This window comes from Amycolatopsis vancoresmycina (genome assembly GCF_000716785.1).
In the GTDB taxonomy this organism is placed as follows: domain Bacteria; phylum Actinomycetota; class Actinomycetes; order Mycobacteriales; family Pseudonocardiaceae; genus Amycolatopsis; species Amycolatopsis vancoresmycina.
Window position 1 is genome coordinate 344,085 of sequence record NZ_JNYY01000016.1, and the last position, 56,885, is coordinate 400,969.

Genomic DNA, 56,885 nt, shown 5'->3' on the forward strand with positions numbered 1-56,885 from the left:
CCGCGCGACGGCTTCCCGCTCGGCGTCGGCGGCTTCTTCGTCGTACATCGCGGGGTTCGGCGGGACGAGGAACTCGACGCCGGGCGCGGACGGGGTCTCGGCCTGCAGTGCCTCGGTCGTCCCGACGGCGATGATCGCGCTCGGCAGCAGCCGCCGCTGGGTCAGCACCTCACGCGCGCGATCGGCGTGCGCGGCGTCGTTCAGCAACACGCCGGACACCAGCTGCGGCAGGCTTTCCAGCACCTCGGCCCGCCGGGAAGCGTCCAGTTTGGACAGATAGCGCCAGCCGGACCATGCGGTGATCCCGGCCTCTTCCAGTGCACCGAGCGCGGCCTGGACGTCCTCCGGCGGTGGCAGGAGACCGCCGGACCCCAGCGCGGCCAGTGCCCGCTCGTCGGCGGCCTCCTCCATCCGCAGCGCGGTCTGCTCCTTCTCGACGGCCGCGCTCGCCTCACGCAGCCGTTCCAGCAGGACCGGGAGGTCGCTTTCCAGGCTGACGTCGTCCGCGCCGAGCAGCTCGACCAGGCGGCTTTCGGCGGCGAGGGCGTCGGTCCGGCGGTGGGCGCGGTCCAGGTCCTCGGTGGCGCGTTCGAGGCGGTCCTGGGTGGTGCCCGCGAGCTGGTGGGCCTCGTTCACGGCCCGTTGCGCCGCTTGGAGATCCGCGCCGACGCGGTCCAGTTCCTGTTCGCGCCGGGCCAGGTCCGCGGCGGCCTGCTCGGCCGCCGAACGCGCGGTCCGGGACGCTTCGGCGACGTCGGCGCCCGAAGGCAGCAACCCGGCGCGTACCGCGGCCTGGACCTCTTCGCGCAGCTCCGCGATCCGCCCGGTGAGGCCCCGCGCTTCGGCTCGGCGGGCAGCCGCGAGGTTCGCGGCTTCGTCGCGCTCGGTCTGCGCCTTCTCGGCTTCGGCACGCAACGCGCCCGCGTGCGCTTCGGCCTTGTCGGCCTGACGCTGGGCGTCCTGCGCCAGCGCGTGCAACCCGCGTGCCAGCGCCGAAGCAGCGTCATTGCGTGCCTTCAGCGCCGGGCGCGCCTTCTCCTCGCGGCTGCCGACGAGCTCGCGCAGGTCCTTCGCCTTGCGCGCCGCGTTCAACGAGTTGAGGACAGTCGCCGTCTCGCGCCACGCCTCGGCTTCGGTCTTCGCCGAAGCGAGTTCGGCGTCGACGCGCTTGCGGGCCTCCTGGGCCTCGTCCAGGCGCAGCACCGCGACCAGGCGGCGCAGCTCGGTGACGGCCGCGGCGAGCCGCCGGTGGTCGCCCTCGGCGAGCTTCTCCGCGGACTTGACCTCGGTGACGTGGTCTTCGAGGCCGGACAGGCGCGCGTTCTCGAGCTCGTTGCGCGCGACGACCCGGCCCGCCAGCTCGGCCATCGCGGCCTTGGCGGACTCGGCGATCTTCCGCGATTCGGCGGCGACGCCTTCTTCCGCGGCCAGCGGGCCCAGCAGGTCCAGCGCGCCGGCCACGAAATCGCGTTCCGACAGCAGATCCCCGCGCTGGGCGAGGTTGTGCGCGTAGGTCGCGACGACCTCGGCGAGGTCCTTCGGCTCCTCTTCGGAGATGACCGCGCGCAGCAGGAACTCGACGAAGGCGTCGTCGGTGCCGAAGGCGAACGCGTCGGCCGCCTCGCCTTCGCCCGCGTTCATCGCGCGCTGGTAGCGGAACAGCTCGGTGTCGAGGCCGAGGTCGTCGAGGCGGCCGGTCCATTCGTGGTGACGGCGGGTCCAGGACAGTTCCAGCTCGGGCTCGGCGAGCTGGGCCGCGGTGAGCTTGTCGTGGAAGCCGGACATCGTGAGCAGCCGGCCGTCCTGCGTCATCGGCAGGGAATCGAGCCCCAGCGCGGCGGTCGGGCGGAAGCAGTACCAGGAGTCGGCGAGGTTCTCGGAGTCGGCGGACACGACGTGCCCGCGCCATTCCGACACCTTGCCGGTGATGATCCGGTGGCCGCTCTCGACGTGCAGCCACTCCAGCACGACGTGCGAGACGTCCTTGGCGGCGACGAACTTCTCCAGGACCTTCGTGCTGGTGGTGCCGACGACCTGGCGGCGGCCGGGCAGCATCACCGAGAAGATCAGCTTGATGAGCACCGACTTGCCGCCGCCGTTCTCGAGGAACAGCACACTCGCCGGCGAGGGGCGGCGCAGCTCGGCCGGGCCGGTCGCGTGGATGCCCGCGCTGAACAGCGCGTCCTGCTTCGGCGCGGTGATCTTGGCGCCGACGCCGCTGAAGTCGAGCACGACGTTCTGGTAGCGGGCACCCGCGGGGCCCACCGAGTGCAGGCGGACCCGCGAAAGCTCGTACATCTACTCCCCTTTTACAGCGTGTCGGACGCCGCTGCGCGCAGCGTGCCCCCGGCGTTCGCGACGGCCACGACGTCGAGCGCGAGCAGGTCGTCGAAGGCGGCGTCGGCGGCGAGTTCGCGGACCTGGATCTGGTAGCGCGGTGTGGTCCGGTAGGTGCCGCCCTGTTCGTCGCTCACCGGGACCAGGAAGCCCTGGTCGGCGAGGAAGCGCAGGGCGCGGCTGACCATGCCGCGGGTGGTGTCGGCGGCCAGGCGGCCGTCCTTGGTGGCCGCGGCCGCGGGACGGCGGGCGTACGCGCGCCAGGCCTGTTCCAGCTCGGGCGCGTCGGCCAGGGGGTCGTTGTTGGCCTCGGCCGCCGCGGCGCGTTCGTCGAGCATGCGGGCGGCTTCGCGGACCATCGCGTCGACCTGTTCGACGCTGACGCGGCCGATGTAGGTGTCGTTGGCGAGGTCGTCGGGCCGCGGGTAGCCCAGGGCCGCGGTGGCGAGGTGGATCAGGCCGTGCAGCACCTTCTCGGTCTCGCGGCGCTCGCGGATCTTGGCCTGGCGGGCGTAGGAGTCCATCTTGATCTCGAAGACGGACTCGTCGGTGGCCGCCAGCACCGCGCCGGCCTGCTGGTTGACCTCGAGGACCATCAGGCCGAGCCCGGCGGCGACGGCGTGGGTGAGGGCCTTGAACGCGTTGTCCTCGCCGTAGCGGCGCACGAGGTCGCCGTAGACGACGTCACGCGCGGGCAGCTGCTTCGGCCGCATGCCGAAGGCGACCAGCCGGGCCGCGGCTTCGGCGTCCACGCTGCTGTGGGACAGCGCCATTACGCGACTTCCTCTTCTTCGTCGGCCCGCTCTACGGCGGCGGTGGACAGGAGCAGGTCGGCGCCGCCGAACTCCGGGTCGTCCAGGAGGGTGCCGTCGTCGACGGCCAGGAGGACCTGGCGGTCGCCCTGGCGGCGGGCCGCGCCGACCCCGGGACTGTAGGCGTGGACCGCGCGCAGCGCGACCAGGGCGGCGAGGCCGGGCTGGCGGCTGCGGCGGGCTTCGTCGAGCAGCCCGGACAGCCGCCGCGGCACCTCCGGCAGGTCGAGGAGCTCGTCGGCCGCGCGCCAGACGTCGTCGCCGAACTTGTCGGTGACCTCGGCGGGCATCAGCTCGGGTTCCGGGATCTCCCCCACCAGCTGGTCGCGTTCGGGTGCCGGGCGCAGGAGCAGGGAGACCAGGCTCGACAGCGACGGCACCACGGGCGCGGCGATGCCCGCGACGGCGTGGAAGAAGTGTTCGGCCGGGGCGACGGCGTCGGCCAGCGGCAGGCCGAGGGTGGGCACGAGGAGCTGGCCGAACAGGTCGATCGTCGCGCGCTGGGGCGGGCCGGAGAACTGCTGGCGGTCCTGTTCGGCGCGGAACACCGCACCCGCGTCGGCCAGCCGGGACTGCAGGCGCGTGTGGCGGCGGATGCAGTCGCCGACGATGTCGACGAGTTCGGCGGCGCGGCGCTTCTTGTCGAGGTCCTCGGTCTCGTCGCGCGCCGTGGTGATGTTCTTGAGGATGGCGTTCTCGGCGCGGAACCGGGCTTCGATGTGGCTCAGCGCGCTGTCCAGGAGCTCCGGGACCTCGCGTTCCCAGTCGACCGAGCGGACGTCGCGGCGGGTCGCGTCGAGCTTCGCGCGCAAGGTCTCGCCGTACTGGACGGTCCGGTAGCGGGCCTGCTCGGCGGCGAGCTTCGCGTCGGCCAGGCGGCCGCGGTTGATGAGGTTCTCGAGCTTGACCTCGGCGGCGATCTGCGCGGACTCGACGTCGGTGTCGAGCGCGCCGACCAGGACGTTGATGGCCTCGTCGGTGGCGCGCAGGTAGACCTCGCCGTCCCGGGCGGCCAGCTCGACGAGCAGCTTGAAGTCGAACTGGCGGCGCTGGTAGCCGCCCGGCCCGATCGAGCCGTAGACGCGCCGGAAGCCGCGGTCGGTGGTGCCGACGTTGATGAGGTTGTCCAGGACCCACTTGGCCACGCGGACGTGCTCTTCGGGCATCCGCGAGGGCGCCTGCTGGGCGATGAACGGCAGCAGCCGGTCGATGACCTCGTCGTGGCCGGCACCGGTGTCGAAGTCCATCGCGATGGTGACCTGGTCGATCGTGTGCAGCGCGATCTCGGCCATCTGGTAGATCGTCGCGTCGGCCCAGTCGAGCTTCGCCTTGCGCGCGTCCAGGTCGTGCAGCGGCGCGGTGCAGGCCAGCGCCTTGAGGCGGCGCGTCAGCCCCTCGTCGGCCAGGCCCGGTGTCCCGGTCTCGTCGTCTCGCACAGCAGGCCAGGCTAGTCGGCCACCCTCTGCGCACGCTCAGGTGACGGGCTAACGTCCCTCCTATGCGTGAGATGAGCCGTGACGAGTGGTGGAAGTTCGCCTCCGAAGGTACCCGCACCGGCATGCTGGGTCTGGTCAGGAAGGACGGCTCGCCGATCGTGACGCCGGTGTGGTTCCTGCTGAACGAGGGCCCGGACGGCGACGAGCTGATCTTCACCACCGGCACCGAGACGCTCAAGGGCAAGGCCATCGCCCGCGACGGGCGCATCTCACTCGCCGTCGACGACCAGAAGCCGCCGTTCTCCTACGTCCAGTTCACCGCCGAGGCGCGGCTGACCCACGACCTGGACGACATGCTCGCGTGGGCGACGAAGCTGGGCGGCCGGTACATGGGTGCCGAGCAGGCCGAGGCGTACGGCAAGCGCAACGCCGTCCCCGAGGAATCCCTCGTCCGGGCGAAGATCACCAAGGTGATCGCGCGGGCCGACATCGCCGGCTGACCATCATGGGCTCTTCGAGCCAGGTCCTTCCCGTCCCGCACGCGCCAAGGCGGCTCGGAGCACGAACTCGTGCGGGTTCTCCCCCACCCGTTCGGCTGCCTGTTGAATGCGGTTCCACACTGTTTTTTCAATGACGACTTCGCCGCGGCTTGGTTCCTTCACCGGCGTCCGTACGGCCTGCTCCCACAGCGCGCGCCAACGTTTGAGGTCGTAGACAGGTTCGGCGGCCCGCGCCGGACGCGCCATCCTGATCAGAACTTCGAGCACGACCGCCAGATCGACGAAGTTCGAAGGAACGTTCCGTCCTCGCCGCCAATCGCTCACGCGCTGGTTGGAAATCCGCACGGGCCGCCCGAACATGTCCGCCTTCCGGGCGGCATTGACCTTTCGGGCGAGGCTGGTCATCGGAGGACTTCCTGCCGCTTCGTACAGACGCGAAAACCATTCGACGAACAATTCGCGAGCAGACCGCTCTTCGGACGCAGAACCACGCACTGTCAGCACCCCTCCCCGGCTGCCGAACCCCAGTCCCTCCCGGACCGGGAAACTCACTATAGCGCTCCAAACAGCGGAAATGCACTCAAGATCAACCTTAAGACTTCCCTAAGTCGCCTTCCGTCCGCGATCTTCGACCTCGCAACCCGGCTGAACCGAACCCGCGATCAGCGCGGTCCCCGCGGTCGCGTCATGGAGGTCCCAGTGAAGCGATTCCTGCTTACCGCCGCGAGCGCGGTCGCGCTCGGGCTCGCAGCTCCGGCCGCCGCTACGGCGGCCGAGCCGGCTGCGCAGCCGATGGCCTGGCCCACCGGTTGTCACGACGAAGTACTCAACGACCACATGACAGGTGCCATCTGCACAAGCAGCAACGGCGGAGCTTACCAGGCGATTGCGATTTGCAAGGACAGAAGCAGCGGCAAGGTGAACTTCTATTACGGCCCCTGGCGTACGTCAGGTACGTCCTACGCATACTGCCAGGGCAACTCCTATGTCGACTCCTCGGGCATCAGCACTTCGCCCACCGTTCCGTAACCGAATCCGAGGAGGCCGCAATCATGAGCAAATTCTCGCTGAAAACCATGACAATCGGATCCGCGGCGGCAATGGCGCTCGCGCTCGCCCCGGCCGCCGCCGTCGCTGCACCCGTTTCGGACAACAACGCCGGTTCCGTGGCCACCTGGCCGACTGGGTGCGATGACTACCAAGTCGGCAACGGCTGGGAAGCACGGTGCACCGGTGGAACGGGAAAGTACCAGGCGATTGTCTACTGCGTACCGTACGGCGGAGGCCAAACAGTCATCCGCAGCAGCGCCTGGAACCACGCTCCCAACCTTGCGCGCGTCTACTGCCCGTCACTGACGTACGCAACGAGCGGTGGTATCAACACCACCCCCGATCCGTGACCGAGGCATGACGTTCCTGGCCTGAACCGGCAGGTCAGGCCGGAATGACGTCCACCCTGTTGCGATGTCGTGAGCGGCGGAGCGAGGGGCCCTCACCCGAAGGCGCCCCTCGCTCTTCACTCAGCACTCCGACTGCCTCCGCAGAAGTGGTCAGGACCGCAACGCAGTGGCCGATCCCTCGTCCGGGCGAAGATCACCAAGGTGATCGCGCGGGCCGACATCGCCGGCTGACCCCAATTCGCTGGTAATCTGCCCCCGGGGGTGGGGGTATGCCTTCAGGGGACAGACGCGACGCCGTCAGGGCGATCGTCAGCGCGGGCCAGCGCGAGCTGGTGGCCGAGCTGGAACGGCTCGACGGCGGGCGCTTCGGCCGGTCCGGCCGCACGCGGCGGCTGGAGAACGGGGACGTCTTCGAGCGCGCCGTCGTCAGCGCGGCCTTCTCGGACGAGTTCTTCGCGGCCGGCCTGTCGGTCGTGCTCCACCCGCGCAACCCGTACGTCCCGGCGTTGCAGGCGCACTTCCGCTACCGCGAAACGGCGGACGCGTGGTGGTTCGGCGGCAGCGTGGACCTCCTCCCCTGCTACGGCTTCGCCGCGGACGCGACGCACTTCCACCGCGTCCTGAAGGGCTACTGCGGCACGCTCGACCCGGCTTTCCACGCGCAGGCGAAACGGGCCTGCGACGACCGGTTCCGGCTCCCCCACCGCGACGAGGCCCGCGGGATCGGCGGCATCGCCTTCGACCACCTGCGCCTCCCGGGCCCCGACGGCTGGCGGCGCACGGCCGCCTTCGCCGCCGCCGGCATCGCCACGATCGCCCCGGCGTACTTCCCGATCGTGCGACGGCGGAAGGACCTCCCGTACGGCGAGCGCGAACGCCAGTGGCAGCTCTACCGCCGCGGCCGGTACGTGGAGTTCACGCTCGTCCACGACGCGGCGACGGCGGTGCAGGCCGACGCGGAGGCCATCCTGATGGCGCTGCCGCCGCTGGCGCGGTGGGAAGCGGAGTTCACGCCCGAGCCGGGGAGCGCAGAGGCGGAACTGGCGTCGTTCCTGGTCCCGCACGACTGGGCGGCCGAAACTGTCGGTGCCCGCCGGTAGAGTGGAAAACGGGGGGCGCCCCGGCGGCCTGGGCCCGATTCGCCGCACCTTGCTCAACCCGGCGGCCTGGGCCCGACCCGCCGCGCTCTGCCCGCCCCGGCGGCCTCTGCTCGATCAGCAGACCTCCGTCCGCCCGGCGGCCCCCGCCCGCCCCGCCGCACCCTGCCCGCCCCGGCGGACTGGGCTCGATCCGCTGCCCCCTGCCCGCCCCGGCCGCCACGCCTCTCCCCGGCGGCCCCCACCCGCCCCGCCGCGTCCGAACACCCCATCGCCACATTGCGCCGTCCGGACGTACCGCCCCGCTGAGCGGGAAACCGTTGACACGCAGGGTGAGCCACCATGTCGAGTATTGACAGGGCCCGCTCCCAGGGTGTGTGATCTGTCCCATAGATAGGAAACTTTCCTAACTATTGCCGCCGGTGGTCCGCCGACCATTCCGCCCCGGTCACCCCCTGTCCCCCGACAACGCAGGAGGCTCCCAGTGGCACCCCGTCCACCGTGGCGCGCGGTACTGGCCGGTACCGCCGTCGCGGCGCTCGGCTTCACCGCCGTCACTCCGGTAAGCGCTTTCGCCGCCGACACCGACTACGAAGCCGAAAACGCCACCATCTCCCAGGGCGCGGTCGAGTCGAACCACGCCGGCTACAGCGGCACCGGCTTCGTCAACTTCGACAACGTCGTCGGCAGCTACGTCGAGTACTCCGTGAACGCCGCCCAGGCGGGCACGCACACGCTGACCTTCCGCTACGCCAACGGAACCGCCGACAACCGGCCGGTGAAGCTGACCGTCGACGGCGGGGACAAGGGCACCGTCGACTTCCCCGCCACCGGCGCTTGGACCACCTGGAAGACCGTCACCGCGACCGTCCAGCTCACCGCCGGCGTCAACAAGGTCCGCACCACGGCGACCACCGCCAACGGCGGCCCGAACGCCGACAAGCTCACCGACACCTTCACCGCGCCGACCGACGGCGAACCGCCGTCGGCGCCGTCGAACCTCAGCGCGAGCAACATCCTGCCCACCGCGGCCACCTTCACCTGGACCGCCGCGACGGACAACGTCGGCGTCGTCCGCTACGAGATCAACCGCGGCGGCAACGTCCTCAAGACCGTCGACGGGAACACGACCAGCGCCACCGTCGACAACCTGACCCCGAACACCGCCTACGACATCTCCGTCGGCGCGTTCGACGCGGCCGGGAACCCGTCGCAGCAGAGCAACGTCGTCACCTTCACGACGCCGCCGAGCAACGACACCACGCCGCCCACCGTGCCGGGCAACCTGCGCACCACCGGCGTCACCGCGAACAGCGTCTCCCTGGCGTGGAACGCTTCCACGGACAACGGCGGGACCATCGCCGGGTACGACGTCTACCAGGGCGCCACGAAGGTCGCGACCACGACTTCGCTGAGCACGACGGTCACGGACCTGAACCCGAACACCTCCTACACCTTCACCGTGAAGGCCCGCGACCCCGACGGCAACACCTCGGCCGCGAGCAACGCCGTCACGGCGAAGACGAGCGCGCCGGGCGGCGCCGGGGGCATCCCCGAGTACGACAAGGACATCGCGAAGGTCGACCTCGCCTGGTCGGTGGACTTCCTGCCCAACGGCAACGCGCTGGCGACCGAACGGGACCGGTTCGAGATTCTGCTCGTGACGCCGTCCGGCCAGAAGACGACGCTGGGCAAGGTGCCGGGCGCGGTCGGCACGAACGGCGAAGGCGGCCTCCTCGGCCTGGCGATCTCGCCGAACTGGGCGAGCGACCACGCGATCTACCTGTACCACACGGCCTCCGGGGACAACCGGATCGTGAAGATGACCTACGACGGCAGCACGCTGTCCTCGACGTCGACGCCGGTGCTCACCGGGATCGCGAAGAACCGCTACCACAACGGCGGCCGGATCAAGTTCGGCCCGGACGGCAAGCTGTACGCCACCGTCGGCGACGCCAAGAACAGCGACAACGCGCAGAACAAGAGCTCCCTCAACGGGAAGATCCTGCGGCTCAACCCGGACGGCTCCGCGCCGAGCGACAACCCGTTCTACGCCACCGGCGGCAACGCCCGGTACGTCTGGAGCTACGGCCACCGCAACCCGCAGGGCCTGGCCTGGGACTCCCGCGGCCAGCTGTGGGCGGCGGAGTTCGGCGAAAGCAGCCAGGACGAGCTCAACCTGATCCAGAAGGGCGGCAACTTCGGCTGGCCGAGCTGCGAAGGCACGCAGGGCAGCTGCAGCGGCTACATCGCCCCGAAGAAGACCTGGCCGACGTCGCAGGCCGGGCCGAGCGGGCTGGAGATCGTCAACGACTGGATCTACATCGCCGGCGTCACCGGCGAGCAGCTGTTCGCCACCCAGATCAACGCGGCGGGCACCGGCGTCGGCACGGTGTCGACGCTGTTCTCCGGCCGCTGGGGCCGGCTGCGCTCGGTCACGAAGACCCCGGACGGCGGGCTCTGGCTGACCTCGACCAACAACGACAAGAACGGCGGCACGCCGTCGGTGCTGGACAACGTGATCGTGCGGCTGAAGTTCCCGGGCGGCGGCACGCCGAGCGGCTTCAAGCTGACCAGCTCCGCCTTCGCCGACAACGCCACCATCCCGGACAAGTACACCTGCGCCGGGGACGGCACGGCGGGCCAGGACCCGTCGCCGCCGCTGGCGTGGGGCGCCTCCGACGGCGCGAAGGGCTACGCCGTCGTGTTCGCCGACGTCGCCAACAGCGGGAACAAGCTGCACTGGGCGATCTGGGACGTCCCGGCGTCGGCTCGCTCCCTCCCGGAAGGGCTCGGAGCGGGCTACACGGTGCCGAACCAGGGCGGCGCCAAACAGAAGGCGATGGGCAGCGGGGCGAACGCGCAGAAGTTCTTCGGCCCCTGCCCGGGCGGCTCGAGCCACCCGTACACGTTCACGCTCTACGCCCTGAACACCGCCACGGTCCCCGGCCTGACGTCGTCCTCGACGATGGCCCAGATCGAAACGGCGATCAAGGGCGCATCGACGGGCAGCGTCGTGCTGCGCGGCAAGTCCAGCGCGGCGGCCTGAAAGCCGCGGCAGGGGTGACCGGAGCGGCGCCGGTCACCCCTGCCGCCCTTACTGCGTCCCCGCCACCCGGCGCAGGTGGGCGTCGACGTCGAAGCCGTGTTCCTCCAGCCGGCGGCGGGCCAGCAGGAGCTCGTCGGGGGTGAACAGCTCGGCGTACTCCTCACGCAGCATGACCGCCTCGGAGCTGCGGCCGAGCTGGTTCTTCTCCCAGAGCACGGTGAACCCGCCCGCGGTGCCGGCCCCGCGCAGCAGCAGCCGGGCCGCCTCGACGCCGCCGTGCTCGCGCACCATGCGTTCGAACTGGGCGGGCCGGTAGCCGTAATCCTTCGCGAGAACCCGGCATCCGTCGAGCAGATCCTCGGTGAACCGCGCGGCGAGCCGGGGATCGGCCGGGACGGATGCGGCTGGTTCGGGCATGGGACACCTCTCGACGAACGGCTTCCCTGATTAATCGCGAACCGGGCCGGTTTCGCTACGCCGTTCGGGGAACGAATTCACGGCGAGCACTCTCCGTGTCACCGGAAGCGAACAAATCGGGCGAAACCGCCGGTACCCGCCGTCAGCCGTCCGGCGAAGTCCACAGTGGACACCGGAGCGGGCCTCACCAGCCGAACAGGCCGCCCATGATCCGGGCGCAGCGGGCCGTCATCGCCCCGGCGTCCTCGTCCGGGCGGTCGATCCACCAGCTGATCAGCGAGTCGACCACACCCGTCCAGACCTGCGCGACCGCCTCGATGTCGACCGGGTCGGCCAGGCCGCGCGACGTCAGCAGCTGCGTCGCGCCCAGCACCGCGAAGGCGTCGAGGCGCCGCCGGTAGTCCGCGGCCGCGGCGGCGATGTCCCCGGTGGCCGGCACCGTCGCGTCGCGCAGGAGGCGCCAGGCGTAGCGGTCGTGGTCGAAAGTCGTGAAGATCGCCGCCAGGACCTTCAGCGGCATCTGGTCGGGCTCCCCGCCGGCGGCCATGGTCGTCGCGACGCCCTCGGTGAGCCGCCCGCCCGCCCGGTGCAGGCAGGCCAGGTAGAGCCCGTCCTTCGAGCCGAAGTACTGGTACAGCAGCGGCTTCGTGACCCCGACCCGGCGCGCGATCTCGACCATGGACGCGCCCGCGTAGCCGGCCCGGCCGAACTCCTCGGTGCCCGCCACGACGAGCTGCGCCTCGCGCTCTTCGCGGGGCATCCCCTTGGTCCCGACCGGCCTTGACTCCGTCACACGCGAGAGCCTACCGTGCGTAAAGTGACCCTTGGGTAAGTTACCGTCAGGTCAGATGAAGGAGGCGGCGTGGCCGAGTTCCTGGCGCACCTGCGCGACCCGGTGCTGTTCGCGGTTCCGGTGTTCCTGCTGTTCGTGACGATCGAGATCGTGGCGGTGCACGTGCTCGGCCACGACGACAACGTGGTCGGCTACAGCGTCGCCGACACCCGCACGAGCATGCTGATGGGCACGGTGGCGGTCGGCGTGAACGCGCTGTTCCGGCTGGTGATGCTGGTCGTGTTCGCGGCCCTGTTCGAGCTGGCGCCGGTGCGGTTCGACCCGCGCGACTGGTGGACGTGGGTGCTGATGCTGCTCGGCCAGGAACTGGTGTTCTACGCGTACCACCGCGCCAGCCACCGGGTGCGGCTGCTGTGGGCCGGGCACCAGGTCCACCACTCGAGCGAGCACTACAACTTCTCGACGGCGCTGCGGCAGAAGTGGACGCCGTACTTCCAGCTGCCGTTCTGGTCGGTGCTGGCGCTGTGCGGCATCCCGCCGTGGATGATCCTGACGGGCCTGTCGATCGACCTGGTGTACCAGTTCTTCGTGCACACGGAGAAGGTCGGCAGGCTGCCCCGCTGGTTCGAGTACGTGTTCAACACGCCCTCACACCACCGCGTCCACCACGGCAGCGACGAGGAGTACCTGGACGCGAACTACGGCGGCATCCTGATCATCTGGGACCGGATGTTCGGCAGCTTCGTCCCCGAGGGCCGCCGTCCGACGTACGGGCTGACGAAGAACATCGGCACGTACAACCTGCTGCGCGTGGGCTTCCACGAGTACGGCTCGATCCTGCGCGACCTGCGCGGGGCCCGGACGTGGCGGGAGCGGGCGGGGTACGTGTTCGGGCCACCCGGCTGGCAGCCCGCCGGTTTTCAGTCAGCCGCCCACTCGTAGGACAGCTGATAGCGATCGGCCGCGAGGACCATGTCGTTCATCTCCACCGGCACGCCGTCCTCGCGGTGGGCCACCCGCGTCACCGTCACGACCGGCACACCCTCGGCGAGCTGCAGGAGCGAAGCTTCTTCCGGCGTCGGCATGCGCGCGCCGACGTGCTCAGTGAACGACGCCAACCGGTGCCCGGCTTCTTCGAGCCGGGCATACGTGCCGCCCGGACCGGTGTCGACCTGCTCGATCGCGGTGTCGCGGGTGAACTCCCGAGATAGCCGCGAAACGGCGAGCTGGACAACGAGCCCGTCGGCGCGCATCACCCGGTCCCGCACCGCGATCTCCGTACCGGCTTCGACCGCCAGATAGCCGGCGACCCGGTCGTCAGCGCGCTCGAAGGAGACCTTCACCGAGGCCGACGGCGTGAAGCCGTGTTCCGCAGCGTCCGCGAGGAAGGCACCCCGATTCCGATCCCGCGCTGCACGCGAAAGCCGAGACCGCGCGAGACGTTGCACATTCGCAGGCGGACGCACGAATACACCCCGTCCATGCTCGGAAGTCACCAGACCTTCGGACCGGAGCAGATTCACCGCATCCCGGACCGTCGGCCTCGAGACACCGTACCGGTCGACCAGGTCACGTTCACTGGGTAGCTGCTCACCGGCTGCCAGCCGGCCAGAGGTGATCTTTTCGCGCAGATCGGCAGCGACCTGCCGGAAGGCCGGGACTCCACTTCGGCGATCCACCATGCAGCCATCCTCCCACTGGGTAACTCGTCTTGACCAGTTGACACCCACCTGCCACTGTACTCGTATTGACATCCTTACCAGTTTGGGGAGAAGCCATGACTGTCGCCGCCCGATCGCTCATCCCAGACGAGTTGTTCGACCGGCTTGCCGATCGGATCACCGTCAGCGAAGACTTGCCGCCCGACCTCGCGGAGCGGGTCGTCGATCAGACGCTGGCCTTCCTGTGCGCTTGTGCGACCGGCCGCGGTCCGGGGCTGGCACCGTCACCGCTCGTGGACGTCGGATGGCACGCCTTCATCCTGCACACCAGGGAATACGCCGAATTCTGCAACCGGGTGGCCGGTGGCTACATCCACCACGTGCCCGAACCGGAGCGCGACATCTCGATCGCGGACCGGCACCTCAAGCTGAGCCAAGCCGTTTCCGCCATCGCCTCGGCCGGCTTCCCGGTGGACCCGGACCTCTGGTCGCTTCGCGCGGCAGACTGCACCAGCGGCGACGACGGGTGTCGCGCGTCCGGCAAAGAAGGCAACGAAAACACCGACACGAACGGAAGGTGACACCTCTGTACGACTGGAAAGAGCTGCCCGCTGCGGTTCGCGACGTGGTGCACGACCACCTCGGTCCGATCAGCGAAACCGTTCCGGCAGCGGCGATGCGCAGTTCGAGCGTTGCCGTGACCCTGCGGCGCGATGGTCGTCCGTCCGTGTTCCTCAAGGGGGTCCGGGGTGTGTCGGCCGCGATGCGCTGGCTGCGCAACGAAGCCGAGATCGCGCCGCTCCTCGGCGGGCTCGCGCCGGAGGTCCTGTTCCAGCAGGATGTCGGCGACTGGCTGGTCGTCGGCTTCGCCCACGTCGACGGGCAGCCCGCCGCTCTCGGACCGGAGTCACCGGATCTTCCCGCCGTCGCTACCGCAGTGAACCGGATCGGTGCGATCGAGGCTCCCCACCTGCGATCGCTGGCCGACCGTTGGAAAACGCCTTGGTGGCCGCGCCTCGCCGCCCGGGCGGAGCTGTCCGGCGCCCTCGATGTGCGCCGGCTCGCCTCCTGGGAGGAGAAGGCGCCGGAGCTGCTGACCGGCTCCTGCCTGCTCCACACCGATCTGCACGCCGACCAGTTCCTGCTGGGTGACGACGGCGGAGCCTGCGTCGTCGACTGGGGCTGGCCCGCTTCCGGCGCGCCGTGGGTCGACCCGGCGTTCCTGGTGATCCGGCTCGTGGCCGCCGGTCACCGTCCGGCGGACGCCGAAGCCTGGGCGCGTGCGCACACACGCTGGGCTTCGGCGTCCCCTGACTCCGTGACGGCCTTCGCCGCCTGCGTCGCGGGATTGTGGACCGGCAAGGCCGCCACCGAATCCCTGGCCCGGACGGCTCGTGACTACGCGAGCTGGCGGCTCGCGCTCACCGCCTGAGTTACGCGATGTCCCGCAGCCGGAGGCTGTTCAGCGGCGGGCGTTCCGGGGACGTCAGGTCGGTCAGGACCAGCTCGCGGTCGAACCCGTCCGACGAGCCGCGCCGGAACTGGGCCAGCATCGTCGCCGGGGGCGTTGCCGTGATCAGGCGGCCGTAGCGCTCCAGCCGGTCGAACAGCGTCTGCATGATCTGGCCCGCCATCCGGCCCAGTGCCTGGGTGCTCTGGTGGCGGTGCACGCGGTGGCCGAGGTCGACCTGGGCCAGTGCGTCGAGGCCGCGCCGCTCCAGCAGGTCGATCAGGTGGCCGATCTCGACGCCGTAGTTCGCCACGAACGGGATGCTCTCCAGCACTTCGCGGCGGCCCGCGTATTCGCCCGCGAGGGGCTGGACGAAGCCCGCCAGCTCCGGCCAGAACATGTTGAGCAGCGGGCGGGCGACGAGCTCGGTGACCCGGCCGCCGCCGTCCGCCTCCGCGCCGAGGGGGCGGTGGTAGAACCCCTTGACGTAGGCGACCGTCGGGTCTGTGAGCAGCGGGCCGAGCAGCCCGGTGACGTAGTCCGTGGTGAAGTCGTGGAGGTCGCCGTCGACGAAGACGACCAGGTCGCCGCTCGTGGCCGCGACACCCTTCCACAGCGCTTCGCCCTTGCCCGGCAGGCCGCCGAGCGCGGGGAGCACGGCGTCCTGCGCGACGACGTCCGCCCCCGCGGCCGCGGCCACCTCGGCCGTCGCGTCGGTGGAGTGGCTGTCGACGACCAGGATTTCGTCGACGAGCACGCCGTGGAGGTCCTCGCGGATGGCGGTCACGATCGCGCCGACGGTGGCTTCCTCGTTCCGGGCCGGGATGACCACCGACACCGTGGCCCCGCGTTTGGCCTCGACGAGGTCCGCGGTCGTCCAGTCCCCGGTCCGGCTGCTGCGCCGGGTGAGCCAGGTGCCGATCTCCGGCGAAACCTGCAGCATGCGTTTCCCCTTCCCTCGTTCACCTCCGAGGTTCGAGGTCCCGCGTTTCGGCGGCCGTTCCGCGGTGCTACCGGGGTGTTACGAGATGGCAGGCCGCGTTAAACCGGCTGACGGCTGCGGGCGCCGCGGCCTAGGGTCGGCGCCGATGAGCCAGTACTTCAGCATCGACGGCACCGACGTCTGGAACCCGTCCAACGGGCCCGGGACGCTCTTCGTGCACCTTGCCGCGGCCCACGTCCCGCTCGGCGGGCCGCACGGGATCGGCACCACGCCCGGCGATCCCGACGACCACCCGATCGACGGAACCGTCTTCGCGGCGTTCGCCGACGCGCTCGTCGCCGAGTACCGCGCGACGTCGCACCCGATCAAGCGAGCGCTGCTCGAAGGGTTCGTGGCGACCGCGGCGGTCATGGCCCGGCGCGGCGGGCTCGCCCTGCCGGCGCTCGACGGACCGGCCGGCCACTCGCCGCGGGACGTCCCGGGTGGCGGGGCGGCCGGGCCGGACCGGCTCGCCGAGCTCGTGGCCGAGTACGAACGGGCGATGCCGGTGTGATCGAAGCGATCCGGCCGTTCCGCTGGGACCTCGTGCGCCCCGACCACCTCGGCACCCTGCTCGACGGGGTTCCCGAGCCGGACCTGTGGTTCCTCGACGACCTGATCGACTGCGCCGCGAAGGTGGTCGCGCGGTCGGAGGACGGCGAGCTGCACTTCGTCGGCCGGTCCGCCGACTCCGTCTTCGACCTGCTCGGCGGCGCGCTGCCGGATCCGGGCCGGCTGCACCTGCTGCCGCTGTCCACCGGGTGGATCGACCACCCGCTGCTGGGGCCGCTCCGCCCGGCGGAGGTGGCGCAGCTGCGGGCGAACCTGGCCGCCCACGGCCTCGCCCCGGAGCGCCTCGCCCGGGGTTCCCGGCCCCTCACCTTCGTCGACGCCGTGTCTTCGGGCGGCTCTTTCGGGCACCTGGTCGGGATCCTGCGCGACTGGGCGGCCGGCGAACGCGCCGACTGGCCCGCCATCCGGCGGCGGATCCGGATCGTCGGACTGACCTGGCGCACGGCCACCAGCCCGAAAACCCGCCGCTGGCAGCAGCACGCCGAGTGGGTGCGGGACCTGCCCAGCGGCTCGATCCGCAACGTCTCGGTCGACGCGGCGGTGCTCGGCTACCTCGCCGACCACCAGCACAAGCTCGCCCCGTCGTTCCGGCGGGACCGCTGGCACGACGGGGACATCCGCGAACCCGCGCACGACGACCGCACCCGCCGGGCGCTGGCCGAAGCGGTCGCGATCGTCGAAGCCGGGCGCACGCGGGCCGTGCGCGAGCGGCTCGCCCGCGCGATGAGCCGCGAACCCGCGATCGCCGAGCCGTGGCTGCGGGACCTCGTCAGGCGTCTTCCTCTTCGAGCATCTCCGGCGTGACCGCGGACTCCGTGTCCGGGATGCCCAGGTCCTTCGCGCGCTTGTCCGCCATCGCCAGCAGGCGGCGGATCCGCCCGGCCACCGCGTCCTTCGTCATCTGCGGGTCCGACAGCTGGCCCAGTTCCTCCAGGGACGCTTGCCGGTTGGACAGCCGGAGCCGGCCCGCCGCCAGCAGGTGGTCCGGGGCCGTGTCGCCGAGGATCTCCAGCGCCCGCTCCACCCGGGCCGCCGCCGCGACCGCCGCGCGGGCCGAGCGGCGCAGGTTCGCGTCGTCGAAGTTGGCCAGGCGGTTCGCCGTCGCGCGGACTTCGCGGCGCATCCGGCGCTCTTCCCACTGCAGGACGCTCGCGTGCGCGCCCAGGCGCGTCAGCAGCGCGCCGATCGCGTCGCCGTCGCGGACCACCACCCGGTCCGCGCCGCGGACCTCGCGGGACTTCGCCTGGATGCCCATCCGGCGGGCCGCGCCCACCAGGGCCAGCGCCGCCTCCGGGCCGGGGCACGTCACCTCCAGCGACGACGAGCGGCCCGGCTCGGTCAGCGAGCCGTGCGCGAGGAACGCGCCCCGCCACGCCGCTTCCGCGTCGGCCACTCCCCCGGACACCACGGCCGCCGGCAGCCCGCGCACCGGGCGGCCGCGCTGGTCGATCAGCCCGGTCTGGCGGGCCAGGCCCTCGCCGTCCTTGACCACGCGCACCACGTACCGGGTGCCCTTGCGCAGGCCGCCGCTGGCGGTGATCACGTGGACGTCCGAATGGTGGCCGTACAGCTCGTGGATCTCCTTGCGCAGCCGTCGCGCGACCGAGCCCGTGTCGAGCTCCGCCTCCACGACCACCCGGCCGGCCACGATGTGCAGGCCGCCGGCGAAGCGAAGCAGCGACGCGACCTCCGCCCGGCGCGGCCCGATCTTCGTGATCTCCAGCCGGCTCAGCTCGTCCTTCACCGCGGCGGTCATCGCCATTCCTGCCCCTCCCTGCCTTTCGCTCCTCCCCCGTGCTCCCCGCCGAGACCGAGAGCCTCCCGCATGCACAACGCGAGCGCATCAGGATCATGCCGTCCCGGCACTTCGGGGTCGGCCACCGCCCCCAGGTGCGCCCGGCCGCCGAGCCGTTCCGCCGCGCGGCGGAGATTCGCCGGGTCGGGCACGGAATCGCGGTCCGCGATCACCGCGTCGACCCGCAGATCGGGCGCGTGCTCGAAGAGTACGTCGAGGTGGCGCTCCGGGGAGAATCCCGCGGTTTCCCCCGGCTGGGGGACAAGGTTGAGCACGAGTGCCTTCGTCGCGGCCGTCCGCACGAGCGCGTCGCGCAGCCCGGGCACGAGCAGGTGCGGCAGCACGCTGGTGAACCACGAACCCGGCCCGAGGAAGACGACGTCGGCGTTCAGCACCGCTTCCACGGCCTCGTCGCACGCCAGTGGCGGGCGCCCGGCGCGGCCCGGCGAGCGCAGGCTGACCCGCCGCACCTGACCCGGGGTGGTGGCCACCGCGACCTGGCCGCGGATCGTCCGCAGCGCCGCCGGGTCCTCGCTGTCGAGACCGCTGACCTGGCCTTCGATTTCGAGGGGTTCCGGCGACATCGGCAGCACGCGGCCCGAGACGCCCATCAGCCGGCAGGCTTCGTCGAGCGCGGCGACCGGGTCGCCGAGCACCTCGAACAGCCCGGCCAGCAGCAGGTTCCCCACCGCGTGGCCGGCCAGCGCACCGTCGCCGCCGAAGCGGTGCTGGAAGACTTCGGCCCACAGCGTGCCGCCGTCCTCCGCGGCGAAGGCGGCGAACGCCTGCCGCAGGTCGCCCGGCGGCAGCAGGCCGAGTTCGCGCCGCAGCCTGCCGGACGATCCGCCGTCGTCGGCCACGGTCACGATCGCGGTGACGTCGGGGGTCACCCGCCGCACCGCGGACAACGTGGCGTGCAGCCCGTGGCCGCCCCCGAGGGCGACCGCGCGCACGTTATTCACGACCAAGGTCGCGGTGCACCACCTTCACGGCCATACCGTCCTCTTTGGACAGACGCTGGGCGAGTTCCACGGACAGCGCCACGCTGCGGTGCTTGCCGCCGGTGCAGCCGACGGCGAGCGTCAGGTACCGCTTGCCCTCGCGCTTGTAGCCGGCGCCGATCAGCCGCAGCAGCTGGTGGTAGCGGTCCAGGAACTCTTCCGCGCCTTCCTGCGAGAGGACGTAGTTGCGGACCTCGCCGTCGAGGCCCGTGTGTTCGCGCAGCTCCGGGATCCAGAACGGGTTCGGCAGGAACCGGACGTCCATCACCAGGTCGGCGTCCATCGGCAGGCCGTACTTGTAGCCGAAGGACAGCACGGTGACCCGGGTCTGGGTGCTCGCCTCGGAGCCGAACGCGTCCTCGATCTTGGCGCGCAGGTCGTGCACCGACAGCGACGACGTGTCGAGCACCAGGTCGGCCTCTTCGCGCAGCGGCTCCAGCAGCGTCCGCTCCGCCGTGATGCCGTCGGCGAGCCGGCCGTCACCCTGCATCGGGTGGCCGCGGCGGACGGCTTCGAAGCGCCGCACCAGCACCGCGTCGGTCGCTTCCAGGAACAGCACGCGCGGCTTGTAGCCCCGCGCGTCGAGGTCCTTGATGACCGAGGCGAGGTCGTCGGTGAACGCGCGCGAGCGCACGTCCATGACGACGGCCACCTTCGTGATCGCGCCGCGCGCCTGCGCGCCCAGCTCGACCATGGTGGCGATCAGCTCCGGGGGCAGGTTGTCGACGACGAACCAGCCCAGGTCCTCCAGGCACTTGGCCGCGGTGCTGCGGCCGGCGCCGGAGAGCCCGGACACGACCGCGACCTCCATGCCGGACCCGCGGATCTCTTCTTGCGCACTCACTGTCTTCCCTTACTCCCCTGCTCCTGTGCCGTTGCTCGCGCCGGACTCCCCGGCCAGCGCGGCGACCACGGCCTCCGCGGTGCGCCTGCCGAAGCCGGGCACCGCCTCGATCTCTTCGATCCTGGCCTGCTTGAGCTTCTTCACCGAGCCGAAGTGCTTGATCAGCGCGGTGCGGCGAGCCTGCCCCAGCCCGGGCACACTGTCCAATTCGGACGTCTGCAGCCGTTTGGAGCGCTTCTCGCGGTGGTAGGCGATGGCGAAGCGGTGGGCCTCGTCACGCAGCCGCTGCAGCAGGTACAGCCCCTCCGACGTCCGGGGCAGGATCACCGGATCGGGGTCGGCGGGCAGCCAGACCTCCTCCAGCCGCTTGGCCAGCCCGATCACCGAGATGTCGGTGATGCCGAGCTCGGCCAGCACGTCGGCGGCCGCGGTGGCCTGCGGGCCCGCGCCGTCGACGACCAGCAGGTTCGGCGGGTAGGCGAACTTCTTCGGCCGCCCGGTCTCCGGGTCGAGCCCCGGTGTGCTCGACTCTTCCGAGGTTTCCTTGAGGTAGCGGTGGAAGCGGCGCCGGACGACCTCGGCGATCGAGGCGACGTCACCCTCCGTGGCCGCCTCCCGCAGCGCGAAGCGCCGGTATTCGGACTTGCGCGCGAGGCCGTCCTCGAAGACGACGAGCGACGCGACGACGTCGCTGCCCTGGATGTGGCTGATGTCGATGCACTCGATGCGCAGCGGCGCCGTGTCGAGGGCGAGGAACTCCTGCAGCTCCGTGAGCGCCGCCGAGCGCGCGGTGAGGTCACCGGCGCGGCGCAGCTTGTGCTGGGTGAACGCCTCCCCGGCGTTGCGCTGGACGGTCTCGGCGAGCGCCTTCTTGTCGCCGCGCTGCGGCACCCGCAGCTGGACGCGCGACCCGCGCAGCCCGGTGAGCCACTCCGCCACCGCGTCCGCGTCGGCGGGCAGCTCGGGCACCAGGACCTCGCGCGGGACGACCGGGCCGGAGTCGACGTCGTCGCGCGCGTCGAGCTCGGCCTCGTCGCCGTAGAACTGGGTGAGGAAGTGGTCGACCAGCGCCGGGACGTCCATCTCCTCGGCCTTGTCGATCACCCAGCCGCGCTGGCCGCGGACGCGCCCGCCGCGCACGTGGAAGACCTGGACGGCGGCCTCGAGCTCGTCGTGGGCGAAGGCGACGACGTCGGCGTCCGTGCCGTCGCCGAGCACCACGGCCTGCTTCTCCATGGCGCGGCGCAGCGCGCCGAGGTCGTCGCGCAGCCGGGCGGCGCGCTCGAACTCGAGCTCCTCGGACGCGGCGGCCATCTCGGCTTCCAGGCGCTTGATCATGACGTCGGTCTTGCCCGCGAGGAAGTCGCAGAAGTCCTCGACGATGTCGCGGTGCTCGTCGGCCGACACCCGGCCCACGCACGGCGCCGAGCACTTGTCGATGTAGCCGAGCAGGCAGGGGCGGCCGATCTGGCCGTGGCGGCGGAACACCCCGGCCGAGCACGTGCGGGCCGGGAAGACGCGCAGCAGCAGGTCGAGGGTCTCCCGGATGGCCCACGCGTGCGCGTACGGGCCGAAGTACCGGACGCCCTTCTTGCGCGCGCCGCGGTAGACGTGCAGGCGGGGGAACTCCTCGTTCAGCGTCACCGCGAGCACCGGGTAGCTCTTGTCGTCGCGGTAGCGGACGTTGAACCGGGGGTCGAACTCCTTGATCCAGTTGTACTCCAGCTGGAGCGCCTCGACCTCGGTGGTGACGACGGTCCATTCGACGCTCGCGGCCGTGGTGACCATCTGGCGCGTGCGCGGGTGCAGGCCGGAGAGGTCGGCGAAGTAGGAGTTCAGCCTGCTCCGGAGGCTCTTCGCCTTGCCGACGTAGATGACCCGCTTGGTCGCGTCGCGGAACTTGTACACGCCAGGGGCATCCGGGATGCTCCCCGGCGAGGGACGGTAGGTGGTCGGGTCAGCCACCCCCCCAGCGTATTTGGCACCACCGACAGTTCTCGCACGCCCCCGTCCGGCCGCGGTCGGGGGGCGTCCGCTGTCCGATCCGCCGGAAGTCGGGTCTTCGTCCGGTCACGACCTTCGTCGGTGCCCTCGCAGGTGACGCGGTGGTTACTTTCCGACCACCGATCCGGTCCCCCTGTCGAAAGGATCACCACCGTGAGCTCTCTCCGCCTCATCGGTGCCGCCTCCGCGGCCGCCGTCGCCCTGACCTTGGCCGGCGGCGCGGTCGCCGCCGCGGGCGTCCAGCCGAACATCGTCGGCGGCAGCACCGCACCGACGGTCTCCTGGGGTGCGCAGGTCTACGTGAACACCGCCGGGCGCGACTACCAGGGCTTCAACTGCTCGGGCACGGTGATCGCGGCGCGCTGGGTGCTGACCGCGGTGCACTGCCTCGACCAGGACGGCTCGGGCATGTACGTCCGGGTCGGCAGCAACACGCTGCTCTCGGGCACGAAGATCGCCGTCGACAACGAGTACGAGTCCCCGAACGGCGACATCGCGCTGCTCCACCTGGCCTCGGCGACGAGCACGGCACCGATCTCGCTGGGCAGCTCGGACCCGGCGACCGGCAGCACCAACCAGATCTACGGCTGGGGCCGCACCACCCCGACCGGCCCGCCGGCGACGTCGCTGAAGACGGCGAACGTCCAGGTGACCGGCCGCTCCACGGACGCCTACGGCGGCCGCGCGATCCAGAGCGTCGGCATCAACGGCTCGGCGTGGAAGGGCGACTCGGGCGGGCCGGAGGTTTCCGGCGGGGTCCAGGTCGGCGTCGCGTCGACGGTCCAGAACCAGAGCGGGTCGACCACGCGCGGGACGAACAACTACGCGAGTGTGGCGGCGAGCCGGTCCTGGATCCGGACGACCGCGGGCGTGTGAGTTCGCGGGGCGGCGCTTCGGCGCCGCCCCGATCTTGTCGGTGGTGTGTGGGATGCTCGCGGGCATGCGGATCGCCACCTGGAACGTGAACTCCATCGTCCCCCGCCTGCCCCGCGTGCTGGGGTTCCTGGAGGAGACGGCGCCGGACGTGCTGTGCCTGCAGGAGCTGAAGACCACGACGGAGAAGTTCCCGCTGGCCGAGGTCGAGGCGCTCGGGTACGAGGTGGCGGCGTACGGGCTCGGGCGCTGGAACGGCGTCGGGATCGTGTCGAAGGCAGGCCTGTCGGACGTGGTGCGCGGGCTGCCGGGCGAGCCTTCGTTCGAAGGCGCGGCGGAGGCGCGGGCGATCGGCGCCATGTGCGGTGGGGTGCGGGTGTGGTCGGTGTACGTGCCCAACGGGCGTGAGCCGGACAACCCGCACTACGCGTACAAGCTGGAGTGGCTTTCGGCGCTGCACTCGCTTGTGGCTTCGGAGATTGCGTCGGGGCCGTTCGCGGTGCTCGGGGACTTCAACGTGGCGCCGACGGACGCGGACGTGTGGGACATCGCGTTGTTCGCGGAGTCGACGCACGTGACGAAGCCAGAGCGCGACGCCTTGGCCCGGCTGCGGGACTTGGGGTTGTCGGACGTCTTCCCGCGGCCGCTGAAGTACGACCACCCGTTCACGTACTGGGACTACCGGGCCGGGAACTTCCCGAACAACAAGGGCATGCGGATCGACCTGGTGTACGGGAACGAGCCTTTCACTTCCGCGGTGACGGATTCCTATGTGGACCGGAACGCGCGGAAGGGGAAGGGCCCCTCGGACCACGCACCGATCGTGGTCGACCTGGACCTCTGACACGCAACCGGTCGTGAGTGGCAAGGCGAGTTCTAACTCGTCTTACCACTCACGACAGTGAAGGCCTGCTCAGCCGCCGGTGGCTGCGCGGTGCAGCTTGCGCAGGGCGCGCACCGCTTCCACCGCCCGGTCCCGGTCCACGGCCTGCACCGCCATCACCGCGTGGTACTCGTCGTCCGGCAGCTCCAGCCGCGCCCACGACGCCCCGTCCGGGAAACTCACCGACAGCACGTCACTCCACGCGAAGCGGCGCGTGATCAGCACGTTCCGGACCTCGATGCCCTCCGCATCCGCCCGGACCCGGGCGATCGCGAACAGCATCACCCCGCACGCCAGCAGGATCCCGATGCCCACCATCGCCGCCTGGTCGGAGCGCTGGAACCGGACCCCCGTGTCGCCGTTGCGCAGCAGCACCGCCACCACGACGAACACCGCCAGCAGCGCCACCGCCAGCACGCTGCACATGATCAACGCGCGGCGGGGGCGGATCACCAGGAGAGTCTTCACGGTCACACGAAACCCCGCTCGGTCCACGGCTGGCGCAGGCTCCGCAGCACGTGCGCGGAATCCAGCGCCGCCACCGTCGCCTCGTAGCCCTTGTCCTCCTTCGAGCCCGGACGGCCCGACCGGTCGACCGCCTGCTCGTGCGTGTCGCACGTCAGGACGCCGTTGCCGACCGGGGTGCTCTCGTCCAGCGCCACCCGGGTCAGGCCCGCCGTCACCGCGTCGCACACGTACTCGAAGTGGGGGGTGCCGCCGCGGATCACCACGCCCAGCGCGACCACCGCGTCGTGGTTGCGGGCCAGTGCCTGCGCCACCACCGGGAGCTCGACCGCGCCCGCGACGTGCACCACCGTCGGCTCGTCCTCCAGCTCCGCCTCGCGCGCCGCGACCAGCGCCCGCTCCAGCAGGACGTCGGTGATGTCCGCGTTCCAGCGGGTGGCGACGATGCCGAGCTTCAGCGACTTGCAGTCGGAGAGGTCCAGCTTGACGTCCGGACGGCCTTCGCCGCTCACAGTGTTCCCCCATCCGCGGGCTCGGCCGCCGCGCCCACCTGGTCGTAGTGCTCCAGCTGGGCCAGGTCGTGGCCCATCCGGTCGCGCTTGGTCCGCAGGTAGCGCAGGTTCTCCGGGTTCGGCGAGATCGGCAGCGGCACCCGCCCGGTGACGCGCAGGCCGTAGCCCTCCAGGCCGATCCGCTTTGCCGGGTTGTTCGACAGCAGCCGCATGGTGCGGACGCCGAGGTCGCAGAGGATCTGGGCGCCGGTGCCGTAGTCGCGGGCGTCGGCCGGGACGCCGAGCGCGAGGTTCGCGTCCACGGTGTCCGCGCCGTCGTCCTGCAGCTGGTAGGCCTGCAGCTTGTGCAGCAGGCCGATGCCGCGGCCCTCGTGGCCGCGGATGTAGAGCACGACACCGCGGCCTTCGGTGGCCACCGCTTCCAGGGCCGCCTCCAGCTGGGGGCCGCAGTCGCAGCGCAGGGAGCCGAAGACGTCGCCGGTGAGGCACTCGGAGTGGACGCGGACCAGGATGTCCTGGCCGTCGCCGATCTCGCCGTAGACGAACGCGACGTGCTCGATGCCGTCCAGCAGCGAGTCGTAGCCGACCGCCCGGAACGTGCCCGCGGCCAGCGGGATGCGGGCCTCGGCGACCCGCTCGACCTGCTTCTCGGTGCGGCGGCGGTAGGCGATCAGGTCGGCGATGGTGATGATCGCCAGGTCGTGGTCGGCGGCGAACACCTCGAGCTCGTCGCGGCGCGCCATGTCGCCTTCGTCCTTCTGCGACACGATTTCGCAGAGCACGCCCGCCGGCGCGAGGCCGGCCATCCGGGCCAGGTCGACCGACGCCTCGGTGTGCCCGGGGCGGCGCAGCACGCCACCTTCCTTCGCGCGCAGCGGCACGACGTGGCCGGGGCGGCGGAAGTCCTTCGCGGTCGACGCCGGGTCGGCCAGCAGCCGGATCGTGTGCGCGCGGTCGGCGGCGGAGATACCGGTGCTGATGCCCTCGGCGGCGTCGACCGTGACGCTGTACGCGGTCCCGCGCGCGTCCTGGTTCGTGTGGTACATCGGCGGCAGGTCGAGCCGGTCCGCTTCGGACTCGGTCAGCGCCACGCAGACGTACCCCGAGGTGTAGCGGACCATGAAGGCCAGCAGCTCGGGCGTCGCCTTCTCGGCGGCGAAGATCAGGTCGCCCTCGTTCTCGCGGTCCTCGTCGTCGACCACGACGACCGCGCGGCCCGCCGCGATGTCCGCGATCGCCCGTTCGATGGCGTCGGCGTCGAACACCGCGCCGGTGCCGCACGGGGTCCAGCCCGCCTCGGGCTCTGCCGCGCTCGTCTCACTCATGACCGCTCCTCCGTGCCGCTGTCCCGATTCTGCACCTGGTCGCGGATGTGCGCCTCGGCCAGCTTTTCCACGTACTTCGCGACCACGTCGACCTCGAGGTTGACCAGGTCGCCGGGCTCGCGGCGGCCGAGGGTCGTCGCGTCCAGGGTGGTCGGGATCAGGGCCACCGAGAACCGGTCGGGGCCGATCGCCGCGACCGTCAGCGAGACGCCGTCGACCGCGATCGAGCCCTTCTCGACCACGTACCGCGCCAGGTGCGCGGGCAGCGCGAACGTCGTGACGCCGTTTTCGTCGCGGCCGAGGAACGCGCCGGTCCCGTCGACGTGGCCCTGCATGATGTGCCCGCCGAGCCGGCCGCCCGCCGGCGTCGCGCGCTCCAGGTTGACCCGGTCACCGGTGGCGACCTTGGCCAGGCTCGAACGCTGCAGCGTCTCGTCGACGACGTCGACGGTGAACTCGCCGCCGGCCACCTCGACGACGGTCAGGCACACCCCGCTGACCGCGATCGAGTCGCCGTGCCCGGCGTCGCTGGTGACCAGCGGGCCGCGGACGCGCAGCCGGGCCGCGTTGGTCAGCTGCTCGACGGCGGTGACTTCGCCGATCTCCTCGACTATGCCGGTGAACACGTGCCCTGCCTCCTCGTGAGCCGGTCTGTGAGCCGGTGCTTCCATCCAACACCCGACGCGGCCCGGTGGCTTCTCCGGTGCCGCCGCGAGCGTCAGCCGGCGCGGCCGCGGGCCGCCTGCTCGCGCAGCGCGGCGACCGCCTTGCCCGGGTCGGCCGCCCCGTAGACGGCGGATCCGGCGACGAAGCAGTCGACACCCGCTTCGGCGGCCTGCTCGATGGTGTCGGCGTTGATGCCGCCGTCGATCTCGACGACCAGCGTCAGGTGCCCGGTGTCGACCAGCCGCCGCGCGGTGCGGACCTTCGCCAGGACGTCGGCGATGAACGACTGCCCGCCGAAGCCCGGCTCGACCGACATGACCAGCAGCGTGTCGTAGTGCTTGAGGACGTCGAGCCACGGCTCGAGCGGGGTGCCCGGCTTGATCGACAGGCCGGCCTTGGCGCCCGCGCCGCGCAGGTTCTTCGCCAGCGCCACCGGGTCCTTCGCGGCCTCGGCGTGCACGGTGACGTTGTAGGCGCCGGCCTCGGCGTACCCGATCGCCCAGCGTTCCGGGTCCTCGATCATCAGGTGGCAGTCGATCGGCAGGTCGGTGCTGTCGATCAGGGCCTTGGCCACGGGCAGGCCGAGGGTCAGGTTCGGCACGAAGTGCGCGTCCATGACGTCGACGTGGACCCAGTCGGCGCGGGCCTCCCCTTCACCGGCGACGGCGGCGATCTCCTCGCCGAGCCGGGCGAAGTCCGCCGCGAGGATGCTGGGTGCGATCAAAGGTCGGTCTGCCACGTCCCGAGTGTAGGAGGCCGCTGCTAACGCTCGCTAACCGGTTGTGACCAGTATCTGGCTCCCGAGAGGGAGGTCACGGGCCCCCGCCGCGCCCTAGCCTCGACCGCATGTCCGGTTTTGCGAGATCCCTGCTGCGCCCCGGTGGCTACCGCAGCGTCCCCTACGCCGTGCTCGGCGCGGTCCTGGCCGTCCCGGTGGCGCCGTTCGCCGTGCCGTGGGCGCTGCTCACCGGCGAGGGCCGGTCCCGGGCGCTGCTGACCGTGGTGGCCCTCGCGGTGCTCCTGGGCCTGCTGGGGCTGACCGGCCCGGTGCGGCGGTTCGGCGTCGCCGTGGCGAACGGCCTGCTCGGCACCGACCTGCCGGCCCCGGGCCGGGCGCGGCCCGCCTGGCCGGACCGGCTGCGGTCCGGGGCCTGGCTCGTCCTGCACAGCGGACTCGGCGGCCTCCTGCTCGTCGTCGATGCCTTCCTGGCGCTCGGCGTCCTCTCCCCCGCGATGTGGCTGAGCGGTGACCAGGCCGAGTTCACGTTCTTCGGCGCGAAGGCGGTCGCCGGGCCGTGGATGCTGCCGGTCGCCCTGGTCATGCTCGGGCTCGTCCTGCTGGTCACCGCGGCCGCCACCCGTGCCTTCCAGGCGGGCGCGACCGCGCTGCTGGGCCCGTCCGCGGCCGAGCGCGCGGCGCTGGCCGAACGGCGGTCGGCCGTGCTCGCCCAGCGCAACCGGCTGGCCCGGGAGCTGCACGACTCGATCGGGCACACGCTGACGACGTCGACCATCCAGGCGGCGGCCGCGGCCGAGCTGGTCGAGGCCGACCCGGCGCAGGTGCGGCGGGCGCTCGGCACGATCGAAGAAGCGTCTCGAAGCGCCCTCGAGGACCTCGACCACGTCCTCGGCCTGCTTCGCGAGGAGCCGGCCGCGAAGGAGCCGACGCGGACGCTGGCCGAGGTGGACGTCCTCGCCGTGCGCGCCCGCGAAGCCGGGCTCGACGTCCGCCTGGCCGTCACCGGGCCGGTCGGGGCGCTGCCCGCCGCGGTGTCGCGGGAGGGCTACCGGATCGTCCAGGAAGGCCTGACCAACGCGCTGCGCCACGCCGGCCCGGGCACGGTCGACGTCCGGGTCGAGGCCGGGCCCGACCGCCTCGGCATCGCGGTGGTCAACGCGCTGCCCGGCGACGGGCCGCGGACCGGGCGGCGCGGGCTGGCCGGGCTCGCCGAGCGCGTCGAAGCCCTGCGCGGCGAGCTCGACGCCGGCCCGGACGGGCAGCAGTGGCGGCTGCGGGCGTCCATCCCGCTGCGGGCGGGCGCGTGACGCCGTCGGTGCTGCTCGCCGACGACGAGCCGCTGGTCCGCACCGGGCTGCGGGCGTTGCTGGAGCAGCAGGGCCTGCCGGTGGTCGGCGAGGCGGCCGACGGCGGCGAGGTCCTGGACGCGGTGCGGCGGACGCGGCCGGACGTCGTGCTGATGGACGTCCGGATGCCCGGCGTCGACGGCATCGAAGCCACCCGCCGGGTGCTCGCGGCGCTCGCCGACCCGCCGAAGATCCTGGTCGTCACGACCTTCGACAACGACGACTACGTGCACGAAGCGCTGCTGGCCGGGGCCAGCGGATTCCTGTTGAAGCGGGCGCGCAAGGAGGAGATCGCGCACGCCGTGCGGACGGTCGCCACGGGCGAGTCGCTGCTGTTCCCGGAAGCGATCCGGCGGCTGGTGAGCGGCCGCGCCGCGGGCGGGAAGCACGCGCGGGCGGCGAAAACCCTCACCCGCCGCGAAGCCGAGGTGCTCCGGCTCATCGCCACCGGACTGTCCAACCAGGACATCGCGGCCGCGCTGGTGATCAGCCTCGAGACCGTGAAGACCCACGTGGGCAACATCTTCGGCAAGCTCGGGGCGGCCAACCGCAGCCAAGCGGTGGTCATAGCGTACGAATCGGGCGTCGTCCGGCCGGGGCACCTCGCCGGTCAATAACCGACGTGCTCCGCGTCACCCGCGTGAAGCCATGAGTTCGGCCGACGGCCACCCTCCCGTCACCTTCAGTCCCTCCACGGCACACATGCGGCAGGACTAATAGCCCGTGTCCGAAATCCGGGCCGTAACCCCCGAAGTCCCCGAAGTTCGCGAATGAGGAGAAACATGGCTTCGCTGTTCGCCGGCCGCCGCCGGTGGCTGGTCGCGGGCGCGCTCGGCGCCGCGCTGGTCGCCGCCGCCCCGGTCGCCCTCGCCACCAACGGCTCCGACAACGCCGACGCGCGCTCGTTCGCCGGCACCGGCGACCGCACCGCCGACGTCCGCGCCGCGATCCAGGGCGGCCACGCCCGCAACGTCATCCTGTTCCTCGGTGACGGCATGGGCCAGTCGGAGATCACCTCCGCCCGCAACTACGAGCGCGGCGCCGCCGGCCGGCTCGCCATGGACGAGCTGCCGCTGACCGGCGACTACACCACCTACGCCGTGGAGCAGAACAACCCGGCCAAGCCGAACTACGTGACCGACTCGGCCGCGTCCGGCACCGGCTGGGCCACCGGCGTCAAGACCTACAACGGCGCCATCTCCGTCGACGCCTACGGCAACGACGTCCCGACGATCCTGGAGATCGCCAAGCGCAACGGCCTGCGCACCGGCGACGTCACCACCGCCGAGGTCCAGGACGCGACCCCGGCCGTGCTCGGCTCGCACGTGATCAACCGCGACTGCAAGGGCCCGGTCGAGACGACCGCCAAGTGCGCGAAGAACGCCAAGGAGAACGGCGGCAACGGCTCGATCGCCGAGCAGCTGGTCCAGACCCACCCCGACGTCCTGCTGGGCGGCGGCGCGAAGTACTTCAACCAGACCGTGACGGCCGGCAAGTTCAAGGGCAAGACCGTCCTGGACCAGGCCAAGGCGGCCGGCTACAACGTGGTCAACACCGCGGCCGACCTGGCGAAGGCGCCGAAGGGCAAGCCGGTGCTCGGCCTGTTCGCCGACGGCAACATGCCGGTCAACTGGACCGGCCCGGCGGCCGTGCACGGCGGCACCGCGCCGGCCCGCTGCACCCCGAACGCGAAGGTCCCCGCGACCCAGCCGAAGCTGGCCGACCAGACCCGCAAGGCGCTGGAGCTGCTCGACGACCGCCACCGTGACAAGGGTTTCTTCCTGCAGGTCGAGGGCGCGAGCATCGACAAGCAGGACCACGCGGCCGACCCGTGCGGCCAGATCGGCGAGACGATCGACTTCGACGCGGCGATCGCGGCGGGCACGGCGTTCGCCCGCAGCCACCCCGACACGCTGGTGCTGGTGACCGCCGACCACGGCCACAGCAGCCAGATCGTCGAGCCCACCGCCACCCCGGGCCTGACCGCGACCCTGATCACCAACGAGGGCGCGAACATGACGCTGGCCTACGGCACCGCGGAAGCGGGCGGCTCGCAGTCGCACACCGGCACCCAGGTGCGCATCGCCGGCCTGGGTCCGCAGGCGGCCAACATCGTCGGCCTGACCAACCAGACCGACCTGTTCGGCACGCTGAAGCGCGCCCTGAAGCTGCGCTGAGTGGTGGGGTGGGCCCCCGGGTTTCCCGGGTGGCCTGCCCCATGCCCCCTGGCGTCCCGGATCCCTAGCGTGGGGAACACCGAGACACCAGGGGGTTTTCTCATGCGGAAGTCATTGCGGGTCGTCACGGCCGGCACGCTCGTGGCGCTGCTGGCCGCCACCACGGCGGCACCGGCACTGGCGGCGGCGAACCCGGTCCAGGCGAGCCTGGACACGCTGACCGCCCAGGACGGCGTACCGGGCGCGGCGGCGGTCGTCCAGGACGGCCACCGGACCCAGGTCACCCGCAGCGGCGTCGGCGACGTCGCCACCGGGAAGCCGTTCCCGCGCAACGGTTCGTTCCGCGCGGGCAGCGTCACCAAGACGTTCGTGGCAACGGTCGTGCTGCAGCTGGTCGCGGAGGGCCGGGTGCGGCTGGACGCACCGGTGGCGCGGTACCTGCCGGGGCTGCTGCCCGACGAGCGGATCACCGTCCGCCAGCTGCTGCAGCACACGAGCGGGCTCTACAACTACACGGACGACCTCGACCGGAGCGACCCGGAGGCGCTGCGCCACCGCGGCGCCGAGCCGGCCGAGCTGGTGGCGATGGCGCTGAAGCACCCGGCGCTGTTCCCGCCCGGCACGAACTGGTCGTACTCCAACACGAACTACATCGTGGCGGGGATGATCGTGGAGAAGGTGACGGGGCACGCGCTGGCGGCGGAGATCGCCCACCGGATCACGCGCCCACTGGGCCTGCACGACACGTACCTCCCCGGCCGCGGCGACGAGAAGCTGCCGTCCCCGCACGCGGTGGGCTACCTGCCGTTCGCCGGGAAACTGGTGGACTTCAGCGACTTCGACGCGACGATCGCGGGAGCGGCGGGCGGCCTCGTGTCGACCCCGGCGGACCTCGACCGGTTCTACGGCGCGTTGTTGGGCGGACGGCTGCTGCGCCCGGCGGAGCTGGCGGAGATGCGCCGGACGGTACCGGCGCCGGGCCTGGGAATCCCGGGCGCTCGCTACGGCCTCGGTCTGGGCAGCATCCCGGTGTCGTGCGGCGTGGTGTGGGGGCACGAAGGCGGGATCATCGGGTTCACGAACTTCGCGGGCGTGGGCCCGGACGGCCGCCGGGCAACGGTGGTGCTGAACGAGAACCCGACCCCGGCTGAGACGAACAACCACCTGCTCACGGCGGTCGATGCGGCGGTGTGTTCGTAGGCCGGTTCGGGGGTGGCCCGGTGGCCCGGAATTGTCGGGGCCGCCGGTGGCCCTACAACGGCGGGGCCACCGGCGGCTCGAAAACGCCGTTGGCGGGCGGCCGAACCCGCTGGTGGCCCACTGGGCGCCCCGGAATTGTCGGTGGTCACCGGTAACGTGGAAAACGGGGGGCGCCCCCGCGGGCCGGTGTCCGTTCGCCGCGTCCGCCGGGTGCTCAGGGCAGCAGGTCCAGCACTTCGGTCCACGGCCGCCGGACATCCAGGCGGTGCAGTGTCACCCCGGCGCCCGCGAGGGTGTCGAGGTGGCGCTGCCACGCCGGGTGGTGCACCCGGGTGTCCTGGATCTGGTACGCCACCACCACCGTGATCCCCGGCGCGCCCAGCACGTCGCCCAGCACCGTCAGTGCCTGGTTGTCCGCGATCCCCAACGCCAGCTTCGCGACCGAATTCGCCGACGCCGGCGCGAACAGGAACACCGACGGGTCCGGGTGCGGCCGCGGCTCGCCCGGCAGCCGGGACACGCTGCGGACCGGCAGGTCGGTGCACGCTGCGACTTCGTCGAGGCGGCCGGTGGACTCCAGCCAGCGCATCGCCGTCGGCGTCAGCGTGATCGCCGGGCGCCAGCCGCGGTCGGCGGCCGGGCGGACCAGCTCGGCGGCGAACCGGGCGTCCAGCCCGCCGCACGAGCCGGCGACCAGCCCGAGGTCCCTCACGGCTTGCGCAGGACGGCGCAGAACATCGCGTCGGTGCCGTGGCGGTGGGGCCACAGCTGCACGTACGGGCCGTCACCGAGCTGGGGCACGTCCGGGAAGAACGGGCGGGCGTCCAGCACCTCCGCCTTCAGCCGCCGGGCCGTCTCGCCGAAGACCCCTTCGGTCTCGGCCAGGTGCGGCGAGCAGACGACGTAGGTGAGCGCGCCGCCCGGCCGCAGCAGGTCGTAGGCCGCCGTGATCAGCTCGCCCTGCAGCTTCGTCAGGTCCGCGACGTCGGACGGCTGCCGCCGCCAGCGCGCCTCCGGCCGCCGCCGCAGCGCGCCGAGGCCGCTGCACGGCGCGTCCACGAGGACCCGGTCGTAGCCCGGCTCCAGGCCGCTTTCACGCCCGTCGCCCACGTGGACCTTCACCGGCAGGCCGCTCGTGGCCTTCTCGACGAGCTTCGCGCGGTGCGGCGCCTTCTCGACGGCGTCGACGGTCGCCCCGCTCAACGCCGCCAGCGCGCCGAGCAGCGCGGCCTTGCCGCCGGGGCCCGCGCACAGGTCGAGCCAGCGCTCGTCGGAGCCTTCGAGCGGCACCTTCGTGGCGGCGATCGCGCACAGCTGGCTGCCTTCGTCCTGGACCGCGGCGAGCCGCTCGCGGACCGGCTCGGCGTCGGCCGGGTCGCCGGCGCCGGCGGGCAGCCGCACGCCGTAGGGCGAGTACGGCGCCGGGTCGCCGCCGGTGATCGCGGCGAGTTCGTCGGCGCTGATCTCGCCGGGGCGGGCGACCAGGTGCACCTCGGGCCGCGCGTCGTCGGCTTCCAGCGCGGCCTTCAGCCCGGCGCCCTTGTCACCGAGCGCTTCGGCGAACGACCGGGCGATCCAGCGCGGGTGCGCGGTGCGCAGCGCGTAGGCCCCGATCGGGTCGGCCGACTCGTCCGGCGCGAGCTCGTCGAGCCACGCCGCTTCGTCCTTTTCGGACACCTTGCGCAGGATGGCGTTCGCGAAACCCGTGGCCCACGAACCGGCTTCGGCGCGCACGAGGTCCACAGTGGACGTCACGGCGGCATGCTCGGGGATGCGCGTGCGCAGCAGCTGGTAGACGCCGAGGCGCAGCGCGTCGAGCACCGCCGGGTCCGTTTTGGACAGTGGACGTTCGGCGCAGGACTCGATGATCGCGTCGAGCAGGCCCTGTGCCCGCGATGTGCCGTAGGCCAGTTCGGTGGCCAGTGCGGCGTCCCGGCCGTTGATCCGCCGCTCGCGCAGCAGGTCGGGCAGGACGAGGTTGGCGTAGGCGTCCTTCGTCCGGACGGCCGCGAGGACGTCGAACGCGGCCTGCCGGGCCGGGTCGACCTCCGGCGGGCGGCGCGGGCCCTCCTTGCGCGGTGCCGGGCGGCCCCGCTGCGGCCGTGACGGGCGTCGTTCTCTGTGGTCGTTCACCGGAGGCGCTCTCCCTGGTCGATCCTCGTTCCGCGCGCCCAGTCGGTGGCCGCCATCCGTTTCTTGCCGGGTGCCTGGACTTCGCCGAGCCGCAGCGGCTTCGTCGCCGTCCCGACCAGCACCCGTTTGCGTTCGACCACGATCTCGCCCGGCGGCGGGCCGGGTTCGTCGACCACCGTGACCGGGCCGAGCTTGAAGCGTTCCCCGCGGAACTCCGCCCACGCGCCCGGGTCCGGGCTGACCGACCGGATCTGCCGGTCGACGGCCGTGGCCGGGTCGGCGAAGGACACGCGCGCGTCCTCGACCGTCACCTTGGGCGCGTAGCTGACCCCTTCGGCGGGCTGCTCGCGCGCGACCAGGCTGCCGTCGGCGAGACCGTCCATGGTGGACAGCAACAGTTTGGCCCCGGACTCCGCGAGCCGCCCGAGCAGGGCGCCGGCGGTGTCGGTGGCGCCGATGGCCTCGGTGACGACGCCGTAGACGGGGCCCGCGTCGAGTTCCTTGACGATCCGGAAGGTCGAGGCACCGGTGATCTCGTCCCCGGCGCGGATCGCGGCCTGCACGGGCGCGGCGCCGCGCCACGCGGGCAGCAGCGAAAAGTGCAGGTTCACCCAGCCCAGCCGCGGGATGTCGAGGGCGGCCTGCGGCAGCAGCGCCCCGTAGGCGACGACCGGGCAGGCGTCCGGCGCGAGCTCGGTGAGCCGCGCGAGAAAGGCGGGGTCCCCGGCGCGCGCGGGGGTGAGCACCTCGATGCCGTGTGCGTCGGCGAGGGCACCGACGGGCGACCGGACGACCCGCCGGCCGCGCCCGGCCTGCGCATCGGGCCGCGTGACGACGGCAACGACCTCGTGCCGCCCGGAATCGAGCAGGGCGCGCAGGGTGGGGACCGCGGGATCGGGGGTGCCGGCGAAGACGAGCTTCATCGGCCCACCCCCGGCGGGAGCAGGGTGTCAGGTGGCTGGAACATCGGACCCGAGTCTAGAAGGCCCCCTCCGCCAGGGCGCGCCCAGCTCGGGCCTGGGTGTCCACAGGGTAACCGTGATGTGGACAACCGGGCCCGAGCTGCGGCTTTTCCGGGGTTCTCGTCGGGAGGTGCCGATAGGCTGGACAAGGGCACGCCCCCCAGGGAGGGCGGGGGCTCGCTTCCGGGCCGCTACCAGTTCGCCGGCCACACCACCTGAGCCGCGCCGGTCCCCCGCCGCACCGGTTCCGCCGCCGCCAGCCAGCGGCCGTCGCGCAGCCGCTCCACTCCGGTCGCCGCGCCGATCTCCGCCGGGGCCGTCGAAAAGCCCTGGCCCCTCGCCTTCAGGTCCGCCGTCTCCGGCTGGTCCAGGAACGCCTGCTCCACCTGGGCCGCCGCCGCGTTGCGCTGGGACGCCCTCGGGGCCGCGATCGCGTTCTCCAAGGACAGGCCGCGGTCCAGGCGGCCCAGGATCACCTGCAGCACCGTCGTGATGATCGACGCCCCGCCCGGGGAGCCCGTCGCGAAGAACGGGCGGCCGTGGTCCAGGACGATCGTCGGGGCCATCGACGAACGGGGGCGCTTGCCGGGGCCCGGGAGGTTCGGGTCGGGCACGCCCGGCGTCACCGGCGTGAACGAGAAGTCGGTCAGCTCGTTGTTGAGCAGGAACCCGCGGCCCGGCACGACGATGCCACTGCCACCCTCCTGCTCGATCGTCAGCGTGTACGCCACGACGTTGCCCCACTTGTCCGCCACCGTCAGGTGCGTCGTGTTCTCGCCCTCGTACGGCGTCGGCGCGGCCGTCGCGCCCGCGGCGCACGGGGCCGGGTGGCGGGGGTCGGCCGGGGCCACCGGGCTGGTCGCCGCCTTGTCCTTCGAGATCAGGCACGCGCGGGTGTCGGCGAACCGCTGGGCGAGCAGCTCGCGCGCCGGGACGTCGACGAACGCCGGGTCGCCGATCCAGCGGTTGCGGTCGGCGAAGGCGAACCGGGTCGACTCCAGGAAGTACTGCAGGTAGTCGGCCTTGCTCGCGTGCTTCAGGTCGAAGTTCTCGAGGATGTTCAGCGCCTCGCCGACCGTCAGCCCACCCGACGACGGCGCCGGCATGCCGTAGACGTCGAGGCCCTCGTAGCGCGCGTGGGTCGGGTCGCGCTCGATGGCCCGGTAGGCGGCGATGTCGGCCGCGGTGAGCTTGCCGGGGCGGACGTTCAGCGTCGAGGCTGGGTCGACCGGCGGCTGCTGCACGGTCTTGGCGATGTCCGCGCCGATCGGGCCGCGGTACAGCGCGTCGACGCCGTTGCGCTCGAGCTGCGCGTAGGTCGCGGCCAGGTCGGGGTTCCGGAAGACGGTCCCGGGTGCCGGCGGCGCACCACCCGGCAGGTACAGCGACCGCGTCGACGGGAACGCGGCGAACCGCGCCGCGTTGTTCGCGATCTGGGTCTGGAACGTCTGGTCCACGACGAAGCCGGTGCGCGCGAGGTTCTCGGCCGGCCTCAGCGACTTCGCCAGCGACCGCGTCCCCCACTTGCGCAGGGCCTCGGCCCAGGTCGCGGGGGTGCCGGGCACGCCGACGCTCAGCCCGCTGGTGACCGCGTCGGCGAACGGCAGCGGCTTGCCGTCTTCGACGAAGAGGTTCTCGTCGGCGGTCTTCGGCGCGGTCTCGCGGCCGTCCAGGGTGTGCACGCGGTGGGTTTTGGCGTCGTAGTAGACGAAGAACCCGCCGCCGCCGATCCCGGCGGAGAACGGGTCGGTGACGCCGAGCGCGGCCGCGACCGCAACCGCGGCGTCGACGGCGTTCCCGCCGTCGCGCAGCACCTGGGTGCCGATCGCGGTGGCGTCGGCGTCGATGCTGGCGACGGCACCCCCGAAGCCGACGGCGACCGGCGACTTGGGCGTGGGTGTGGCCGCGGAGGCGGGTCCGCTCGCGACGGTGGTCGCGAGCGCGGCGGCAGCGGCGATGACGAGGATGCGGCGGCATCTGTGCGCGGACATGCGGGCGAGTCTGCCCCTCGCGTCCGGTTGCTTCAAGACGGCAACGGACGCGATTCGCCCGTATTGTCAACTTTTCACACGCTTTAGGGGTTCGAGAAATTAAATCACATGGAGCAGTGACGTTCCGGCTCTAGCTGTAACAGAATCGTGCGGCGCGGCCTGCACACCGCGCACCTGCGAGGGCAACCGGAAGGAACACCGAAGATGACTGCACCAAGACGGACCTGGCGCCGCCTGTTCGGCGCCGCGCTCACGGTCTCGGCCGCGCTGCTGGTCGTGACCGGCGGCAGCGCCGGCGCCGCCCCGGCGCCGGACAACCACGAGATGGGTGCCTCGATCCGCGCCCACGACGGCGTGGCCCCGGCCGGCCTCGCGCCGGCGGCGGTGGACTCGAGCGTCCCCGGCATCGACGTGAGCTCCTACCAGGGCAACGTCAACTGGTCGTCGTACTGGGGCGCGGGCAAGAAGTTCGCCTACGTCAAGGCAACCGAGGGCACCGGCTACCAGAACCCGTACTTCAGCCAGCAGTACACGGGCTCGTACAACGTCGGCATGATCCGCGGCGCCTACCACTACGGCCGCCCGGACACCTCGGGCGGCGCGGCCCAGGCGGACTACTTCGTCGCCCACGGCGGCGGCTGGTCGAAGGACGGCAAGACGCTGCCGGGCACGCTGGACATCGAATGGGGCCCGAACAACGCCTGCTACGGCAAGACGCCGGCGCAGATGGTGGCCTGGATCAAGGCGTTCAGCGACGAGTACCACGCGAAGACGACCCGCTGGCCGGTGATCTACACGGCGACGAGCTGGTGGAGCCAGTGCACCGGCAACACGGGCGACTTCAGCTCGACGAACCCGCTGTGGGTGGCGCGCTATGCGTCGACGGCGGGCACGCTGCCGTACAACTGGGGCTTCTACACGTTCTGGCAGTACAGTTCCTCGCCGATCGACCAGGACACGTTCAGCGCGGACATCACGCGCCTGAAGGTGCTGGCGACGGGTTGAGCCACGCGGGGGCGCGCGTGGCGCGCCCCCGCACCGCCCGGCGACGGCGGCCCTCCGCCGATCCCCGACTTATGCGGGTTCCGCGGGTGCCGCGGCCGGCGGAAGACTCGACCGCGTCGCCCACGACGTGGAGGGAAACCCGTGCGCCTGTCCGCCCTGCTCCCCCTGCTCGCCGCCGTCCCGCTGTTCTCGTTCCCCGGGGTGGCCGTGGCCGCGCCCGGCTGCTTCGACCCGGCCGCCGCGCTGACCGTCGAGGAGCAGCGCCTGACCGCTTCCCTGCCGGCCGGCGGCCCCGCCGTGGGCCCGGAGCTCGTCCGGCTGGCCGGGCTGGACCCGCTCGTCGCCGGGGTGAAACACGCCCTGTGCGCGGCCCGCACCCCGCGGCGCGCCGAACGCGTCGTCACACAGGCCGGCGACCGGCTGTGGCGGACGGCCGTCGAGCGTGCCCAGGGCCGCCGCCCGGACCTGGGCACGCTCGACCGGTTCGACGACCGGCCGCTGTACTGGGCGCGGCTGCAGCTGAGCAGCGCGATCCGGCAGTGGCGGCCGACGTTCGCGCTGCCGGACCGCGGCGCCCTGCTCACGGCGTTCGACCGGGGTGCACGCGGCCTCGACGACGCCCGGTTCCCGCTCGGGCCGGCGCGGCGGGTCATGGTGAGCGGCTTCGACCCGTTCCAGCTCGACGGCACCGGCGTCCGGATTTCCAACCCGGCCGGGGCATCCGCGCTGCAGCTGGACGGCCGGATCCTGAACACGCCATCGGGCCCGGCGGTGGTGCAGGCGGTGAACTTCCCGGTGGTGTGGGGCTACTTCGACGAGGGCATCGTCGAGGCGGCGTACGGCACGGCGTTGCGCGACCGAGCCCGACGGCCGGACGTGATCATGACGATCAGCCAGGGCCGCCCGGGCCGGTTCGACATCGAGCGCTGGGCGGGAGCCTGGCGCGGCGGCTTCCCGGACAACAACAACGCCTCGGTGACGGGCGGCGTCCCCCCGGCGGCGGGCTGGCCGCAGCCGGACGTCCAGTTCATCGAGACGACGTTGCCGTATGCGCGGATGCTCGGGGTGACGGGCGCGTATCCGGTCAACTTCAACCAGGCGTTCTGCGTGTGGCCGGACGCTGCACACCCGGGCGAGGGAACACCGGAGTGCCGATCGGACGCCCCGGCCCCCGGGGAGATCGCGGCTTCGGGCGGCGGCGGGAACTATCTTTCGAATGAATCTATGTATAGAAGCAACCGGCTGCGTCTCGGCCTGGGATTGACGGCCCTGCCGGGCGGCCACCTGCACACGCCGGTGCTGGGCCAGCCGACGGCCCCGGACGCTTTGACGGACACGGATTTCGAAGCGCGGCGACAGGCCATCGCGGCCGAGGTGGTTTCGCTGGTGACGGCGGCCGCCGGGGGTGACCGGACTGCGGTCGCCCCGGTGCGGGTCACGGATTCCCCGCGCGCCGCAATGGAATCCCTGCCGGGCACGGTTCTCCCGCGCTGACGGGTTTACTTTCGATCGGCAGAAAGGGCCGGAACTCACACCACACAAAAGAGCGCCCCATTCGCCGGTAACGGTCCTCTCTGATGACGCGGACGAGGGAAGCCCCCGGAACCGACCTCACCGACGGCGCGAGGCCGGCCGAAACGAGAAACGCACCTCTTCCTCGTCCCCGGCTTGTCGTGAGTGGTAAGGCGAGTTAGAACTCGCCTTACCACTCACGACCGGTGGCGGCGGGGCTGTCGGAGCAGTCTGGTAGAGATCACGGCGTGAGCAGTTCCGAGCCCGCTGCCCTCTGGGACCTCCCGGAGCAGCCGCCTTCGCCGAAGGCGGCGCCCTCGCGCGCCCGGAAACCGGCGAAAGCGCGGACCACCAAGGGCGCACAGTCGCCCGCGCCCGAGCGGCCGGTTGCGCGGGTCGTCGTCGACATCCCGCTGGCCCACCTGGACCGCACCTTCGACTACCTGGTGCCGGAGAAGCTGCACGAGACCGCCGTGCCGGGGTGCCGGGTGCGCGTCCGGTTCGCCGGGCAGCTGGTCGACGGCTACCTGGTCGAACGCGGCGAGACCAGCGACTACGGCAGCAAGCTGGCGTTCCTGGACCGCGTGACGTCGGCCGAGCCGGTGCTGCCGCCGTCGCTGCACGCGGTCTGCCGGGCGGTCGCCGACCGCTACGGCGGCACGCTGTCCGACGTCTTGAGGCTCGCGATCCCGCCGCGGCACGCCAAGGCCGAGGGCGAGCCGCCGCTGCCGCCCGTGGCTGCCCCGGACGCGCCCGACACGACGGCCTGGGCGCGCTACCAGCGCGGTCCGGCGTTCCTGGAGGCCCTCGCCGAGGGGAAGCCCGCGAACGCCGTCTGGCAGGCCCTCCCGGGCGAGGACTGGCCGCGCCGGCTCGCCGAGGCGGCCGGGACCGTGGCGGCGGCCGGGCGGGGCGCCGTGCTGGTGGTGCCGGACCACCGCGACCTGACCCGCGTGCACCAGGCGTGCGCGGCGCTGCTGGGCGAGGACGCCGTGGTGGCGCTGATCGCCGGGCTCGGGCCCGCGGAACGGTACCGGCGCTGGCTGGCGGTGCTGCGCGGCGCGGTCCGCGTGGTCGTCGGGACGCGCGCGGCGATGTTCGCGCCGGTCCACGACCCCGGGCTGTTCGCCGTCTGGGACGACGGCGACGACCTGCACCTCGACCAGCACGCGCCGTACCCGCACGTCCGGGACGTCCTGATGGACCGCGCCCACGCGGCGAAGGCGTCGCTGCTGGTCGGCGGGTTCGCCCGGACGGCCGAAGCGCAGCTGCTCGTCGAGTCCGGCTGGGCCGCGCCGGTCCTGGCCGACCGCGCGACGCTGCGGTCCGCGGCCCCGCGCGTCACGCCGGTCGGCGAGGACTTCGACGTCGCCCGCGACGAGGCCGCCCGGGTCGCGCGCCTGCCGGCGGTGGCGTTCGAGGCGGCCCGGCAGGCGTTCGCGGCCGACCTCCCGGCGCTGGTCCAGGTGCCGCGGCGCGGGTACGTGCCCGGCCTGGCCTGCGGCCACTGCCGGACACCGGCCCACTGCCGCCGCTGCGCGGGCCCGCTGGCCCTGCCGGGCGGCTCCCTCGACGGCCGGCCGAAACCGCCCGCGTGCCGCTGGTGCGGCGTCCCGGAAACGGCGTTCCGCTGCCCGGCGTGCGGCTCGGTCCGGCTGCGCGCGGTGATCGTCGGCGCCAAGCGGACGGCGGAGGAGCTGGGCCGGGCGTTCCCGGGCATCCCGGTCCGCACGTCCGGCGCGGCGGAGGTGCTGGAATCGGTCCCGGGCAAACCGGCCCTGGTGGTGTGCACGCCCGGAGCGGAACCGGTGGCGGAGGGCGGCTACGGCGCGGCGCTGCTGCTGGACGGCTGGGCCCTCCTGGGCCGCCAGGACCTCCGCGCGGCGGAGGAGGCCTTGCGCCGCTGGATGGCAGCAGCGGCTTTGGTGCGGCCCGCCTCGGCGGGCGGCCGCGTGATCGTGGGCGCCGAGGCGGGACTGCCGGTGGTCCAGGCATTGGTCCGCTGGGACCCGGCCTGGCACGCGGGCCAGGAGCTGGCGGAACGCCGCGAGCTGGGCTTCCCCCCGGCCATGCGGATGGCGAGCGTGGAGGGCAGCCCGGACGCGGTGGCGGCGCTGCTCGCGGACCTGCCGTTGCCCGAGTCCGGCGAGGTCCTGGGCCCGGTCCCGATCGGCGAGGTCGACGAAGAGGGCAACGCGGACCGCGAGCGAGCACTGGTCCGGGTGTCGCGCGCCGAAGGCAAGGCGCTGGCGGCCTCGATCCACGCGGCGGCGGCCCGCCGGGACGCGAAGAAGGCCACGGAACCGATCCGCGTCCAGGTGGACCCCCTGGACCTGATCTAGGGGGTGTGCTGCCCCGGCGAGGCGACCAGCCGCTCACGGTGAAGGCCACCTCGAAGAGTTTCGAGGTGGCCTTCACCGGATCGTGCGTCAGGCGCCGGCCGCGGCCTTGAGGGCCTCGGCGCGGGCCGTGCTCTCCCACGGGAGCCCCAGCTCGGGGCGGCCGAAGTGGCCGTACGCCGCCGTCGGGGCGTAGATCGGGCGGAGCAGGTCGAGGTCGCGGATGATCGCCGCCGGCCGGAGGTCGAAGACCTCGGTGATGGCCTGCTGGATCTTCGACGGGTCGACCGTCTCGGTGCCGAACGTCTCGACGAACAGGCCGACCGGGGCCGCCTTGCCGATCGCGTACGCCACCTGGACCTCGGTCCGCTGGGCCAGGCCCGCGGCGACGACGTTCTTCGCCACCCAGCGCATCGCGTACGCGGCGGAGCGGTCGACCTTGGACGGGTCCTTGCCCGAGAACGCGCCACCACCGTGGCGGGCCATGCCGCCGTAGGTGTCGACGATGATCTTGCGGCCGGTCAGGCCCGCGTCGCCCATCGGGCCGCCGATGACGAACCGGCCGGTCGGGTTGACCAGCAGGCGCGCGCTCGACGTGTCGATGCCCAGAGCCTCGATCTCCGGGCCGACGACGTGTTCCTTGACGTCGACGCTGAGCATCCGGTCCAGGTCGATGCCGTCGGCGTGCTGCGAGGACACCACGACCGTGTCGAGGCGGACCGGCTGGTCGCCGGCGTACTCGATGGTCACCTGGGTCTTGCCGTCCGGGCGCAGGTACGGCAGCACGCCGTCCTTGCGGACCGCGGTCAGCCGCTTCGACAGCCGGTGGGCCAGCGCGATCGGCAGCGGCATCAGCTCGGGGGTGTCCGAGCAGGCGTAGCCGAACATCAGGCCCTGGTCGCCGGCACCCTGGCGGTTGATCTCGTCCTCGTCCGACTCGACCCGCGACTCGTACGCGGTGTCGACGCCCTGCGCGATGTCGGGCGACTGCGAGCCGATCGCGACGTTGACGCCGCAGGAGTTGCCGTCGAAACCCTTGGCGGAGGAGTCGTAGCCGATCTTGAGGATGACGTCGCGGACGATCGTCGGGATGTCGGCGTAGGCCTCGGTGGTGACCTCACCGGCCACGTGCACCTGGCCGGTGGTGATCAGGGTCTCGACCGCGACGCGGCTGCGCGGGTCCTTCGACAGCAGGCCGTCGAGGATCGAATCGCTGATGGCGTCGCAAATCTTGTCGGGGTGCCCTTCGGTCACCGACTCCGAGGTGAACAATCTGCTGCTAGACGCGGTCACGGTGGCCGTCACTTCCTCACCTAGTCGTCGGATGCCCGGAAACTTAGGCACCCCTTACCTGTGCAAGCGTACTGACTATCGCTCGGGGGACGGTCAACGCTTCATGAAGCTCACAACAGCGTCCCACACAGTGGACGCCAGTTCAGCCTTCGGCGCGAGAGGTAGGGGTTTTTCCGTGGCATCGGCCCCTAGGAGCCAGCCCGAATTGTCCTCGGTGCCGAACGCCTTGCCGTCCCCCACGGCGTTGACGACCAGCAGATCCGCGCCTTTCCGCTTCAGTTTCGCGCGGGCGTGGTCGAGGACGCTGCCGTGTTCGTCGCCGGTTTCCGCGGCGAATCCCACGACGACCTGCCCGGGCCGCCGGTTCTGCACCAATTCGGCGAGAATGTCGGCATTCCGGTCGAGCGTGATGACCGGGTCCGGCTGGTCGTCGGACTTCTTGATCTTGTGCTCGGCCCGGTTCGCCGGCCGGAAGTCGGCGACGGCGGCGGCCATCACGACGACGTCCGCGGACCGGGACGCCGCGTGCACCGCCTGCCGCAGCTCCTCGGCCGTCGAGACGTGCTCGACCACCGCACCGGCCGGATCCGGCAGCGCGACCGTGTGCGCGGCGACCAGGGTGACGTCGGCGCCGCGCTGGGCGGCGACGCGGGCGAGCGCGTAGCCCTGCTTGCCGGAGGAGCGGTTGCCCAGGTAGCGGACCGGGTCGAGCGGCTCGCGGGTGCCGCCCGCCGAGATGACCACCCGGACGCCTTCGAGGTCGCGCGGGAGGGCGTCGGGGCGGGCCAGCAGCAGCTTCGCCAGGTCGACGATCTCGGCCGGGTTCGCCAGGCGGCCCTTGCCGGTGTCGGCACCGGTCAGCCGGCCGGAGTCCGGCTCGGTGACGACCATGCCGCGCGAGCGCAGCAGGGCTACGTTGTCGCGGGTCGCCGGGTGCTCCCACATCTCCGTGTGCATCGCCGGGAAGAACGCGACCGGGCACCGGGCGGTGAGCAGGGTGTTCGTCAGCAGGTCGTCCGCGAGGCCGTGGGCGGCCTTGGCGAGCAGGTTCGCCGTGGCCGGGACGACCAGGACGAGGTCGGCTTCCTTGCCGACGCGGACGTGCTGGACCTCGGGCACCTCGGTGAACACGCCCGTGTGCACCGGGTGCCCGGAGAGGGCTTCGAAGGTGGCCGCGCCGACGAAGTTCAGCGCGGCTTCGGTGGGGACCACGCGGACGTCGTGACCGGACTCGGTCAGCCCGCGCAGCACCTCACACGCCTTGTAGGCGGCGATGCCGCCGCCCACGCCCAGGACGACGCGGGGTTTACTCACCCTCGGTGTGCTCGAGCAGGCCGCCGTGGATCTCGCGCAGCGCGATCGAGAGCGGCTTCTCGCGCGGGCCCGGCTCGACCAGCGGGCCGACGTACTCCAGCAGACCCTCGCCCAGCTGGGCGTAGTAGTCGTTGATCTGGCGGGCGCGCTTGGCCGAGTAGATCACCAGCGCGTACTTCGAGCTGACCTTCTCGAGCAGGTCGTCGATGGGCGGGTTGGTGATGCCCTCGAGCTCTTCGGTCAGGATGGCCTGGGTGGTCACTCGTGAGGCTCCGAATCTTCGGCAGACTGATCAGTAATCAAGTTTAGCAAGTGCTCAGCGGCCTCTCGCACGTCGGCGTTGACGAGGCGGTGGTCGAACTCCCCCGCCGCCGCCAGCTCGCGCTCCGCCTCGGCCAGCCGGGCCTGCACGGCGGCCTCGTTCTCGGTGCCGCGGCCGGTCAGCCTGCCGACCAGTTCGTCCCACGACGGCGGCATCAGCATCACCAGCCGGGCCTCCGGCATGGCCGCGCGGACCTGGCGGGCGCCCTGCAGTTCGATCTCCAGGACGGCCGGGCGGCCCTCGGCGAGGGCCTTCTCGACCGGCTCGCGCGGGGTGCCGTAGCGGTTGCCCGCGAACTCGGCCCACTCCAGCAGCCTGCCGTCGGCGACCATCGCGTCGAACTCCGCGCGGTCGACGAAGTGGTAGTGCGCCCCGTCGATCTCACCGGGGCGCGCCTGGCGCGTGGTGACCGAGACGCTGAAGTAGATCTCGGGCTCCAGCTTCCGCAGCTCGCCCACCACGCTCGACTTCCCGACCCCCGAAGGCCCCGAGACGACGGTGAGCCGGTGCCGGGAGTCGTCCCCCGTCACCGGCTCACTGCCGCGGTCGGCGCCCCGGCTCACCGGGTAGTCCTGACCGGCGCCGTTCACTCGCCGCTGAACTCGGCCAGCAGCGCCTTGCGCTGCCGGTCGCCGAGGCCGCGAAGGCGACGGCTGGGGGCGATCTCCAGTCGTTCCATGGTCTGCTGCGCGCGGACCTTGCCGACGCCCGGGAGGGCCTCGAGCAGAGCCGAAACCTTCATCTTGCCGAGGACTTCGTTCTCCTCGGCCTGCTTCAGCACGTCGACCAGAGTGGTACCGCCCCGCTTCAGCCGCTCCTTCAGCTCAGCACGGATGCGGCGGGCGGCGGCGGCCTTCTCCAGCGCCGCAGCGCGCTGTTCCTCTGTCAGCTGGGGAAGTGCCACGTTTTCCTCCGGTAGTTCTCAAAACTGGGTGGGTGACGCGACGGTACCCACCCGTGAGCACCGGCCACAATGCGGGGGTGCCTGGTGGGGACCAGTTCCGACCCCTGCTATTGGCCGTTTTCCTGCGGGTCGGCCAGCAGTTCGGCGACCCGTTCGACCGCTTGGCGCAAAGCCCGTTGCTCCGGACCGTGCTTCAGGATGTCCCGGGACGATGCGGGCAGGACGCCGGGGAGGGACGACCCGAAAACCGCTCGCAAATCGGCCACAGTGGCTCCCTGGGCGCCGAAACCGGGTGCCAGCACCGGACCGTTCAGCCGCGAGAGGTCGAGCTCTCCGGGCGGAACGGTGGCCCCGACGACGACACCCACATCGCCGAACGGTTCCGCGCCTGCGTTGAGCGCCGTCGCGGAGTCGACGATCGCCTGCGCGACCGTGCGCCCGTCGGGCAGCTTCGCGTTCTGCACGCCGCCCGCTTCCGGGTTCGAAGTCCGGGCAAGCACGAAGATGCCGCGGCCCGCCGAGGCGGCCGTCGCGGCGCAGGCGTCCAGCGAGCCGAAGCCGAGGTAGGGCGACACGGTGATGGCGTCGGCCGCGATCGCCGCGCCGTCGGCGACGTACGCGGCGGTGTAGGCCGCCATCGTGGAGCCGATGTCGCCGCGCTTGACGTCCAGCAGCACCAGCGCACCGGCGTCCCGGGCGGTTTCGACGACCCGTTCCAGCACCCGGACACCGGCGGCGCCGAAACTTTCGAAGAACGCCGACTGGGGCTTCACGATCGCCGTGTGCGCCGCCAGGACCTCCGTGGCGGACAGCGCGAACCGTTCCAGGCCCGAGACGTCCACCGGGAGCCCCCACGCCTCGATCAGGCCCGGGTGGGGGTCGATCCCGGCGCACAGCGGGCCGCGGGCCGCGACGGCCTTGGCCAGCCGCGCCCCGAACCGCTCTCCCCCGCTCACGACTTCGCCTTCAGCGCCGCCTGCAGCTCCTGCAGCGACCGGACGCCGATGTCCCCGCGGATCAGCGCCTCGATGCCGTGCACGGCCGCCGCGGCGCCCTGGACGGTGGTCACGCACGGGATGTCACGGGACACCGCCGCGGTGCGGATTTCGTAGCCGTCGACGCGCGGACCGCTGTTCCCGTAGGGGGTGTTGATCACCATGTCGACATCGCCGTCGAGGATCACGTCCACGATGTTGGGCTCGGCCTCGGTCGAGCCTTCGTAGTGCTTGCGCACCACCGTGCACGGGATCCCGTTGCGCCGCAGCACTTCCGCGGTGCCGGAGGTGGCGAGGATCTCGAAGCCGAGGTCCGCCAGCCGCTTCACCGGGAACACCAGCGAGCGCTTGTCGCGGTTGGCGACCGAGACGAACACCCGCCCGGACGTCGGCAGCGAGCCGTACGCGCCGCTCTGCGACTTGGCGAACGCCTTGCCGAAGTCGACGTCGACGCCCATCACCTCGCCGGTGGACTTCATCTCCGGGCCGAGCAGCGAGTCGACGCCGTGGCCCTCGGGGGTGCGGAAGCGGTGGAAGGGCAGCACGGCCTCCTTCACCGCGACCGGCGAGTCGGCCGGCAGCTGCCCGCCGTCGCCCTCGGCCGGCAGGACGCCGTTCTCGCGCAGGTCCTTGATCGTCGAGCCGGTCATGACCAGCGCGGCGGCCTTGGCCAGCGGCACCGCCGTCGCCTTGGACACGAACGGCACCGTGCGCGACGCGCGCGGGTTGGCCTCCAGGACGTACAGGACGTCGTCCTTGAGCGCGTACTGGACGTTCAGGAGCCCGCGCACGCCCACTCCGCGGGCGATCGCTTCGGTGGAGCGGCGGACGGCCTGCAGGTCGGTGTGGCCGAGCGTGATCGGCGGCAGCGCGCACGAGGAGTCACCGGAGTGGATGCCGGCCTCCTCTATGTGCTCCATGACACCGCCGAGGTAGAGCTCCTCGCCGTCGAAGAGCGCGTCGACGTCGATTTCGATGGCGTCGTCGAGGAACCGGTCCACGAGCACCGGGTGCTCCGGGGTGACCTCGGTGGCGCGGCGGATGTAGCCGGCCAGGGTCTCCTCGTCGTAGACGATCTCCATGCCGCGGCCGCCGAGCACGTAGGACGGCCGGACGAGCACCGGGTAGCCGATCTCGTCGGCGATCCGCTTGGCGCCCTCGAAGGACGTCGCCGTGCCGTAGCGCGGCGCGGGCAGGCCGGCGTCGGTGAGGACCTCGCCGAACGCGCCGCGGTCCTCGGCCAGGTGAATGGCCTCCGGCGGCGTCCCGACCACCGGGACACCGGCGTCGGCGAGCTTCTTCGCCAGTCCCAGCGGGGTCTGGCCGCCGAGCTGGACGATCACGCCGGCGACCGTGCCGGACGCCTGTTCGGCGTGCACGACCTCGAGGACGTCCTCGAAGGACAGTGGCTCGAAGTACAGCCGGTCGGAGGTGTCGTAGTCGGTGGACACGGTTTCCGGGTTGCAGTTGACCATGACGGCCTCGAAACCCGCCTCCCGCAACGCGATCGCCGCGTGCACGCAGGAGTAGTCGAACTCGATGCCCTGGCCGATCCGGTTCGGGCCGGAGCCGAGGATGAGCACCTTCGGCTTGTCCGACTGAACGGCCACTTCGGACTGAGCTTCGGGGTCGGACTCGTAAGCCGAGTAGTGGTAAGGCGTCTTGGCCGCGAACTCGGCCGCGCAGGTGTCGACGGTCTTGAACACCGGCCGCACGCCGAGGCGGTGGCGCAGCGCGCGGACACCGTCCTCACCGGCCAGTTCCGGCCGCAGGGCGGCGATCTGGCGGTCCGACAGGCCGGTGCGCTTGGCGCGGCGCAACAGGTCGCCGTCGAGTACGGGCGCGTCACGGACTTCGGCGCCCACTTCACCGATGAGGGCGATCTGGTCGATGAACCACGGGTCGATGCCGCTCGCCTCGTGCACCTGCTCGACGGTGGCGCCGAGCCGCAGGGCGCGCTCCACTTCGTACAGCCGGCCTTCGTGCGGCGTGCGCAGGTCGTCCAAAGTGGACTCCAGCGTGGCGCCTTCGGGGTCGGGCAACGTCCAGAAACCGGTCGCCTTGGTCTCGATCGAGCGCATGACCTTGCCGAGCGCTTCGGGGAAGCTGCGGCCGAAGGACATCGCTTCGCCGACGCTCTTCATCGTCGTGGTCAGCGTCGGGTCCGCGCCCGGGAACTTCTCGAAGGCGAACCGCGGCATCTTGACGACGACGTAGTCCAAAGTGGGCTCGAAAGCGGCCGGCGTCTCACCGGTGATGTCGTTCTGGATTTCGTCGAGGGTGTACCCGATGGCGAGCTTCGCGGCGATCTTGGCGATCGGGAAGCCGGTGGCCTTGGACGCCAACGCGGAGCTCCGCGACACGCGCGGGTTCATCTCGATGACGACCATCCGGCCGTCGGCCGGGTTGATCGCGAACTGGATGTTGCAGCCACCGGTGTCGACGCCGACCTCGCGCAGCACGGCGATGCCGACGTCCCGCATCACCTGGTACTCGCGGTCGGTGAGGGTCATGGTGGGCGCGACGGTGACCGAGTCGCCGGTGTGCACGCCCATCGCGTCGATGTTCTCGATCGAGCAGACGACCACGACGTTGTCGTGCTTGTCGCGCATCAGCTCGAGCTCGTACTCCTTCCAGCCGAGCACGCTCTCCTCGATGAGCACCTCGGTGACGGGAGATTCGGCGAGCCCGGTGGAGGCCAGGCGTTCGAGGTCCTCGGGCGTGTGCGCCATGCCGGACCCGAGCCCGCCCATGGTGAAGGACGGCCGGATGACGACCGGCAGGCCGAGCTCCTCGACGGTCGCGCGGACCTCGTCCATGTCGTGGCAGACGCGCGAGCGCGGGACCTCGGCACCGATGGTGCGCACGATGTCCTTGAACTTCTGCCGGTCCTCACCACGCTGGATGGCGTCGATGTCGGCACCGATCAGCTCGACGCCGTACTTGTCGAGCACACCGCGCTCGTGCAGCGCGACGGCGCAGTTGAGCGCGGTCTGGCCGCCGAGAGTCGCCAGCAGCGCGTCGGGGCGCTCTTCGGCGATGACCTTCTCGACGAAGTCCGGCGTGACCGGCTCGATGTAGGTGGCGTCGGCGAACTCGGGGTCGGTCATGATGGTGGCCGGGTTCGAGTTCACCAGGGAGACGCGCAGGCCTTCGCTGCGCAGCACCCGGCAGGCCTGGGTGCCGGAGTAGTCGAACTCCGCGGCCTGCCCGATCACGATCGGCCCGGAGCCGATCACCAGCACGTGCTGGATGTCCGTCCTCTTCGGCATCAGGCCTTCTTCTCCATGAGCGAAACGAATTCGTCGAACAGGGGGGCCGCGTCGTGCGGGCCGGCCGCGGCTTCGGGGTGGTACTGGACCGAGAACGCCGGGACGTCCAGCGCCCGCACGCCCTCCACCGTGTCGTCGTTGGGGCAGTAGTGGCTGATCTGCGCCGCCCCGAACGGGGACTCGAAACGCTGCCCGGGCTCGCCTTCCAACGCGAACCCGTGGTTCTGGGCCGTGATCGCCACCGACTTCGTCGCCACGTCGATCACCGGGATGTTGATGCCGCGGTGGCCGTAGCGCATCTTGTACGTCCCCAGGCCGAGCGCGCGGCCGAGGACCTGGTTGCCGAAGCAGATGCCGAACAGCGGGATCTCGCGGCCCAGCACCTGCTTGGTCAGCTCGGTCGCGTGCGTCGTGGTGGCCGGGTCGCCCGGGCCGTTCGACAGGAACACGCCGTCCGGCTCAAGAGCCAGCAGGTCGTCCAAGGTGGACGTCGAGGGCAGCACGTGCACCTCGATGCCGCGCTTGACCATCTGGCGCGGGGTGTTGGACTTGATGCCCAGGTCCAGCGCGGCCACGCGGAAACGCGGCGAGCCGGAAGGCGAGACCACGTACGGCTGGGGCGTCGACACCTGGCCGGCCAGGTCCGCGCCCTCCATCTTCGGGCTGTCCAGCACCGAAGCGACCATGTCGTCGACCGTGCCCAGCGCGTCGCCGGAGAACACCCCGGCCCGCATCGCGCCGCGCTCGCGCAGGTAGCGCGTCAGCGAGCGGGTGTCGACCTCGGCGATGCCGACGATCCCCTGGCGCACCAGCTCCTCGTCCAGCGAGCGCTTGGAACGCCAGTTGGACGGCGTCCGCGCGGGGTCGCGCACCACGTAACCGTTGACCCAGATCTTCGAGGACTCGTCGTCCTCGTCGTTCCAGCCGGTGTTGCCGATCTGCGGCGCCGTCTGCACCACGATCTGCCCGTGGTAGGACGGGTCGGTCAGCGTCTCCTGGTAGCCGGTCATGCCGGTGCAGAACACCGCTTCGCCGAGGGTTCGCCCCTGCGCGCCGTAGGCAGCGCCGCGGAACACCCGGCCATCTTCGAGTACCAGTGCGGCCTGAGCGCGCGCGTTCACTGGGCACCTCCCTTGATCTTGAGCTGTTCGATCCACTGTGGATAGTCGTCGAGGTCGTCGCCGCGGAAGCCGGTGTCGAGTTCGGCGTCACCGAGCTTCCAGGTGACGACGAGCAGCGCGTCCGTGCCCATCACCTTCCCGGCGATCTTCGTGTCGCGCCGGACGCCGGTGACGGCGTCCCGCGGGATCCAGAAGTCGGGCGCTCCGCCGCGTTCGACCGCGATACCCCCGCCGTGCAGCCGCCAGACCGCGCCGGTGCGCAGGCCCGCGCCGCGGGTGACGATCCGGTTCTGCCACTCCCCCGCGATCGTCGTGGCGAGGTAGACGCCGGTGGACTCCAGCAGGACGGCACCCGGGTCCGCGGGGATCGCGGGAAACGGCGGCACCTGGGCGCTCTGCGAGCGGGACTTGCGCCGCCAGCCGACGTACATGCCCCAAAGGCAGAGCAGGAAGAAGGCGACGATCGCCAGTACGAGCCAGAAGCGCTCCATCAGCCGATCTTCCCGTCCCGCGCGGTGATCCGCCCGCGCAGCAGCGTCGCGGTCACCACGCCGGGCAGCCGCATTCCCTCGTACGGGGTGTTGGCCGCGATGCTGGCCAGCTCCGCGCCCCGGACGGTCCACTCGGCGTCCGGGTCCACCAGGGTCAGGTTCGCCGGCTCGCCGACCTCGATCGGACGGCCCTGGTCGGCCAGGTTGCCGATCTCCGCGGGCCGCTCGCTCAGGACGCGGGCGACGCCGCGCCAGTCGAGCAGTCCGGTCCGGACCATGGTTTCGGCCACGATGGACAGTGCGGTCTGCAGCCCGAGCATGCCGGGCCGGGCTGCGCTCCACTCGGTGTCCTTGTCCTGGACCGCGTGCGGCGCGTGGTCGGTGGCGACGCAGTCGATCGTCCCGTCCGCCAGGGCTGCACGCAGCTTCTCGGCGTCGGATTCCGTGCGCAGCGGCGGGTTCACCTTGTTCACCGGGTCGTAGGTGGCCAGGCGCTCGTCGGTGAGCAGCAGGTGGTGCGGGGTGACCTCGGCCGACACCTTCGTGCCGCGGTCCTTCGCCCAGCGCAGCACGTCCGCGGTGCCCGAGGTCGAGACGTGGCAGACGTGCAGCCGCGCGTTCGCGTGCAGGGCGAGCAGGCAGTCGCGGGCCACGATGGACTCTTCCGCCGCCGCGGGCCAGCCGGTGTAGCCGAGCCGGGCCGCGCGCTCGCCCTCGTGGGCCTGGGCACCGACGGTCAGCCGCGGCTCCTCGGCGTGCTGCGCGATGACGACGTCGAGCGCGGTCGAGTACTCCAGCGCCCGGCGCATCAGCAGCGGGTCGGCGACGCAGAGGCCGTCGTCGGAGAACACCTTCACCCGGGCCTGGGAGTTCGCCATCGTGCCCAGCTCGGCGAGCTTCTCGCCCTTGAGGCCGACGGTGACCGCGCCGACCGGGTGGACGTCGACCAGTCCGACCTCCTGCCCGCGCCGCCAGACGTGGTCGACGATCACGGCGTTGTCGGCGACCGGGTCGGTGTTGGCCATGGCGAACACCGCGGTGTAGCCGCCGAGCGCCGCCGCGGCCGAGCCGGTGTCGATCGTCTCGGTGTCCTCGCGGCCGGGTTCGCGCAGGTGGGTGTGCAGGTCGACGAAGCCCGGCAGCAGGACCTGGCCGTTCGCCTCGATGACTTCGGCGTCTTCGGGTGCTTGGACGGTGCCGATCGCGGTGATCACCCCGTCCTCGACCAGGACGTCGACCGGGTCGCCCTCGCCGTACGGGCGGGCCCCCTTGATCACGGTGCTCACGCGGCGGCTCCTTCGCTGGCCAGGAGGTGGTAGAGGACCGCCATGCGCACGTGGACGCCGTTGCGGACCTGTTCGGTGATGGCCGAGGCCGGGGAGTCGGCGACCGCGCTCGCGATCTCCATCCCGCGCAGCATCGGGCCGGGGTGCAGCACGACCGCGTGGTCCGGCAGCAGCTTCTGCCGCCGTTCCGAGAGGCCGTAAGCGATCGAGTACTCGCGAGCGCTCGGGAAGAACCCGCCGTGCATGCGTTCGGCCTGCACGCGCAGCATCATCACCGCGTCGACCGCGGGCAGCTCGGCGTCCAGGTCGTGCGAAACGGTCACCGGAAGGCTCTCGACGCCGTAGGGCAGCAGCGTCGGCGGCGCGACCAGCACCACCTCCGCGCCGAGGCCCGAGAGCAGGTGGATGTTCGAGCGGGCGACCCGGCTGTGCAGGACGTCCCCGACGATGGCGATCCGGCGGTCCTTCAGCGACCCGAGGCGCTCCCGCAGCGTGGCCGCGTCGAGCAGGGCCTGCGTCGGGTGCTCGTGGGTGCCGTCGCCGGCGTTGACCACCGACGTGCCGGGCTCGGCCAGCCACTCCGAGAGCCGCTGGGCGGCGCCGCTGGCGGGGTGCCGGACGATCACGCAGTCGGCGCCCGCGGCGGCCAGCGTCAACGCGGTATCACGCAGGGATTCGCCCTTGTTGACCGAGGAGCTGGAGGCGGAGACGTTGATCACGTCCGCGCTCATCCACTTCCCGGCGATCTCGAACGACACCCGGGTGCGGGTCGAGTTTTCGTAGAACAGGGTGATCACCGTGCGGCCGCGCAGCGTCGGCAGCTTCTTGACCTCGCGGCCGAGCAGCGTGTGCTTGAGCTCGTCGGCGGTGTCGAGCACGGCCGTGGCCAGCGCCGGGTCCAGGCCGTCGGTGGCGAGCAGGTGCTTCACGAGTCCTCTCCAGCAGCAGTGTCGGCCGAACGCAGCAGGACGGCGTCGCGGCCGTCGATTTCGGCCAGCAGGACCGACACGCCCTCGGAGCGGGCGGTCGGCACGTTCTTGCCCACGTAGTCGGCGCGGATCGGCAGCTCCCGGTGACCGCGGTCGACCAGGACGGCCAGCTGCACCGCGCGCGGGCGGCCGTGATCACGCAGGGCATCGAGCGCGGCCCGGATGGTCCGGCCGGAGAAGAGGACGTCGTCGACCAGGATCACGACGCGGTCGTCGATGCCGTCGGTGGGCAGCTGCGTCTGTTCGAGCGCGCGCGGCGGGCGGCGGCGGAGGTCGTCCCGGTAGAGGGTGACGTCGAGGGCGCCGGTGGGCGGGCGGACCCCGGAGAACTCGCCGATCTTGTCGGCGAGGCGGACGGCGAGCGGCGTGCCCCGGGACGGGATGCCGAGCAACACGGGCGGGGTAGTGCTCTCCGCACCGTTCGCGGTCTTTTCGATGACCTGATGGGCCATTCGGGCGATCGTGCGCGCGACATCGCCGGCCGTCAGGAGCTCGCGCTCCCCGGCCGAACCAGCCGCGTCACGCGGGCGTGACGACAAACCGGACTCCTTCCCCGCCTCACCGGACGGGTCCTTAAAGGACGTCTGTTCCCCTGCTGGTCGGGGCTTTCCCACCGACAGTAGCAGGCACTTTGCTCAGTCTTCCGGGTGGTGTGAGGTGATTCGCGACAAGCTCGCGCTTGACCTGGTGACAACAATGCGTAACCATTACTCTGAGTATTCGACTCAGCGAGTCCCCCGGCCCGGTCACCTCGACCGGGAGGGGGTGAAGAACGGAGAACGACCAGATGGGCGATTACGCCAAGGCGCTCGGGGCCAAGCTCCGCGGGATCCGCCAGCAGCAGGGCCTGTCCCTGCACGGGGTCGAGCAGAAGTCCGGTGGGCGCTGGAAGGCCGTCGTCGTCGGCTCGTACGAGCGTGGCGACCGCGCCGTCACCGTGCAGAAGCTGGCCGAGCTGGCCGACTTCTACGGTGTGCCGGTGGTCGAGCTGCTGCCCGAGGGCCGGGTCCCCTCCGGTGCCGAGCCCGCCACCAAGATCGTGATCAACCTCGAGCGCCTGCAGCAGCTGCCCGCCGAAAAGGTGGGCCCGCTGGCCCGCTACGCGGCCACCATCCAGAGCCAGCGCGGCGACTACAACGGCAAGGTGCTCTCGATCCGCACCGAGGACCTGCGGTCCCTGGCGATCATCTACGACATGACCCCGGGCGAGCTGACCGAGCAGCTCATCGACTGGGGTGTGCTCCCGCCGGAGGCGCGTCCTTCCAAGGAGGACTGATCGCGGGTGCGCGAAACCGACGCAGTGAGCGTTCCCGGTGGGGCACCGGAGACGCTCACTGACTTCGTCGGGGGGCTCGCGACACTCAGAGAACGGCGCGGAGGCGGTCGGCGATCGTGCCGATCCGGCCCAGCACGCCGTTGACGAACCGCGGCGAATCGTCCGTGGACAGTTCCTTCGCGAGGCCCACGGCCTCGTCGATCGCGACCGGGTCCGGCACGTCCTCGGCCCAGAGCAGCTCGTAGACCCCGACCCGCAGCACCGCGAGGTCGACCTTCGGCATCCGCTCCAGGGTCCAGCCCTGCGCGTGCTCGGCCAGCAGCTCGTCGATCCGGGCCTTCCGGCCGGTGACGCCCTCGACCAGGCTGATCGTGTAGTCCGCGATCGGGTCGACGTCGGTCGCGCCGACCCGGTCGGCCAGCAGCGTCACCGCGTCGGTGTCGCGCTGCGCGGCCTCGTACAGCATTTCCACCGCGCGGCGGCGCGCCTGCCTGCGGCTGATCGCGCCGCCGCGGTTCGGGTGGGGTTTCGACGTCGGCATCAGCTGGAGACGCGGCCCAGGTAACGGCCGTCGCGGGTGTCGACCTTGATCTTCTCGCCGGTGGACAGGAACAGCGGGACCTGGATCTCCGCGCCGGTCTCCAGCGTCGCCGGCTTGGTGCCGCCGGTGGAGCGGTCGCCCTGCAGGCCCGGGTCGGTGTGCTGGACCAGCAGCTCGACCGACGTCGGCAGCTCGACGTACAGCGGCTCGTTCTCGTGCACCGCGACCTGGACCTCGGTGTTCTCGAGCATGTAGTTGGCGTTGTCGCCGACGACCTCGGCCGGCACGGTGATCTGGTCGTAGGTGTCACCGTCCATGAACACGAAGTCCTGGCCCTCCTTGTAGAGGTAGGTCATGTTCCGGCGGTCCACCGTGGCCGTGTCGACCTTCGTGCCCGCGTTGAACGTCTTGTCGACCACCTTGCCGGTGAGCACGTGCTTGAGCGTGGTGCGCACGAAGGCGCCACCCTTGCCCGGCTTGACGTGCTGGAACGCGGTGACGGTCCAGAGCTGGCCGTCCAGGTTGAGGACGAGCCCGTTCTTCAGGTCGTTGGTCGTGGCCACGAGCTTGCAGTCTCCTGTGTCGATCTTCCGGTGTTCGGGGCCGCCGTCAGACGACCACGAGGTTCTTGGTGCTCAGGGTGAGGAGTTCGGGCTCCCCAGCCCGCACGACGAGCGTGTCCTCGATGCGCACGCCACCGCGCCCCGCGAGGTACACGCCGGGCTCGACGGTGACCGCCATACCGGCGGCCAGTGTACCGACGCCCGTCGCGGCGAAGCTGGGCGCCTCGTGGATCTGCAGG

General features: G+C 71.8%; 56 protein-coding genes (2 of these 56 cut by a window edge). 20 read left to right on the top strand and 36 right to left on the bottom strand.

Annotated elements, in window-relative coordinates:
- The 3 genes in view from OO60_RS33305 to OO60_RS33315 are tightly spaced (at most 11 nt apart) and all read right to left on the bottom strand, a layout consistent with a single transcriptional unit that may run on beyond the window.
- Positions 1-2,298, bottom strand: partial view of a coiled-coil domain-containing protein gene (locus tag OO60_RS33305; protein ID WP_033262809.1) — the 5' portion only. 2,160 nt of this gene lie to the left of the window's left edge; 2,298 of the gene's 4,458 nt are visible here — the first part of the coding sequence; its start codon is at positions 2,296-2,298; the stop codon falls past the left edge of the window.
- Between the two features lie 11 nt (positions 2,299-2,309).
- Positions 2,310-3,110, bottom strand: a complete 801-nt coding sequence (locus OO60_RS33310) for a hypothetical protein (RefSeq protein WP_003077197.1) — start codon at positions 3,108-3,110, stop codon at positions 2,310-2,312.
- Positions 3,110-4,585: a hypothetical protein gene (locus OO60_RS33315; protein WP_003077194.1), complete on the bottom strand. Its 1,476-nt coding sequence runs from the start codon at positions 4,583-4,585 to the stop codon at positions 3,110-3,112. Before OO60_RS33315 ends, OO60_RS33310 begins: the two co-directional genes overlap by 1 nt.
- Positions 4,586-4,647: 62 nt before the next feature.
- Between OO60_RS33315 and OO60_RS33320 the strand changes: the two genes are divergently transcribed.
- Positions 4,648-5,085, top strand: coding sequence for a PPOX class F420-dependent oxidoreductase (locus tag OO60_RS33320; protein ID WP_003077191.1), 438 nt, complete (start codon positions 4,648-4,650; stop codon positions 5,083-5,085).
- 3 nt (positions 5,086-5,088) lie between these two features.
- Here the strand turns inward: OO60_RS33320 and OO60_RS46685 are convergent, their stop codons facing one another.
- Positions 5,089-5,490, bottom strand: a complete 402-nt coding sequence (locus OO60_RS46685; protein ID WP_155848880.1) for a hypothetical protein — start codon at positions 5,488-5,490, stop codon at positions 5,089-5,091.
- A 294-nt stretch (positions 5,491-5,784) separates the two neighbouring features.
- Here OO60_RS46685 and OO60_RS46060 point away from each other — a divergent pair, with 294 nt between their 5' ends.
- From OO60_RS46060 to OO60_RS33335, 4 genes are all read left to right on the top strand, one after another.
- Positions 5,785-6,114 carry a hypothetical protein gene (locus OO60_RS46060; RefSeq protein WP_205624140.1) on the top strand — a complete coding sequence of 110 codons (330 nt, stop codon included), beginning with the start codon at positions 5,785-5,787 and terminating at the stop codon, positions 6,112-6,114.
- A 23-nt stretch (positions 6,115-6,137) separates the two neighbouring features.
- Entirely contained in the window at positions 6,138-6,485 is a 348-nt protein-coding gene (locus tag OO60_RS46690) for a hypothetical protein (protein WP_033262810.1), read from the top strand.
- 269 nt (positions 6,486-6,754) lie between these two features.
- On the top strand, positions 6,755-7,585 hold the full coding sequence (locus tag OO60_RS33330) for a coproporphyrinogen III oxidase (RefSeq protein WP_003077189.1): 831 nt from the start codon (positions 6,755-6,757) through the stop codon (positions 7,583-7,585).
- Positions 7,586-8,066: 481 nt separating this feature from the next.
- Entirely contained in the window at positions 8,067-10,631 is a 2,565-nt protein-coding gene (locus tag OO60_RS33335; RefSeq protein WP_004560650.1) for a PQQ-dependent sugar dehydrogenase, read from the top strand.
- 48 nt (positions 10,632-10,679) lie between these two features.
- Here OO60_RS33335 and OO60_RS33340 read toward each other — a convergent pair whose 3' ends face one another.
- Both OO60_RS33340 and OO60_RS33345 read right to left on the bottom strand, forming a co-directional pair.
- Complete coding sequence (locus OO60_RS33340; RefSeq protein ID WP_004560651.1) at positions 10,680-11,048, bottom strand: hypothetical protein; 369 nt, start codon at positions 11,046-11,048, stop codon at positions 10,680-10,682.
- A 184-nt stretch (positions 11,049-11,232) separates the two neighbouring features.
- The gene (locus tag OO60_RS33345) at positions 11,233-11,841 is read right to left on the bottom strand and encodes a TetR/AcrR family transcriptional regulator (RefSeq protein WP_240490885.1); all 609 of its coding nucleotides are present in this window, start codon (positions 11,839-11,841) and stop codon (positions 11,233-11,235) included.
- 69 nt (positions 11,842-11,910) lie between these two features.
- On the opposite strand from OO60_RS33345, the gene OO60_RS33350 reads away from it, so the two are divergent.
- A complete protein-coding gene (locus tag OO60_RS33350) occupies positions 11,911-12,783 on the top strand; it encodes a sterol desaturase family protein (RefSeq protein WP_004560653.1) in 873 nt (290 codons plus the stop codon).
- Here the strand turns inward: OO60_RS33350 and OO60_RS33355 are convergent.
- Positions 12,762-13,523, bottom strand: coding sequence for a GntR family transcriptional regulator (locus OO60_RS33355; RefSeq protein WP_033262811.1), 762 nt, complete (start codon positions 13,521-13,523; stop codon positions 12,762-12,764). The genes OO60_RS33350 and OO60_RS33355 overlap by 22 nt on opposite strands.
- Before the next feature lie 95 nt (positions 13,524-13,618).
- Between OO60_RS33355 and OO60_RS33360 the strand changes: the two genes are divergently transcribed.
- Positions 13,619-14,083 carry a glycine-rich domain-containing protein gene (locus OO60_RS33360; RefSeq protein ID WP_033262812.1) on the top strand — a complete coding sequence of 155 codons (465 nt, stop codon included), beginning with the start codon at positions 13,619-13,621 and terminating at the stop codon, positions 14,081-14,083.
- Positions 14,029-14,934, top strand: a complete 906-nt coding sequence (locus OO60_RS33365; protein ID WP_240490886.1) for a phosphotransferase family protein — start codon at positions 14,029-14,031, stop codon at positions 14,932-14,934. Before OO60_RS33360 ends, OO60_RS33365 begins: the two co-directional genes overlap by 55 nt.
- A 1-nt stretch (position 14,935) precedes the next feature.
- Here OO60_RS33365 and OO60_RS33370 read toward each other — a convergent pair whose 3' ends face one another.
- Positions 14,936-15,895: a glucosyl-3-phosphoglycerate synthase gene (locus tag OO60_RS33370; RefSeq protein WP_004560657.1), complete on the bottom strand. Its 960-nt coding sequence runs from the start codon at positions 15,893-15,895 to the stop codon at positions 14,936-14,938.
- Between the two features lie 145 nt (positions 15,896-16,040).
- On the opposite strand from OO60_RS33370, the gene OO60_RS33375 reads away from it, so the two are divergent.
- Positions 16,041-16,448, top strand: coding sequence for a DUF6086 family protein (locus OO60_RS33375; RefSeq protein ID WP_004560658.1), 408 nt, complete (start codon positions 16,041-16,043; stop codon positions 16,446-16,448).
- Complete coding sequence (locus OO60_RS46065; RefSeq protein ID WP_051767835.1) at positions 16,445-17,311, top strand: hypothetical protein; 867 nt, start codon at positions 16,445-16,447, stop codon at positions 17,309-17,311. The genes OO60_RS33375 and OO60_RS46065 overlap by 4 nt, the downstream gene beginning before the upstream one ends.
- On the opposite strand, the gene whiA is transcribed toward OO60_RS46065, so the two are convergent.
- The 4 genes from whiA to uvrC are packed head-to-tail and all read right to left on the bottom strand — an operon-like array spanning position 17,277 to position 22,112.
- Entirely contained in the window at positions 17,277-18,269 is a 993-nt protein-coding gene (gene whiA / locus OO60_RS33385; RefSeq protein ID WP_033262813.1) for a DNA-binding protein WhiA, read from the bottom strand. The two genes, OO60_RS46065 and whiA, sit on opposite strands and share 35 nt — an antisense overlap.
- On the bottom strand, positions 18,260-19,255 hold the full coding sequence (locus tag OO60_RS33390; protein ID WP_033262814.1) for a gluconeogenesis factor YvcK family protein: 996 nt from the start codon (positions 19,253-19,255) through the stop codon (positions 18,260-18,262). Before OO60_RS33390 ends, whiA begins: the two co-directional genes overlap by 10 nt.
- Position 19,256: 1 nt before the next feature.
- Complete coding sequence (rapZ, locus tag OO60_RS33395; RefSeq protein WP_003101350.1) at positions 19,257-20,114, bottom strand: RNase adapter RapZ; 858 nt, start codon at positions 20,112-20,114, stop codon at positions 19,257-19,259.
- 42 nt (positions 20,115-20,156) lie between these two features.
- Positions 20,157-22,112, bottom strand: coding sequence for an excinuclease ABC subunit UvrC (uvrC, locus tag OO60_RS33400; protein ID WP_081655946.1), 1,956 nt, complete (start codon positions 22,110-22,112; stop codon positions 20,157-20,159).
- A 192-nt stretch (positions 22,113-22,304) separates the two neighbouring features.
- On the opposite strand from uvrC, the gene OO60_RS33405 reads away from it, so the two are divergent.
- Both OO60_RS33405 and OO60_RS33410 read left to right on the top strand, forming a co-directional pair.
- Positions 22,305-23,027 carry a S1 family peptidase gene (locus OO60_RS33405; protein ID WP_003101344.1) on the top strand — a complete coding sequence of 241 codons (723 nt, stop codon included), beginning with the start codon at positions 22,305-22,307 and terminating at the stop codon, positions 23,025-23,027.
- Positions 23,028-23,091: 64 nt separating this feature from the next.
- Positions 23,092-23,868, top strand: a complete 777-nt coding sequence (locus OO60_RS33410) for an exodeoxyribonuclease III (protein WP_003101342.1) — start codon at positions 23,092-23,094, stop codon at positions 23,866-23,868.
- Positions 23,869-23,937: 69 nt separating this feature from the next.
- On the opposite strand, the gene OO60_RS33415 is transcribed toward OO60_RS33410, so the two are convergent.
- From OO60_RS33415 to rpe, 5 genes are all read right to left on the bottom strand, one after another.
- Positions 23,938-24,381, bottom strand: a complete 444-nt coding sequence (locus OO60_RS33415) for a PH domain-containing protein (protein WP_003101336.1) — start codon at positions 24,379-24,381, stop codon at positions 23,938-23,940.
- Positions 24,378-24,884 (bottom strand): 6,7-dimethyl-8-ribityllumazine synthase, encoded by a 507-nt coding sequence (gene ribH, locus OO60_RS33420; protein WP_003101326.1) that lies wholly within the window; start codon positions 24,882-24,884, stop codon positions 24,378-24,380. The genes OO60_RS33415 and ribH overlap by 4 nt, the downstream gene beginning before the upstream one ends.
- Positions 24,881-26,209 carry a bifunctional 3,4-dihydroxy-2-butanone-4-phosphate synthase/GTP cyclohydrolase II gene (locus tag OO60_RS33425; RefSeq protein WP_003101320.1) on the bottom strand — a complete coding sequence of 443 codons (1,329 nt, stop codon included), beginning with the start codon at positions 26,207-26,209 and terminating at the stop codon, positions 24,881-24,883. The genes ribH and OO60_RS33425 overlap by 4 nt, the downstream gene beginning before the upstream one ends.
- Positions 26,206-26,835 (bottom strand): riboflavin synthase, encoded by a 630-nt coding sequence (locus tag OO60_RS33430; protein WP_003101317.1) that lies wholly within the window; start codon positions 26,833-26,835, stop codon positions 26,206-26,208. The genes OO60_RS33425 and OO60_RS33430 overlap by 4 nt, the downstream gene beginning before the upstream one ends.
- A gap of 92 nt (positions 26,836-26,927) precedes the next feature.
- Entirely contained in the window at positions 26,928-27,599 is a 672-nt protein-coding gene (rpe, locus tag OO60_RS33435) for a ribulose-phosphate 3-epimerase (protein ID WP_003101314.1), read from the bottom strand.
- Between the two features lie 122 nt (positions 27,600-27,721).
- Between rpe and OO60_RS33440 the strand changes: the two genes are divergently transcribed.
- The 4 genes from OO60_RS33440 to OO60_RS33455 all read left to right on the top strand — a co-directional run bounded on the left by OO60_RS33440 (position 27,722) and on the right by OO60_RS33455 (position 32,337).
- The gene (locus tag OO60_RS33440; RefSeq protein WP_033262815.1) at positions 27,722-28,921 is read left to right on the top strand and encodes a sensor histidine kinase; all 1,200 of its coding nucleotides are present in this window, start codon (positions 27,722-27,724) and stop codon (positions 28,919-28,921) included.
- Positions 28,918-29,577: a response regulator transcription factor gene (locus OO60_RS33445; RefSeq protein ID WP_033262860.1), complete on the top strand. Its 660-nt coding sequence runs from the start codon at positions 28,918-28,920 to the stop codon at positions 29,575-29,577. The genes OO60_RS33440 and OO60_RS33445 overlap by 4 nt, the downstream gene beginning before the upstream one ends.
- Before the next feature lie 165 nt (positions 29,578-29,742).
- Positions 29,743-31,137 carry an alkaline phosphatase gene (gene phoA / locus OO60_RS33450; RefSeq protein WP_033262816.1) on the top strand — a complete coding sequence of 465 codons (1,395 nt, stop codon included), beginning with the start codon at positions 29,743-29,745 and terminating at the stop codon, positions 31,135-31,137.
- 102 nt (positions 31,138-31,239) lie between these two features.
- Positions 31,240-32,337, top strand: a complete 1,098-nt coding sequence (locus OO60_RS33455) for a serine hydrolase domain-containing protein (RefSeq protein WP_205624253.1) — start codon at positions 31,240-31,242, stop codon at positions 32,335-32,337.
- 214 nt (positions 32,338-32,551) lie between these two features.
- On the opposite strand, the gene OO60_RS33460 is transcribed toward OO60_RS33455, so the two are convergent.
- The 4 genes from OO60_RS33460 to ggt form a co-directional block, all read right to left on the bottom strand.
- Entirely contained in the window at positions 32,552-33,049 is a 498-nt protein-coding gene (locus OO60_RS33460; RefSeq protein WP_033262817.1) for a flavoprotein, read from the bottom strand.
- A complete protein-coding gene (locus OO60_RS33465) occupies positions 33,046-34,470 on the bottom strand; it encodes an RsmB/NOP family class I SAM-dependent RNA methyltransferase (protein ID WP_033262818.1) in 1,425 nt (474 codons plus the stop codon). Before OO60_RS33465 ends, OO60_RS33460 begins: the two co-directional genes overlap by 4 nt.
- Positions 34,467-35,393 (bottom strand): methionyl-tRNA formyltransferase, encoded by a 927-nt coding sequence (gene fmt / locus OO60_RS33470; protein WP_004561790.1) that lies wholly within the window; start codon positions 35,391-35,393, stop codon positions 34,467-34,469. The genes OO60_RS33465 and fmt overlap by 4 nt, the downstream gene beginning before the upstream one ends.
- A 230-nt stretch (positions 35,394-35,623) precedes the next feature.
- Positions 35,624-37,423: a gamma-glutamyltransferase gene (gene ggt, locus OO60_RS33475; RefSeq protein WP_004561791.1), complete on the bottom strand. Its 1,800-nt coding sequence runs from the start codon at positions 37,421-37,423 to the stop codon at positions 35,624-35,626.
- 204 nt (positions 37,424-37,627) lie between these two features.
- Here ggt and OO60_RS33480 point away from each other — a divergent pair, with 204 nt between their 5' ends.
- The 3 genes from OO60_RS33480 (at position 37,628) to OO60_RS33490 (ending at position 42,282) form a co-directional block, all read left to right on the top strand.
- Positions 37,628-38,428 carry a lysozyme gene (locus OO60_RS33480; RefSeq protein ID WP_004561792.1) on the top strand — a complete coding sequence of 267 codons (801 nt, stop codon included), beginning with the start codon at positions 37,628-37,630 and terminating at the stop codon, positions 38,426-38,428.
- Positions 38,429-38,569: 141 nt separating this feature from the next.
- Positions 38,570-39,922, top strand: a complete 1,353-nt coding sequence (locus tag OO60_RS33485; protein ID WP_033262819.1) for a pyroglutamyl-peptidase I — start codon at positions 38,570-38,572, stop codon at positions 39,920-39,922.
- 266 nt (positions 39,923-40,188) lie between these two features.
- Positions 40,189-42,282, top strand: a complete 2,094-nt coding sequence (locus OO60_RS33490) for a primosomal protein N' (RefSeq protein ID WP_033262820.1) — start codon at positions 40,189-40,191, stop codon at positions 42,280-42,282.
- Between the two features lie 87 nt (positions 42,283-42,369).
- On the opposite strand, the gene metK is transcribed toward OO60_RS33490, so the two are convergent.
- From metK to pyrR, 12 genes are all read right to left on the bottom strand, one after another.
- Complete coding sequence (gene metK / locus OO60_RS33495; RefSeq protein WP_003096402.1) at positions 42,370-43,572, bottom strand: methionine adenosyltransferase; 1,203 nt, start codon at positions 43,570-43,572, stop codon at positions 42,370-42,372.
- A 93-nt stretch (positions 43,573-43,665) separates the two neighbouring features.
- Positions 43,666-44,886 carry a bifunctional phosphopantothenoylcysteine decarboxylase/phosphopantothenate--cysteine ligase CoaBC gene (gene coaBC / locus OO60_RS33500; protein ID WP_003096401.1) on the bottom strand — a complete coding sequence of 407 codons (1,221 nt, stop codon included), beginning with the start codon at positions 44,884-44,886 and terminating at the stop codon, positions 43,666-43,668.
- Entirely contained in the window at positions 44,879-45,148 is a 270-nt protein-coding gene (gene rpoZ / locus OO60_RS33505; protein WP_003096400.1) for a DNA-directed RNA polymerase subunit omega, read from the bottom strand. The genes coaBC and rpoZ overlap by 8 nt, the downstream gene beginning before the upstream one ends.
- The gene (gene gmk / locus OO60_RS33510; protein WP_003096399.1) at positions 45,145-45,798 is read right to left on the bottom strand and encodes a guanylate kinase; all 654 of its coding nucleotides are present in this window, start codon (positions 45,796-45,798) and stop codon (positions 45,145-45,147) included. Before gmk ends, rpoZ begins: the two co-directional genes overlap by 4 nt.
- Positions 45,795-46,112 (bottom strand): integration host factor, actinobacterial type, encoded by a 318-nt coding sequence (gene mihF / locus OO60_RS33515; RefSeq protein WP_003096398.1) that lies wholly within the window; start codon positions 46,110-46,112, stop codon positions 45,795-45,797. The genes gmk and mihF overlap by 4 nt, the downstream gene beginning before the upstream one ends.
- A 107-nt stretch (positions 46,113-46,219) precedes the next feature.
- On the bottom strand, positions 46,220-47,068 hold the full coding sequence (gene pyrF / locus OO60_RS33520; protein ID WP_003096394.1) for an orotidine-5'-phosphate decarboxylase: 849 nt from the start codon (positions 47,066-47,068) through the stop codon (positions 46,220-46,222).
- Positions 47,065-50,379, bottom strand: coding sequence for a carbamoyl-phosphate synthase large subunit (gene carB / locus OO60_RS33525; RefSeq protein ID WP_003096391.1), 3,315 nt, complete (start codon positions 50,377-50,379; stop codon positions 47,065-47,067). Before carB ends, pyrF begins: the two co-directional genes overlap by 4 nt.
- Positions 50,379-51,500: a glutamine-hydrolyzing carbamoyl-phosphate synthase small subunit gene (gene carA / locus OO60_RS33530; RefSeq protein ID WP_033262822.1), complete on the bottom strand. Its 1,122-nt coding sequence runs from the start codon at positions 51,498-51,500 to the stop codon at positions 50,379-50,381. Before carA ends, carB begins: the two co-directional genes overlap by 1 nt.
- The gene (locus OO60_RS33535) at positions 51,497-51,991 is read right to left on the bottom strand and encodes a PH-like domain-containing protein (RefSeq protein WP_003096383.1); all 495 of its coding nucleotides are present in this window, start codon (positions 51,989-51,991) and stop codon (positions 51,497-51,499) included. The genes carA and OO60_RS33535 overlap by 4 nt, the downstream gene beginning before the upstream one ends.
- Complete coding sequence (locus OO60_RS33540) at positions 51,991-53,277, bottom strand: dihydroorotase (protein ID WP_003096382.1); 1,287 nt, start codon at positions 53,275-53,277, stop codon at positions 51,991-51,993. The genes OO60_RS33535 and OO60_RS33540 overlap by 1 nt, the downstream gene beginning before the upstream one ends.
- Entirely contained in the window at positions 53,274-54,206 is a 933-nt protein-coding gene (locus tag OO60_RS33545) for an aspartate carbamoyltransferase catalytic subunit (RefSeq protein ID WP_003096379.1), read from the bottom strand. Before OO60_RS33545 ends, OO60_RS33540 begins: the two co-directional genes overlap by 4 nt.
- Positions 54,203-54,805 carry a bifunctional pyr operon transcriptional regulator/uracil phosphoribosyltransferase PyrR gene (pyrR, locus tag OO60_RS33550; RefSeq protein WP_003096375.1) on the bottom strand — a complete coding sequence of 201 codons (603 nt, stop codon included), beginning with the start codon at positions 54,803-54,805 and terminating at the stop codon, positions 54,203-54,205. The genes OO60_RS33545 and pyrR overlap by 4 nt, the downstream gene beginning before the upstream one ends.
- A 248-nt stretch (positions 54,806-55,053) precedes the next feature.
- Between pyrR and bldD the strand changes: the two genes are divergently transcribed.
- Positions 55,054-55,542 carry a transcriptional regulator BldD gene (gene bldD, locus OO60_RS33555; protein ID WP_003096372.1) on the top strand — a complete coding sequence of 163 codons (489 nt, stop codon included), beginning with the start codon at positions 55,054-55,056 and terminating at the stop codon, positions 55,540-55,542.
- Between the two features lie 85 nt (positions 55,543-55,627).
- Here bldD and nusB read toward each other — a convergent pair whose 3' ends face one another.
- The 3 genes in view from nusB to OO60_RS33570 are tightly spaced (at most 46 nt apart) and all read right to left on the bottom strand, a layout consistent with a single transcriptional unit that may run on beyond the window.
- On the bottom strand, positions 55,628-56,083 hold the full coding sequence (gene nusB / locus OO60_RS33560) for a transcription antitermination factor NusB (protein WP_003096361.1): 456 nt from the start codon (positions 56,081-56,083) through the stop codon (positions 55,628-55,630).
- The gene (efp, locus tag OO60_RS33565; protein ID WP_003096358.1) at positions 56,083-56,646 is read right to left on the bottom strand and encodes an elongation factor P; all 564 of its coding nucleotides are present in this window, start codon (positions 56,644-56,646) and stop codon (positions 56,083-56,085) included. Before efp ends, nusB begins: the two co-directional genes overlap by 1 nt.
- 46 nt (positions 56,647-56,692) lie before the next feature.
- Positions 56,693-56,885: the 3' end of a M24 family metallopeptidase gene (locus OO60_RS33570; protein ID WP_003096355.1), read on the bottom strand. Its footprint extends 896 nt past the window's final position; the window shows 193 of its 1,089 coding nt (coding positions 897-1,089); the start codon falls outside the window, past its right edge; its stop codon occupies positions 56,693-56,695.

Excerpts from the sequence above, each read along its gene's own strand:
- bldD (WP_003096372.1), top strand. The coding sequence starts at position 55,054 with ATGGGCGATTACGCCAAGGCGCTCGGGGCCAAGCTCCGCGGGATCCGC.
- OO60_RS33440 (WP_033262815.1), top strand. The coding sequence starts at position 27,722 with ATGTCCGGTTTTGCGAGATCCCTGCTGCGCCCCGGTGGCTACCGCAGC.
- OO60_RS33370 (WP_004560657.1), bottom strand. The coding sequence starts at position 15,895 with ATGCTGCAGGTTTCGCCGGAGATCGGCACCTGGCTCACCCGGCGCAGC.
- rapZ (WP_003101350.1), bottom strand. The coding sequence starts at position 20,114 with ATGGAGGTCGCGGTCGTGTCCGGGCTCTCCGGCGCCGGCCGCAGCACC.
- OO60_RS33340 (WP_004560651.1), bottom strand. The coding sequence starts at position 11,048 with ATGCCCGAACCAGCCGCATCCGTCCCGGCCGATCCCCGGCTCGCCGCG.
- whiA (WP_033262813.1), bottom strand. The coding sequence starts at position 18,269 with ATGGCGATGACCGCCGCGGTGAAGGACGAGCTGAGCCGGCTGGAGATC.
- OO60_RS33535 (WP_003096383.1), bottom strand. The coding sequence starts at position 51,991 with ATGGAGCGCTTCTGGCTCGTACTGGCGATCGTCGCCTTCTTCCTGCTC.
- OO60_RS33360 (WP_033262812.1), top strand. The coding sequence starts at position 13,619 with ATGACTGTCGCCGCCCGATCGCTCATCCCAGACGAGTTGTTCGACCGG.
- OO60_RS33375 (WP_004560658.1), top strand. The coding sequence starts at position 16,041 with ATGAGCCAGTACTTCAGCATCGACGGCACCGACGTCTGGAACCCGTCC.
- OO60_RS33425 (WP_003101320.1), bottom strand. The coding sequence starts at position 26,209 with ATGAGTGAGACGAGCGCGGCAGAGCCCGAGGCGGGCTGGACCCCGTGC.
- OO60_RS33310 (WP_003077197.1), bottom strand. The coding sequence starts at position 3,110 with ATGGCGCTGTCCCACAGCAGCGTGGACGCCGAAGCCGCGGCCCGGCTG.
- nusB (WP_003096361.1), bottom strand. The coding sequence starts at position 56,083 with ATGCCGACGTCGAAACCCCACCCGAACCGCGGCGGCGCGATCAGCCGC.
- OO60_RS33330 (WP_003077189.1), top strand. The coding sequence starts at position 6,755 with ATGCCTTCAGGGGACAGACGCGACGCCGTCAGGGCGATCGTCAGCGCG.
- OO60_RS33480 (WP_004561792.1), top strand. The coding sequence starts at position 37,628 with ATGACTGCACCAAGACGGACCTGGCGCCGCCTGTTCGGCGCCGCGCTC.
- phoA (WP_033262816.1), top strand. The coding sequence starts at position 29,743 with ATGGCTTCGCTGTTCGCCGGCCGCCGCCGGTGGCTGGTCGCGGGCGCG.
- OO60_RS33410 (WP_003101342.1), top strand. The coding sequence starts at position 23,092 with ATGCGGATCGCCACCTGGAACGTGAACTCCATCGTCCCCCGCCTGCCC.
- OO60_RS33355 (WP_033262811.1), bottom strand. The coding sequence starts at position 13,523 with ATGGTGGATCGCCGAAGTGGAGTCCCGGCCTTCCGGCAGGTCGCTGCC.
- fmt (WP_004561790.1), bottom strand. The coding sequence starts at position 35,393 with ATGAAGCTCGTCTTCGCCGGCACCCCCGATCCCGCGGTCCCCACCCTG.
- OO60_RS33320 (WP_003077191.1), top strand. The coding sequence starts at position 4,648 with ATGCGTGAGATGAGCCGTGACGAGTGGTGGAAGTTCGCCTCCGAAGGT.
- OO60_RS33455 (WP_205624253.1), top strand. The coding sequence starts at position 31,240 with ATGCGGAAGTCATTGCGGGTCGTCACGGCCGGCACGCTCGTGGCGCTG.
- carB (WP_003096391.1), bottom strand. The coding sequence starts at position 50,379 with ATGCCGAAGAGGACGGACATCCAGCACGTGCTGGTGATCGGCTCCGGG.
- ggt (WP_004561791.1), bottom strand. The coding sequence starts at position 37,423 with ATGTCCGCGCACAGATGCCGCCGCATCCTCGTCATCGCCGCTGCCGCC.
- OO60_RS46685 (WP_155848880.1), bottom strand. The coding sequence starts at position 5,490 with ATGACCAGCCTCGCCCGAAAGGTCAATGCCGCCCGGAAGGCGGACATG.
- OO60_RS46690 (WP_033262810.1), top strand. The coding sequence starts at position 6,138 with ATGAGCAAATTCTCGCTGAAAACCATGACAATCGGATCCGCGGCGGCA.